General features: G+C 62.1%; 53 protein-coding genes, 1 other RNA gene and 2 pseudogenes (1 of these 56 cut by a window edge). 17 read left to right on the top strand and 39 right to left on the bottom strand.

Features of this window, described 5'->3' with window-relative positions; genetic code table 11:
- On the bottom strand, positions 1-75 hold the beginning of the coding sequence (locus tag EGJ86_RS17900) for a PA4642 family protein (RefSeq protein WP_125836026.1). Its footprint begins 213 nt before the window's first position; the window shows 75 of its 288 coding nt (coding positions 1-75); the start codon lies at positions 73-75; its stop codon lies beyond the left edge, outside the window.
- A gap of 172 nt (positions 76-247) precedes the next feature.
- On the opposite strand from EGJ86_RS17900, the gene dauA reads away from it, so the two are divergent.
- Positions 248-1987: a C4-dicarboxylic acid transporter DauA gene (gene dauA / locus EGJ86_RS17895; protein WP_125836025.1), complete on the top strand. Its 1740-nt coding sequence runs from the start codon at positions 248-250 to the stop codon at positions 1985-1987.
- A 60-nt stretch (positions 1988-2047) separates the two neighbouring features.
- On the opposite strand, the gene EGJ86_RS17890 is transcribed toward dauA, so the two are convergent.
- Complete coding sequence (locus EGJ86_RS17890) at positions 2048-2605, bottom strand: hypoxanthine-guanine phosphoribosyltransferase (protein ID WP_106732797.1); 558 nt, start codon at positions 2603-2605, stop codon at positions 2048-2050.
- Between the two features lie 238 nt (positions 2606-2843).
- Here EGJ86_RS17890 and upp point away from each other — a divergent pair, with 238 nt between their 5' ends.
- Together upp and EGJ86_RS17880 are read left to right on the top strand one after the other, a co-directional pair.
- Positions 2844-3482 (top strand): uracil phosphoribosyltransferase, encoded by a 639-nt coding sequence (gene upp / locus EGJ86_RS17885; protein WP_099522425.1) that lies wholly within the window; start codon positions 2844-2846, stop codon positions 3480-3482.
- Between the two features lies 1 nt (position 3483).
- A complete protein-coding gene (locus EGJ86_RS17880) occupies positions 3484-4746 on the top strand; it encodes a uracil-xanthine permease family protein (protein WP_106732795.1) in 1263 nt (420 codons plus the stop codon).
- 55 nt (positions 4747-4801) lie between these two features.
- On the opposite strand, the gene EGJ86_RS17875 is transcribed toward EGJ86_RS17880, so the two are convergent.
- Both EGJ86_RS17875 and EGJ86_RS17870 read right to left on the bottom strand, forming a co-directional pair.
- Positions 4802-5815 carry a DUF481 domain-containing protein gene (locus EGJ86_RS17875; protein ID WP_106732794.1) on the bottom strand — a complete coding sequence of 338 codons (1014 nt, stop codon included), beginning with the start codon at positions 5813-5815 and terminating at the stop codon, positions 4802-4804.
- Positions 5816-5959: 144 nt separating this feature from the next.
- A complete protein-coding gene (locus EGJ86_RS17870) occupies positions 5960-6952 on the bottom strand; it encodes a DUF481 domain-containing protein (RefSeq protein ID WP_125836024.1) in 993 nt (330 codons plus the stop codon).
- 16 nt (positions 6953-6968) lie between these two features.
- On the opposite strand from EGJ86_RS17870, the gene EGJ86_RS17865 reads away from it, so the two are divergent.
- Entirely contained in the window at positions 6969-7343 is a 375-nt protein-coding gene (locus EGJ86_RS17865; RefSeq protein ID WP_125836023.1) for an MGMT family protein, read from the top strand.
- Positions 7344-7386: 43 nt separating this feature from the next.
- Positions 7387-9183, top strand: coding sequence for an AmpG family muropeptide MFS transporter (locus EGJ86_RS17860; RefSeq protein WP_125836022.1), 1797 nt, complete (start codon positions 7387-7389; stop codon positions 9181-9183).
- 55 nt (positions 9184-9238) lie between these two features.
- Here EGJ86_RS17860 and EGJ86_RS17855 read toward each other — a convergent pair whose 3' ends face one another.
- Complete coding sequence (locus EGJ86_RS17855; protein WP_125836021.1) at positions 9239-10066, bottom strand: mechanosensitive ion channel family protein; 828 nt, start codon at positions 10064-10066, stop codon at positions 9239-9241.
- Between the two features lie 103 nt (positions 10067-10169).
- Entirely contained in the window at positions 10170-10649 is a 480-nt protein-coding gene (locus tag EGJ86_RS17850) for a YajQ family cyclic di-GMP-binding protein (protein WP_125836020.1), read from the bottom strand.
- A 135-nt stretch (positions 10650-10784) separates the two neighbouring features.
- On the opposite strand from EGJ86_RS17850, the pseudogene EGJ86_RS17845 reads away from it, so the two are divergent.
- The 4 genes and pseudogenes from EGJ86_RS17845 to EGJ86_RS17830 form a co-directional block, all read left to right on the top strand.
- Positions 10785-11750, top strand: a pseudogene (locus EGJ86_RS17845) (response regulator); the annotation flags it as partial.
- Positions 11747-12658 carry a putative 2-dehydropantoate 2-reductase gene (locus tag EGJ86_RS17840; RefSeq protein WP_125836019.1) on the top strand — a complete coding sequence of 304 codons (912 nt, stop codon included), beginning with the start codon at positions 11747-11749 and terminating at the stop codon, positions 12656-12658. The pseudogene EGJ86_RS17845 and the gene EGJ86_RS17840, both read left to right, overlap by 4 nt.
- A 71-nt stretch (positions 12659-12729) precedes the next feature.
- Positions 12730-14748, top strand: a complete 2019-nt coding sequence (locus tag EGJ86_RS17835; protein WP_106732788.1) for an ATP-binding protein — start codon at positions 12730-12732, stop codon at positions 14746-14748.
- 3 nt (positions 14749-14751) lie between these two features.
- A complete protein-coding gene (locus tag EGJ86_RS17830) occupies positions 14752-15327 on the top strand; it encodes a cob(I)yrinic acid a,c-diamide adenosyltransferase (RefSeq protein ID WP_125836018.1) in 576 nt (191 codons plus the stop codon).
- A gap of 104 nt (positions 15328-15431) precedes the next feature.
- On the opposite strand, the gene EGJ86_RS17825 is transcribed toward EGJ86_RS17830, so the two are convergent.
- The 6 genes from EGJ86_RS17825 to EGJ86_RS17800 all read right to left on the bottom strand — a co-directional run bounded on the left by EGJ86_RS17825 (position 15432) and on the right by EGJ86_RS17800 (position 22955).
- Positions 15432-15887: a transposase gene (locus EGJ86_RS17825; RefSeq protein WP_106732786.1), complete on the bottom strand. Its 456-nt coding sequence runs from the start codon at positions 15885-15887 to the stop codon at positions 15432-15434.
- Positions 15888-15991: 104 nt separating this feature from the next.
- Positions 15992-16942 carry a Nudix family hydrolase gene (locus EGJ86_RS17820; RefSeq protein WP_125836017.1) on the bottom strand — a complete coding sequence of 317 codons (951 nt, stop codon included), beginning with the start codon at positions 16940-16942 and terminating at the stop codon, positions 15992-15994.
- Positions 16939-17571 (bottom strand): glutathione S-transferase family protein, encoded by a 633-nt coding sequence (locus EGJ86_RS17815; RefSeq protein WP_125836016.1) that lies wholly within the window; start codon positions 17569-17571, stop codon positions 16939-16941. The genes EGJ86_RS17820 and EGJ86_RS17815 overlap by 4 nt, the downstream gene beginning before the upstream one ends.
- Positions 17572-17702: 131 nt before the next feature.
- Positions 17703-18920 carry a bifunctional glutamate N-acetyltransferase/amino-acid acetyltransferase ArgJ gene (gene argJ, locus EGJ86_RS17810; RefSeq protein WP_125836015.1) on the bottom strand — a complete coding sequence of 406 codons (1218 nt, stop codon included), beginning with the start codon at positions 18918-18920 and terminating at the stop codon, positions 17703-17705.
- 140 nt (positions 18921-19060) lie between these two features.
- Positions 19061-21796 carry a preprotein translocase subunit SecA gene (gene secA / locus EGJ86_RS17805; protein WP_125836014.1) on the bottom strand — a complete coding sequence of 912 codons (2736 nt, stop codon included), beginning with the start codon at positions 21794-21796 and terminating at the stop codon, positions 19061-19063.
- A 238-nt stretch (positions 21797-22034) separates the two neighbouring features.
- Positions 22035-22955, bottom strand: a complete 921-nt coding sequence (locus tag EGJ86_RS17800; protein WP_106732782.1) for a M23 family metallopeptidase — start codon at positions 22953-22955, stop codon at positions 22035-22037.
- 78 nt (positions 22956-23033) lie between these two features.
- Here EGJ86_RS17800 and EGJ86_RS17795 point away from each other — a divergent pair, with 78 nt between their 5' ends.
- Positions 23034-23489 carry a DUF721 domain-containing protein gene (locus tag EGJ86_RS17795; protein WP_106732781.1) on the top strand — a complete coding sequence of 152 codons (456 nt, stop codon included), beginning with the start codon at positions 23034-23036 and terminating at the stop codon, positions 23487-23489.
- Positions 23490-23643: 154 nt separating this feature from the next.
- On the opposite strand, the gene lpxC is transcribed toward EGJ86_RS17795, so the two are convergent.
- From lpxC to rsmI, 18 genes are all read right to left on the bottom strand, one after another.
- A complete protein-coding gene (gene lpxC, locus EGJ86_RS17790) occupies positions 23644-24555 on the bottom strand; it encodes a UDP-3-O-acyl-N-acetylglucosamine deacetylase (protein ID WP_092380093.1) in 912 nt (303 codons plus the stop codon).
- Positions 24556-24666: 111 nt separating this feature from the next.
- The gene (ftsZ, locus tag EGJ86_RS17785) at positions 24667-25860 is read right to left on the bottom strand and encodes a cell division protein FtsZ (RefSeq protein ID WP_021488111.1); all 1194 of its coding nucleotides are present in this window, start codon (positions 25858-25860) and stop codon (positions 24667-24669) included.
- A 42-nt stretch (positions 25861-25902) separates the two neighbouring features.
- Entirely contained in the window at positions 25903-27150 is a 1248-nt protein-coding gene (gene ftsA, locus EGJ86_RS17780) for a cell division protein FtsA (protein WP_017678973.1), read from the bottom strand.
- A 15-nt stretch (positions 27151-27165) separates the two neighbouring features.
- On the bottom strand, positions 27166-28032 hold the full coding sequence (locus tag EGJ86_RS17775) for a cell division protein FtsQ/DivIB (RefSeq protein WP_092380089.1): 867 nt from the start codon (positions 28030-28032) through the stop codon (positions 27166-27168).
- Positions 28033-28035: 3 nt separating this feature from the next.
- Positions 28036-28977, bottom strand: a complete 942-nt coding sequence (locus tag EGJ86_RS17770) for a D-alanine--D-alanine ligase (protein WP_125836013.1) — start codon at positions 28975-28977, stop codon at positions 28036-28038.
- Positions 28974-30416, bottom strand: a complete 1443-nt coding sequence (gene murC / locus EGJ86_RS17765) for a UDP-N-acetylmuramate--L-alanine ligase (protein ID WP_106732779.1) — start codon at positions 30414-30416, stop codon at positions 28974-28976. The genes EGJ86_RS17770 and murC overlap by 4 nt, the downstream gene beginning before the upstream one ends.
- Positions 30409-31479, bottom strand: a complete 1071-nt coding sequence (murG, locus tag EGJ86_RS17760) for an undecaprenyldiphospho-muramoylpentapeptide beta-N-acetylglucosaminyltransferase (RefSeq protein ID WP_125836012.1) — start codon at positions 31477-31479, stop codon at positions 30409-30411. The genes murC and murG overlap by 8 nt, the downstream gene beginning before the upstream one ends.
- Entirely contained in the window at positions 31469-32686 is a 1218-nt protein-coding gene (ftsW, locus tag EGJ86_RS17755; protein WP_125836011.1) for a putative lipid II flippase FtsW, read from the bottom strand. Before ftsW ends, murG begins: the two co-directional genes overlap by 11 nt.
- Positions 32686-34032: a UDP-N-acetylmuramoyl-L-alanine--D-glutamate ligase gene (gene murD / locus EGJ86_RS17750; protein ID WP_177432879.1), complete on the bottom strand. Its 1347-nt coding sequence runs from the start codon at positions 34030-34032 to the stop codon at positions 32686-32688. The genes ftsW and murD overlap by 1 nt, the downstream gene beginning before the upstream one ends.
- A 5-nt stretch (positions 34033-34037) precedes the next feature.
- Complete coding sequence (mraY, locus tag EGJ86_RS17745) at positions 34038-35120, bottom strand: phospho-N-acetylmuramoyl-pentapeptide-transferase (RefSeq protein WP_099522448.1); 1083 nt, start codon at positions 35118-35120, stop codon at positions 34038-34040.
- Positions 35121-36491 carry a UDP-N-acetylmuramoyl-tripeptide--D-alanyl-D-alanine ligase gene (gene murF, locus EGJ86_RS17740; protein ID WP_125836009.1) on the bottom strand — a complete coding sequence of 457 codons (1371 nt, stop codon included), beginning with the start codon at positions 36489-36491 and terminating at the stop codon, positions 35121-35123.
- On the bottom strand, positions 36484-37947 hold the full coding sequence (locus EGJ86_RS17735) for a UDP-N-acetylmuramoyl-L-alanyl-D-glutamate--2,6-diaminopimelate ligase (protein ID WP_125836008.1): 1464 nt from the start codon (positions 37945-37947) through the stop codon (positions 36484-36486). The genes murF and EGJ86_RS17735 overlap by 8 nt, the downstream gene beginning before the upstream one ends.
- The gene (locus EGJ86_RS17730) at positions 37947-39674 is read right to left on the bottom strand and encodes a penicillin-binding protein 2 (RefSeq protein ID WP_125836007.1); all 1728 of its coding nucleotides are present in this window, start codon (positions 39672-39674) and stop codon (positions 37947-37949) included. Before EGJ86_RS17730 ends, EGJ86_RS17735 begins: the two co-directional genes overlap by 1 nt.
- Entirely contained in the window at positions 39671-39964 is a 294-nt protein-coding gene (gene ftsL, locus EGJ86_RS17725) for a cell division protein FtsL (RefSeq protein WP_099522452.1), read from the bottom strand. Before ftsL ends, EGJ86_RS17730 begins: the two co-directional genes overlap by 4 nt.
- Positions 39961-40905, bottom strand: a complete 945-nt coding sequence (gene rsmH, locus EGJ86_RS17720) for a 16S rRNA (cytosine(1402)-N(4))-methyltransferase RsmH (protein ID WP_125836006.1) — start codon at positions 40903-40905, stop codon at positions 39961-39963. Before rsmH ends, ftsL begins: the two co-directional genes overlap by 4 nt.
- Before the next feature lie 2 nt (positions 40906-40907).
- Positions 40908-41363, bottom strand: a complete 456-nt coding sequence (mraZ, locus tag EGJ86_RS17715; protein WP_003459315.1) for a division/cell wall cluster transcriptional repressor MraZ — start codon at positions 41361-41363, stop codon at positions 40908-40910.
- Positions 41364-41671: 308 nt separating this feature from the next.
- Positions 41672-42019, bottom strand: an RNA gene (gene rnpB / locus EGJ86_RS17710) — RNase P RNA component class A.
- Between the two features lie 59 nt (positions 42020-42078).
- Positions 42079-42978, bottom strand: a complete 900-nt coding sequence (gene rsmI, locus EGJ86_RS17705; RefSeq protein WP_125836005.1) for a 16S rRNA (cytidine(1402)-2'-O)-methyltransferase — start codon at positions 42976-42978, stop codon at positions 42079-42081.
- 89 nt (positions 42979-43067) lie between these two features.
- On the opposite strand from rsmI, the gene EGJ86_RS17700 reads away from it, so the two are divergent.
- The 4 genes from EGJ86_RS17700 to EGJ86_RS17685 are packed head-to-tail and all read left to right on the top strand — an operon-like array spanning position 43068 to position 46381.
- Positions 43068-44876 carry a penicillin-binding protein activator gene (locus EGJ86_RS17700; protein WP_106732771.1) on the top strand — a complete coding sequence of 603 codons (1809 nt, stop codon included), beginning with the start codon at positions 43068-43070 and terminating at the stop codon, positions 44874-44876.
- On the top strand, positions 44873-45232 hold the full coding sequence (locus EGJ86_RS17695; protein ID WP_099522456.1) for a YraN family protein: 360 nt from the start codon (positions 44873-44875) through the stop codon (positions 45230-45232). Before EGJ86_RS17700 ends, EGJ86_RS17695 begins: the two co-directional genes overlap by 4 nt.
- A 25-nt stretch (positions 45233-45257) precedes the next feature.
- On the top strand, positions 45258-45851 hold the full coding sequence (locus EGJ86_RS17690) for a phosphoheptose isomerase (RefSeq protein WP_099522457.1): 594 nt from the start codon (positions 45258-45260) through the stop codon (positions 45849-45851).
- Positions 45848-46381, top strand: a complete 534-nt coding sequence (locus EGJ86_RS17685) for a BON domain-containing protein (RefSeq protein ID WP_106732769.1) — start codon at positions 45848-45850, stop codon at positions 46379-46381. The genes EGJ86_RS17690 and EGJ86_RS17685 overlap by 4 nt, the downstream gene beginning before the upstream one ends.
- Before the next feature lie 48 nt (positions 46382-46429).
- Here the strand turns inward: EGJ86_RS17685 and EGJ86_RS17680 are convergent, their stop codons facing one another.
- The 7 genes from EGJ86_RS17680 to rplM all read right to left on the bottom strand — a co-directional run bounded on the left by EGJ86_RS17680 (position 46430) and on the right by rplM (position 51313).
- On the bottom strand, positions 46430-46843 hold the full coding sequence (locus EGJ86_RS17680) for a ClpXP protease specificity-enhancing factor (RefSeq protein WP_106732768.1): 414 nt from the start codon (positions 46841-46843) through the stop codon (positions 46430-46432).
- A gap of 13 nt (positions 46844-46856) precedes the next feature.
- Positions 46857-47474, bottom strand: coding sequence for a glutathione S-transferase N-terminal domain-containing protein (locus EGJ86_RS17675; protein WP_125836004.1), 618 nt, complete (start codon positions 47472-47474; stop codon positions 46857-46859).
- 165 nt (positions 47475-47639) lie between these two features.
- Positions 47640-48419: a cytochrome c1 gene (locus tag EGJ86_RS17670; RefSeq protein WP_106732766.1), complete on the bottom strand. Its 780-nt coding sequence runs from the start codon at positions 48417-48419 to the stop codon at positions 47640-47642.
- Positions 48419-49630 (bottom strand): cytochrome bc complex cytochrome b subunit, encoded by a 1212-nt coding sequence (locus EGJ86_RS17665; protein ID WP_099522462.1) that lies wholly within the window; start codon positions 49628-49630, stop codon positions 48419-48421. The genes EGJ86_RS17670 and EGJ86_RS17665 overlap by 1 nt, the downstream gene beginning before the upstream one ends.
- Entirely contained in the window at positions 49630-50223 is a 594-nt protein-coding gene (gene petA, locus EGJ86_RS17660; RefSeq protein WP_099522463.1) for a ubiquinol-cytochrome c reductase iron-sulfur subunit, read from the bottom strand. The genes EGJ86_RS17665 and petA overlap by 1 nt, the downstream gene beginning before the upstream one ends.
- A 254-nt stretch (positions 50224-50477) precedes the next feature.
- Positions 50478-50870 carry a 30S ribosomal protein S9 gene (gene rpsI / locus EGJ86_RS17655; RefSeq protein ID WP_003459292.1) on the bottom strand — a complete coding sequence of 131 codons (393 nt, stop codon included), beginning with the start codon at positions 50868-50870 and terminating at the stop codon, positions 50478-50480.
- A 14-nt stretch (positions 50871-50884) separates the two neighbouring features.
- The gene (gene rplM / locus EGJ86_RS17650) at positions 50885-51313 is read right to left on the bottom strand and encodes a 50S ribosomal protein L13 (protein WP_037004174.1); all 429 of its coding nucleotides are present in this window, start codon (positions 51311-51313) and stop codon (positions 50885-50887) included.
- Between the two features lie 247 nt (positions 51314-51560).
- On the opposite strand from rplM, the gene EGJ86_RS17645 reads away from it, so the two are divergent.
- Positions 51561-52598 (top strand): NADP(H)-dependent aldo-keto reductase, encoded by a 1038-nt coding sequence (locus EGJ86_RS17645; protein WP_125836003.1) that lies wholly within the window; start codon positions 51561-51563, stop codon positions 52596-52598.
- Between the two features lie 59 nt (positions 52599-52657).
- Here the strand turns inward: EGJ86_RS17645 and EGJ86_RS17640 are convergent, their stop codons facing one another.
- The gene (locus EGJ86_RS17640; RefSeq protein WP_125836002.1) at positions 52658-53797 is read right to left on the bottom strand and encodes an acyl-CoA dehydrogenase family protein; all 1140 of its coding nucleotides are present in this window, start codon (positions 53795-53797) and stop codon (positions 52658-52660) included.
- A 247-nt stretch (positions 53798-54044) separates the two neighbouring features.
- Between EGJ86_RS17640 and EGJ86_RS17635 the strand changes: the two genes are divergently transcribed.
- Both EGJ86_RS17635 and EGJ86_RS17630 read left to right on the top strand, forming a co-directional pair.
- A complete protein-coding gene (locus EGJ86_RS17635; RefSeq protein ID WP_177432881.1) occupies positions 54045-54950 on the top strand; it encodes a GlxA family transcriptional regulator in 906 nt (301 codons plus the stop codon).
- Between the two features lie 132 nt (positions 54951-55082).
- Entirely contained in the window at positions 55083-56051 is a 969-nt protein-coding gene (locus EGJ86_RS17630; protein WP_125836000.1) for a hypothetical protein, read from the top strand.
- A 929-nt stretch (positions 56052-56980) separates the two neighbouring features.
- On the opposite strand, the pseudogene EGJ86_RS17620 reads toward EGJ86_RS17630, so the two are convergent.
- A pseudogene (locus EGJ86_RS17620) lies at positions 56981-57130 on the bottom strand (leucine zipper domain-containing protein); the annotation flags it as partial.
- Positions 57131-57352 lie beyond the last annotated feature (222 nt).

The raw sequence follows: 57352 nt of genomic DNA, 5'->3' as shown, positions 1-57352 counted from the left end.
TTCCACCGCAAGGAACAGCTTGATCGAGTCGTAGCTGATTTCTTCGCCAATCACCTGCTTCTTGTCTTTACGCATCGCCCGCTCCCGCCAGCATTACAGAGGGCCGGCAGTGTACCGCCGAGCCGCGCGCGGCTCAACGCGCAGCCGGGCAGGCTAACACGCGATCAATCGACACAACAGCCGACCTAGGTCATGCCGCGCCCGACGAACTCGCTCCTATAATGCGCCAAGCCATTAGGGAGCCAGCATGTCACGTCTACCGTTGCCGCTGTTCGCCGCCTGGCGCCAGACCCTGCGCGCGGGCTACTCCTGGAAGGCCCTACGCGGCGACCTGAGCGCCGGCCTGACGGTGGGCATCATTGCCATTCCACTGGCCATGGCGCTGGCTATTGCCGTGGGCGTGGCGCCGCAGCACGGCCTTTATACCGTGCTGATCGCCGCACCGCTGATCGCCCTGTGCGGCGGCTCGCGCTTCAATATTTCCGGCCCCACCGCCGCCTTTGTGGTGATCCTGCTGCCGATCACTCAGCAGTACGGTCTCGGCGGCTTGCTGCTGTGTACGCTGATGGCTGGCGTGATCCTGATCACCCTGGGGCTGCTGCGCGCCGGACGCCTGATCGAATTCGTGCCTTATCCGGTAACACTGGGCTTTACCGCCGGCATCGGCATCGTCATTGCCGTTCTGCAGATCAAGGATCTGTTCGGCCTCCACCTGGCCGGCACACCCCAGCATCTTCTGGAGCAGGTAAATCTGCTGATCCGTGCCCTGCCCAGCCTGCAGCTCGGCGACAGCCTGGTGGGCGCCGCGTGCCTGGCGACACTGCTGATCTGGCCACGCCTGATACCGAAGATTCCTGCGCACCTGGTCGCCCTGGCGATTGGCGCGTTGCTGGCATTGGCCCTGGAACGCCTGGGGCTGCCCGTGGCGACATTGGGCGAGCGCTTCAGCTATCAGCTCGACGGCATCGAATATCCCGGCATCCCGCCGTTCCTGCCAGCCCTGGCGTTACCCTGGAACCTGCCGGGCGCCGACGGCCAGCCGCTGGTGTTGTCATTCGAGCTGATCCGCCAACTGCTGGCACCGGCATTCGCTATCGCCATGCTCGGCGCCATCGAGTCACTGCTGTGCGCGGTAGTGGCCGACGGCATGACCGGCAGCAAGCATGACCCCAACGCCGAACTGATCGGCCAGGGCCTCGGCAACCTGGCTGCACCGTTCTTTGGCGGCATCACCGCCACCGCTGCCATCGCCCGCACCGCCGCCAACGTTCGGGCAGGCGCCTTTTCGCCGCTGGCAGCATTGATTCATGCGGGCGTGGTGCTGGCGGCAATTCTGTTACTGGCGCCGCTGTTCAGCTATCTGCCCATGGCAGCCCTGGCAGCGCTGCTGCTGATGGTGGCGTGGAACATGAGCGAGCCCCACCACGTCGTCCACACCCTGCGCATCGCCCCACGCAGTGATGTGCTGATACTGCTGACCTGCCTGGTGCTGACGGTGCTGTTCGACATGGTGCTGGCCGTCGGCGTAGGCCTGCTGCTGGCGGCTGGGCTGTTCATCAAGCGCATGAGCGAGCTGACCGATACCGCTGCACTGAGCCGGCAGCAACGTCAGGCCTTGCTGGATCTGCCCGAGCACGTGTTGGCTTACGCCATTCGCGGCCCGCTGTTCTTTGGCGCGGCAGAAAAGGCGTTGAGCGTGCTGCGACGCTTCACCCCGGGCGTGCGCGTGGTGATCGTCGATATCAGCGCCGTGCCACTGCTGGACATGACTGCCATTGCCGCGCTGGACAACGTGCTGCGCGATTACCGCCAGCAGGGTGTGGCGCTGATCCTCAGCGGGCCCACCGCGCAGGTACGGCTGCAACTACGCCGCGCCGGCATTCACCGACGCGCCGGGCAGCTGGCCTACGTGCACGATCTACCACAAGCGCGGGAGAGAGCCTTGCGCTGGCTGGATGACACAGCGCCAAAGCCGCTAGCCGAATAGGTTCGCCTTGCGCACCGAGGAAAGCCGGTGCGCGCAGCGCACCCTACGCGTTACAAGCGCTTACAGCCCCTTGACCGCGAAAATGCCCGCGGCGTTGCGCCAGTAGCCCTTGTAGTCCATGCCGTAACCGAAGATGTAACGGTCGATGCACTGCAAGCCGACATAGTTGGCCTTCAGATCAGGACGCGCCTTGCGCTCGTGTTCCTTGTCGATCAGCACTGCGGTATGTACAGCACGCGCGCCAGCATGGCGGCAGAAATCGATGATCGCGCCCAGGGTGTGCCCTTCGTCGAGGATGTCGTCGATGATCAGCACATCACGGTCGATGAACGAGACTTCCGGCTTGGCCTTCCAGAACAGCTCGCCCCCGCTGGTTTCATTGCGATAACGCGTGGCATGCAGGTAGGACGCCTCGAGCGGGAAGTTCAGCTTGGTCAACAGCTTGCCGGAGAAGATCAGGCCGCCGTTCATCACGCAGAACACCACCGGATTGCACTCGGCCAGTTCGGCGTTGATCTGGCTGGCGACCTTGTCGATGGCCGCTTCCACCTCGGCTTCGGTGAACAGGCAGTCGGCTTCCGCCATGATTTGGCGAATGTGCGCGAGATCGGCGGACATGGTGTGCTCTCTCTTGATCGGACTGATGAATGGCGGCGAACAGCCTGAAAACTGATCGAGCCGTCAAATAAAAGCGGGCAAAGGTACAGACCCATGCAGCGCTTGCCAAGTATCGACTGACCAGCGTAGCCGACGCACAGCGCAGGACATCGTGACTCATCAGTCACCCACCACTTGGCATGAGCAATGCTTTAATCTAACGCGATTTTTCCCAGAGCCCCGTTGGAGATCCCAGCCCATGCCCACTCGCGAGATCCGCCACCCGCTGATCCGTCATAAGATCGGCCTGATGCGCCGCGCCGATATCAGCACCAAGAATTTCCGTGAGCTGGCCCAGGAAGTGGGCGCCCTGCTGACTTATGAGGCCACCAACGACCTGCCGCTGGAAACCTACGACATCGAAGGCTGGGCGGGCACCGTGCAGGTGGAGAAGATCGCCGGCAAGAAAATCACCGTGGTGCCCATCCTGCGCGCAGGCATCGGCATGCTCGACGGTGTGCTCAGCCTGATCCCCGGCGCCAAGGTCAGCGCCGTGGGCGTCGCGCGCAACGAGGAAACCCTGGAAGCGCACACTTACCTGGAAAAGCTGGCGCCGGAAATCGACTCGCGCCTGGCGCTGATCATCGACCCGATGCTGGCCACCGGCGGTTCGATGGTCGCCACCATCGACCTGCTGAAGAAGGCCGGCTGCAAGGACATTCGCGCCATGGTTCTGGTCGCCGCTCCCGAAGGCATCCAGGCCGTCGAGAAGGCCCACCCGGACGTGACCATCTTCACCGCCTCCATTGATCAGTGCCTGAACGAACATGGCTACATCATTCCCGGCCTGGGCGATGCCGGTGACAAGATCTTCGGCACCAAGCAGAAGGACGCCTGACATGTCGCAGACGGAATTCAACGATCCGCTATGGCGCCAGGGTATCTCCGGTGCGCAGATGTTGTTCGTGGCCTTCGGCGCCCTGGTGCTGATGCCGCTGATCACCGGCATGGACCCCAACGTCGCGCTGTTCACCGCCGGTATCGGCACCCTGCTGTTCCAACTGGTGACCAAACGTCAGGTCCCGGTGTTCCTGGCCTCCAGCTTCGCCTTCATCGCACCGATCCTGGCAGCCAAGGGCGAATTCGGCCTACCCGCCGTGATGGGAGGTGTGATCGCCGCCGGCCTGGTCTACATCCTGCTCTCGGCGCTGGTCAAACTGCGCGGCCCCAGCTTTATCGACCGCCTGCTGCCGCCGGTGGTGATCGCCCCGGTGATCATTTCCATCGGTCTGGCGCTCTCGCCGGTGGCGGTGAACATGGCCATGGGCAAGGCCGGTGACGGCAGCATCGAGCTGGTGCCTTACAGCACGGCGATGATGATTTCGATGCCCGCGCTGATCACCACCCTGCTGGTGGCCGTGCTGGGCCGCGGCATCTTCCGCTTGGTACCGATCCTCGCCGGCATCGCGGTCGGCTGCGCCATCGCTGCAGTGCTCGGGGTGATCGACACCAGCGCCGTTGAACAAGCCGCCTGGCTCGCCGTACCCGCCTTCGTCACCCCGGAACTGCACTGGGGCGCCATTCTGTACATGGTGCCGGTAGCGCTGGCGCCAGCCATCGAGCACATCGGCGGCGTGGTGGCGATCGGTAACGTCACCGGCAAGAACTTCGTCAAGAAGCCGGGCCTGCATCGCACCCTGCTCGGCGACGGCCTGGCCACTTCGGCAGCCGGCCTGTTCGGTGGCCCACCCAACACCACCTACGCCGAAGTCACCGGTGCGGTGATGCTGACCAAGAGCTACAACCCGAAGATCATGACCTGGGCTGCGGTATTCGCCATCGCCCTGGCCTTCATCGGCAAGTTCGGCGTGGCCCTGCAGAGTATTCCGGTACCGGTAATGGGCGGCATTCTGTGCCTGCTGTTCGGCTCCATCGCCGTAGTCGGCCTCAACACCCTGATTCGCCACCAGGTCGACCTTTCCGAAGCCCGCAACCTGATCATCGTTTCGGTGACCCTGGTATTCGGCATCGGCGGCATGGTCATCGGCGGCAAGGAATTCGCCCTGTCGGGGATTTCCCTGTGCGCCATCAGCGCGCTGCTGCTCAACCTGGTGCTGCCAGGTGGCGCCGGCTGGAAGAAGCGGGACGCGGAAGAAGCCTGATTCCGCAGCCCAACAAAAAGCCCGCGATGATCGCGGGCTTTTTGTTGTTACCGGCTTACCAGCCGACGCCGAACCCCAGGGTGTAGCGGGTTTCGTTCAGATCGCCCTCGGCACCACTGACGATATCTTTCTCGGCCTTCATGTTCAGCGACGCCCAGTCGGTCACCTTGTAACGCAGGCCGACTTCCGCATCGAGGCTGTAGTCCGCCGCGCCACTGAGCGGACGACCGATCTCACCGACAGTGAACAGCTCGACGGTCTTGCCGATCAGATAGCGGTTGTAGTCCCACTTCACGCTCATCGCGTAGAAACGGTCCTGCTCACCGTTGCTGTAGCGGTAATCGCTGCGGTTGGCCAGGGTGGCGATGGAGAACGCGCCCAGCTCGTCATCCCAGAACTGGTAACCGGGACCGGTACCGAGGGTGCGCTGACGCTCCACTTCCTCGATGCGGTCGCGCTTGTACTCGAAGCGCCCCTGCCAGAACCACTTTTCCGTGAGGAAGCGGTCGAGCGCATATTCGGCGCTCCAGTTGTCGGTGCTGACGACGTCGTTCTTCAGCTCGCGGTTGTAGTCGGCAATCGCGTTGTGCCGCCAACGTCCATGACGGGCCTGAGTCTTGATATCGACGTCGTAGTCGTCGGAGTCACGCTCGCCGCGCTTGTAGTCGAGACCGAGGTCGACGTTGCCCTTCCAGGTGAAATCCTCCACCAGCGGTTTGGGCTTCATGATCTGCTCGATCTGCGTCAGCTCGATGGTCTTCGGCGCTTCGCCATTGGCCAGGGTCACCTTACCAGGCTCGGCAGCCAGCAGCGACTTGGCGCGCTCACCATCCACCGGCCCTAGCTTGACCAGCAGCTCGTGATCACTTTCCAGGGTGGCGATTTTCTTCCAGTCCAGCGGAATGGAGCCGCCATAGTCGGTTTCCAGCAGCAGCTTGCTGCCGTCGAAGAAGCGGATGGTGCCGGAGAGACGGTCTCCGTTCTTCAGCCAGACGGTATCGGCGAAGGCGGCGGAACTGCACAGAGCAATGCTCAGACCTAGCAGGGACAGCGATGTAGAGCGCGACATAAGTTGGGCGATGGCGTTGGTGGACGAAAGCCGGGCATTATCCGCAACCCCGGCGCCAGAGCAACAGCTGACCGACCAGGATACGCAGAGTTCAGCTTTTTCCGTCGGGCGGCGTTCCGTCGGGCGGCGATCCAACGGCAGGCATCACCAACCGACGCCAACACCGATCAGGTAATGCCGATCCGACACGGTCTGGCCCTGCGCGCGCAGTTGATCCAGTTCATAGAGCAGCGACAGGCGTGCCCATTGGTTGAGTCGATAGCGCAAGCCGAACTCACTATCGAGCACGTAGTCGATTTCTTCGATATGTGGAATCTGCAGTTGGGCGTTGGCATAGAACTCCAGGCGAGTGCCCCACAGCAGGCGCTTGTAATCCAGTTCCAGTGACGTGGTGTTGAATGCCAGGTCGGCCACATCCGACTCCAGACGCACGCGATTGAACTGGCCGATCAGGTCGAAACGCCCCAGCTCGTCATCCCAGAAACGATAACCCGGGCCAGTGCCGACGATGCGCTGACGGTCGATGGTTTCGAACTCATCCTCGGCCTGCTCTACACCCACCCGCCAGAACCAATGCTCGGTGAGAAAGCGGTCAAGGTCGTACTCCAGCTCCCAGTTGTCCTCGACCTTCCTGTCGTTCTTGGTTTCACGCTCCAACTCGCCACTGAGCACATGGCGCCAGCGCCCGTGCTCTACACGGGTATTGCCCTTGAGCTTCCATTCGTCGACGTCGTTCTGGTTGCGCTTCATGTCCAGCTTGGCGTCGAGGTTGCCCTCCCAGAGACGATCCTCCAGCAGTGGCCGCGGCGGCACCAGGCGCTTGATCTGCGCCAGCGGCAGGGTGTACTCGCGCTCACCCTCCACCCGCACCATGCCGCTACCGGCGGCCGCCAACCTTTCGCTACGTTCGTTGTCGAAACCGCTGCGGCGCACCAGCAGGGGTTTGTCCGAGCTGAGGGTATCGATATCCTTCCAGTCGATAAGCACCTGGCCGGCGTATTTGGTCTTGAGCGCCAACTTGCCGCCATCGAGCAGAATGATTTCACCGCTGAGGCGATCACCGTTGTCCAGCCAGACGGTATCGGCACAGATCGGGGCTGCCAGGGTAAAAAGGAATAAGGCGATTAGTACGCGCATGATAAGGACGAACCCTATGGGCAAGACGAAACCGCCAGAGTCTGCATGGCCGGCACCATCACCGGCAAGCGTGGAAGCGCGTCGCGAGGCGCTGTATCTGGTATTGGCACAGGTGCCTGAGGGCAAGGTCGTCAGCTATGGCGAACTGGCGCAGTTGGCAGGCCTGGGCCGCGCCGCGCGCTGGGTCGGCCGCACGCTAAGCCAATTGCCGGATGGCACCACACTCCCCTGGCACCGGGTTATTGCCGCAGGCGGGCGTCTCAGCCTGGCCGCCGGCAGCCCTTCCGGTGCCGAACAACGGGCACGTCTGCGCGCGGAGGGCATCAGCATCCTGAACGAACGTGTGGATATACGTCGCCACGGCTGGCGCCCGATGGAGCACAGCAGTTAGAGTGCGCCCTACCAAGACTCCCCCCTGCCCAGATTCGAGCCTGATGCCACGCAAATCCTGGCGAGAAGCCCTCGCGACCTACGCCAACCCCGCCACACTGGCTCTTCTGCTTCTGGGTTTCGCCGCCGGCCTGCCCTACATGCTGGTGTTCTCGACCCTTTCGGTATGGCTGCGCGAAGCCGGAGTAGCGCGCGAAACCATCGGTTTCGCCAGCCTGATCGGTCTGGCCTACGCCTTCAAATGGGTGTGGGCGCCAATGCTCGACCAGTGGCGCCTGCCGCTACTGGGCAAACTTGGCCGACGCCGCTCCTGGCTGGTGCTGTCACAGGCACTGGTTGCCATCGGTCTGATCGGCATGGCCTATTACGATCCGCAGACGCACCTGTCCTCGCTGATCGCACTCGCCGTGCTGGTGGCCTTCGCCTCGGCCACTCAGGACATCGCCATCGATGCCTATCGCCTGGAAATTCTCGGCGACGAGCATCAGGCTGCACTGGCTGCCGCCTACATGACCGGCTACCGGGTTGCCGCGCTGCTGGCTACCGCCGGTGCGCTGTATTTCGCCGAAGGCTTCGGCTCGACCGCCAAGGACTACCAATTCAGCGCCTGGACCGGCACCTACATGGTCTTCGCCCTGCTGATGCTGCCTGGCTTGCTCACCTCCATCTGGATGCGCGAACCGCCAGCACCTCCGCACATCAATGTCGCGCCACCCAAGCATGGTTTCTTCCACCAACTGCTGGCGATCAGCGCGGTGATCGTGCTGATCATCGCCGTGCCGACCATGTTCATCCAGTTCTATCAGAGCGATCTGATGCTCATGCTGCTCGGCGACGTCAGCATGCACGAGTTGCTCTACAACGACCGCGCCTTCCTGCGCGCCCTGCTCTACAGCACCCTGGCCTGCGTCTGCGCATCCGGGCTGTTCTGGGGCGGGCTGGCACCGGTACTGAAAACGGCTGCGGCAAGGTATGGGTTCTTCCACCAGCTGCTTTCCGTACTGCTGCTGATCATTCTGCTGATCGCCATCCCGGCCATGGTCACCCAGTTCTACGAAAGTGACCTGATGCTAGTGTTCCAGGGCCAGATAAGCCTGCAGGAGTTGCTCTACTACGACCGTGCCTTCCTGCGTGCGCTGCTCTATACCCTGCTCACCAGCCTGTCGATCTCCAGCCTGTTCTGGGGCGGCATGGCCCCGGTGCTCACGCCGATCAACGACTTCATCGTGCGCTATCGCTGGCAGGCGTTGCTGCTACTTAGCCTGATCGCCACCTATCGCCTGTCCGATACCGTGATGGGCGTGATGGCCAACGTCTTCTACATCGACCAGGGTTTCACCAAGGAGCAGATTGCCAGCGTCAGCAAGGTTTTCGGCCTGGTGATGACCTTGCTCGGCGCCGGCGTCGGCGGCCTGTTGATCGTGCGCTTCGGCATCATGCCGATTCTGCTGATAGGTGCTGCCGCATCGGCGGCCACCAACTTGATGTTCATGCTGTTGGTGGGCATGGGTCCGCACCTGAACATGCTGATCGTCACCATCAGCTGCGACAATTTCAGCGCAGGCCTGGCTACCTCGGCGTTCGTGGCCTATCTGTCGAGTCTGACCAACCTGAAGTTCTCCGCCACCCAGTACGCCCTGCTCAGCTCCATCATGCTGTTGCTGCCGCGCCTGATCGGCGGCTATTCCGGCGTGATGGTGGAAAGCCTCGGCTACGCCCACTTCTTCCTGGCCACAGCGCTGATGGGTATACCGACACTGCTGCTGATCATCGTCCAGTGGCGTCGTGACAAGCGCCAGCCACTGCCGGATGCGACGCCACCTGCGCTCGACAAGGCCTGATTGGCAGACAGAAAAAAGCCCCGGATCGACCGGGGCTTTTTCATTTCAGCGCGCCTCACTCGGCCTTGGCCAAATGCACCACCCGCTGCGGGAACGGAATACCGATGCCGGCCTCGGTCAAACGTTCCTTGGCCTGCTCGGTAAAGGAGAAGGTCACCGGCCAGAAGTCGCCGGTAGCCACCCACACACGCAGCGACAGGTTCACCGCACTGTCACCCAGCCCGGTCACGAACACCACCGGCGCAGGATCGACATGTACACGCGGGTCCTGGGCGATTTCCAGCAGCACCTCGCGCGCTTTTTTGATGTCGCTGGAGTAATCGATACCGATATTGATGTCGGCACGCCGACGCGGCTCACGCGAGTAGTTGGTGATGTGGCCGTTGGACAGGCTGCCGTTAGGCACGATGACGACCTTGTTATCGCCGGTCTTCAGCGTGGTATGGAAGATCTGAATGCTGTCGACGCTACCGGAGACACCCTGTGCCTCGATCCAATCACCAGCCCGAAACGGACGGAACAGCATGATCAGCACGCCACCGGCGAAGTTGGCCAGGCTGCCCTGCAACGCCAGGCCGATGGCCAGACCCGCGGCACCGATCATGGCGATGAACGAAGTGGTCTCCACACCGATCATCGAAGCCACGCTGATCAGCAGCAGAATACGCAGCACGATGCTGACCAGGCTGCCAATGAAGCTGCTCAACGCGCGGTCCACCTTACGCGCTGCGAGCATGCTCTCGATGCTCGACGTCAGCCGGCTGATCAGCCACCAGCCGATCAGCAGAGTGATCACTGCCAGGGTCAGCTTGCCGCTGTACTCCAACACCACCGGCAGCCAGGCCTCGGACATTTTCACCAGTTCCTCGACGTTCATCTCCATAGGGTGCTCCTGTTTTCCCGTACATGAAACGAAACCGCCATGGCAAGCCATGGCGGTCAGAATGCTATCAACCTAGCCTGCGACGACTCAGCATCACAAAGGTTCAATCGCGGAAGTTGTTGTACTGCAGCGGCATGCCGAACTCGTGCCCCCGCAGCAGGGCGATGGCTTCCTGCAGGTCATCACGCTTCTTGCCGGTAACGCGCACCTGCTCACCCTGGATGGCGGCCTGCACCTTGAGCTTGGCGTCCTTGATGTGAGCGACGATCTTCTTCGCCAGCTCCTTGTCGATGCCTTCGCGGAAGGTGACTTCCTGCTTCATCACCTTGCCCGAGGCATAGGGTTCCTTGGTTTCCAGGCATTGGCAGTCGATCTTGCGTTTGACCAGGCTGCTGCGCACGATGTCGAGCATCTGCTCGAGCATGAACTCGGCCTCAGCGGTCAAGGTCAGCGCCTTGTCCTTGCTCTCGATGCTGCATTTGCCACGCAGGTCGAACCGACGGTCGAGCTCCTTGATGGCATTGTCGACCGCATTGGTCAGTTCGTGTTTGTCCAGTTCAGACACGATGTCGAACGAAGGCATGAGTGGGCTCCTGATGGACGGCGCGATCCTCTTCACGGAGTGAACGCGCCTGACTTGACGATAACTATGGCGAGCCCATTATATCCAGACTGATACGCGCCGTTTGGCGTCCTTCCTCTCTGTCTGCGAGCCAGCCACATGCCCAACCCCCATCTCAGCATCCTGGTGGTGGATGACGCCAAGTTCTCCAGCGCCATGATCGGCCGTGCACTGAGCCAGGCCGGCTATCAGGATGTGCGCTTCGCCAGCAGCGCCAGCGAAGCCCTGCAGTTGCTCGAGCAGCGCCCTGCCAGCGTGCTGCTAGCCGACTGGCTGATGCCCGAGATCGACGGCCTGGAGCTGACCGCCAGGGTGCGTCAACTGGACGAAACCGCCGATCACTACACCTACATCATCCTGCTGACCGGCAAGGAAGGCGAAAACGTTTTGAGCGAAGCCTTCGACCGCGGCGTCGATGACTTCATCAGTAAGGCGGCGATGAACGAGCAGCTGGTGCCCCGTGTGTACGCCGCTGATCGCCTGTGCAACACCTTGCAGCGCCTGCTACACGAAAACCGCATGCTCACGCATAACATCGCCAGCCTGGAGCGGCGTAACCTGGTCGATCCGCTCACCGGTCTGGGCAACCCGCGCTATCTGCAGCAGAAGCTCACCGACAGCCTGCGTCAGATCGAATCGCGCGGCGGTGCCGTGTGCTACCTGCTGATCGGCTTGCAGGACGCCAGTCAGTTGCGCAGCCAATACGGCGACCGTTTCTTCAACGAGCTGCTACATGGCGTCGCACGACGCCTGCAACAGCTCGTCAGACCACTGGACGTGCTGACCCGCCTGGATGACAACCACTTCGGCCTGATCACTCTGCTCGAAGACCTGCACGAGTGCTCGCCTAGCAGCTTCAAGCGCCTGCACGAAGGGCTCAACTTCAAGGCCTTCAAGACCAGCGAAGGGTTCATTACGCTGAAAGCCGGCATCAGCCTGGTCGGCCTGGACGCCAAGGCGCTGCCCACCACCCCGGAACAACTGATTCAGCATGCGCAAAATCTGCTGCCAGAGTCTTATGTCAGCGGCCGGGTCGCAGCCATGCGCCTGCCTCTGCCGTGACCTGGCACATCCTCGGCGCCGGTAGCCTCGGCAGCCTTTGGGCCACACGTCTGGCCCGTGCCGGCCTGCCGGTCAGGCTGATTCTGCGCAACCGGCAACGCCTCGCGGCCTACCAGCAGGCTGGCGGCCTGACTCTGATCGAAGCAGGCCAGGCCCAGCAGTACGCCATTGCCGCGGAGTTGCCACAGGCCGACGCCCCCATCCATCGCCTGCTGCTGGCTTGCAAGGCCTATGACGCGCAAAGCGCGGTGGCGACCATCGCCGAGCGTCTGGCCCCGGGCGCCGAACTGCTGCTGTTGCAGAACGGCCTGGGCAGCCAGGATGAAGTCGCCCAACGCCTACCCAGACAGCGCTGCCTGTTCGTCTCCAGCACCGAAGGGGCCTTTCGCCCTGCCGACTTTCAGGTGGTATTCGCCGGCAATGGCTACAACTGGCTGGGCGACCCGAACAATCCCCAGCCGCCAGCCTGGCTGGACGAGCTGCAGCACGCGGGCATCGCTCACCAGTGGAGCCCGGATATCCTCACGCGCCTGTGGCGCAAGCTGGCGCTGAACTGCGCAATCAACCCGCTCACGGTATTGCATGACTGCCGCAATGGAGGCCTGAGCGAACATCCGGCCGAAGTTGCCACCCTGTGCGCCGAGCTCGGCGAACTGCTGCAACGCTGCGGCCAACCGGCGGCGGCGGAGAATCTGCATGAGGAAGTCCAGCGCGTGATCCTCGCCACCGCGGCTAACTACTCGTCCATGCACCAGGACGTAGCGCAGGGACGTCGTACCGAAATCAGCTACCTGCTTGGCTATGCCTGCGCCGCCGCGCAGCGTCATCAGCTGCATGTGCCGCACCTGCAACACCTGCAACAGCGCCTGCTCAGGCATCTCGACGAACGCGGCTTGCCCCTGAGTTAGCGGCCCTGGCCGTGGCAATGACTGCCCTGGCGCGCTAACCTGCCGTCTTCACCCGCCACAACGATACCCTCATGAGACTGCGTCAGCGCCTCGAAAATCTGCCAGTAGGCCGCAAACTGCTAGCCGCGCTGCTGGTATTGCTCGCCGCAGTGATGCTGGTGGCCAACCTGGCCTTCATCAGCGCAGCCTACTGGATCACCCAGGAGAGCATGGCGCCGCAGGCTCTGCACACCCTCGGTCGGCTCATCGCCAGCCCGACGCTCAGCAAAGAGGCACTGAACTCACCAGCCTCGGCCCAGGCCCTGCTCAAGCGCCTGGATGAATACGCGCCACTGCGTGCCGCGGTGATCTACGACAGCAACGGCGACAGCCTGGCGCAACTGCAGCGCGGCGAAAAATTGCAGCTGCCGCAAGAGCTCAGCCAGCTGCCACATTGGCGCGAAACGGCCTTTCGCACCAACCTGCTGGTCGACCTACCGCACCCTAGCGGTCATCCCGGAGCCCTGCTGCTGGTGGCTTCCAGCGAATTGCCTGGCGCGTTCTATACCGGAACGCTGACAGCCAGCCTGGTGATTCTGGCGTTCAGCGTGTTGCTGTGGATGCTGGTAGCCAGGCAGATCAAACGCCTGGTGACCAAGCCCATTCGCCGCCTGGAGGAGCTCTCACGCCAGGTCACCCGCGAAGAGAACTATGCGCTGCGCGCCAATCGCGGCAACCAGGATGAAATCGGCAGCCTGGCCGATGCGTTCAATACCATGCTGATGCGCATGGAAGCTCGCGAACAGCAGCTCAAACGTGCTCGCGACGACGCCCAGCAGGCCTTCGATCAGGCACAGAGCCTGGCCGAGGAAACCCGTCACTCCAACCGCAAGCTGGAGCTGGAAGTGCAGGTGCGCAGCAAGATCGAGAAGAAGCTCACCGGTTTTCAGAACTACCTCAACAGCATCATCGACTCCATGCCCTCGGCGCTGATCGCCCTCGACGAACAGCTCTACGTGACGCAGTGGAATCAGGAAGCCAGCGCCCTGTCAGGTACGCGCCTGGAAGAAGCGCTGAACCAGCCGGTGTTTCTCGCCTTCCCGCCGCTGAAACCCTTTCTCGCGCAGCTCAAGCGCACCGCCGAGCAACATCGCGTGGAGAAGATCGAGCGCGTAACCTGGCACAAGGACGAAGAGCCTCACCACTACGCCCTGACCTTTTACCCGCTGATGGGCGGCGCCGGCCGAGGCGTGGTGATCCGCATCGACGACATCACCCAGCGCCTGGCCCTGGAGGAAATGATGGTGCAGTCGGAGAAGATGCTCTCGGTCGGCGGCCTGGCGGCTGGGATGGCACATGAAATCAACAATCCGCTTGGCGCCATCCTGCATAACGTGCAGAACATTCGTCGACGCCTGTCGCCGGGCCTGGAGAAGAACGTAGAACAGGCCGAACAGGCCGGCGTCAGCTTGCCTGCGATTGAGCATTACATGGAGGCGCGCGAGGTTCCACGCCTGCTCGACGGCATCCAGCAGGCCGGCCAGCGCGCGGCCAAGATCGTCAGCCACATGCTCAGTTTCAGCCGCCGTAGCGACCGCCAGCTTTCACCTTGCGATCTGCCGGCACTGATCGATCAGGCCCTGGAGATCGCCGGCAATGACTTCGATCTGACCGACAGCTTCGACTTCAAGACCCTGGAGATCGTGCGTCAGTTCGACCCGTTGCTAGGCCCGGTGGCAGGCACCGCCAACGAGCTCGAGCAGGTACTGTTGAACCTGCTGAAGAACGCTGCCCAGGCAATTCACCAGCGCGATGAGGGTGTAGAATCCGGCCGCATCACCCTGCGCACGAGGCAGGTCGGCAGCTGGGCAGAAGTACAGGTGGAAGACAACGGCACCGGCATGAGCGAGGCGGTACGCAAGCGCATCTTCGAGCCTTTCTTCACCACCAAGGAGGTCGGTCAGGGCACCGGGCTCGGTCTGGCTGTCTCCTACTTCATCATCACCAACAATCACAAAGGGCAGATGGAGGTGCACTCCACGCCAGGCCAGGGCACCTGTTTCACCCTGCGCCTGCCGCTCGCCTCGCTGCCCGCCCAAACAGGACTCTGAGCCATGGGCTTTCGCCTCTCGAAGATCTATACCCGCACCGGCGACAAGGGTGAAACCGGTCTCGCCAACGGCCGCCGGGTCGGCAAGGACCACCCACGTATCGAGGCCATCGGCGAGCTGGACACACTCAGCAGTCAGCTCGGCCTGCTACTCGCCGAACTCGACGAGGCAGCCACGACCTGGCCAGGGCTCAAGGAAATCAGCGAAGTGCTGAGCTCCTGCCAGCACCGCCTGTTCGACCTCGGTGGCGAACTGGCGATGCCCGAGTATCAGGCACTGCAACAGGGGGAAGTGCAGCGCCTGGAGGCCGCCATCGACAGCTGGAACGAAGAGGTCGGGCCTCTTGAGAACTTCATCCTGCCTGGCGGCTCGAGGCTGATCGCCCAGGCCCACGTGTGCCGCAGCCTCGCACGCAGCAGTGAGCGCCGCTGCCAACACCTCAATGCCGTCGAGCCGCTACGCGCCGAGGGCCTGGCCTACGTCAATCGCCTCTCCGACCTGCTGTTCGTCGCCGCCCGCCTGATCGCCAAGCGCCAGGGCATTGCCGAAGTTCTGTGGAAAGCTGCAGACAAGCCGTAAATCGCGACCTCACATGTAGACGGAGGGTAGGAGCGAGGGGGACTCCTAGTTCTCTAATCACGAAGCTTCTTAGACTCGCCGATGTTCGCGAGCAGAGCTCGCTCCTACAGAAATACGGCGTCCCACAACGGATAATCGGCGAGTTGCTTTACCAAACCGGCCCGCAAAGGGTTGGCGACGATATACCGAGCGAAATCACGTACGTCATCCTCTCGGCGTAAAGCCCGGTCGTGGTAGCCGGATTGCCAGACCCTACCGCTCCGCTGCAAGCGTTGGTTGATTGCCTTGGCACTACGCGACTTTACCTGCCGCAATAACCTCTCCAAGTCGCACTGTCCTAGTTGAAACAACCAGTGAAAGTGATCCGGCATAACAACCCAACACAACGAGGTGACGAGGCCTTGCGCCTCAGCGAGGCGTAATTCGTCGATCAGAAGCCGCCCCACGAAAAAGTCGTGAAACAAAGCTTTTCGACAGTGGGTAACGGCTGTAATCGCATAGATGCGGCCAGGCTCAGAAAAGCGACCGTTTCGCAGATGAGACGTATGGTAATGGGGCATTCCTTGCCTCCTGTTTGCATGCTACCTCAGGTATAGACCGTAGGAGCGAGCTCTGCTCGCGAAGCTTCTTAACCCTCTCCAATGTTCGCGAGCAGAGCTCGCTCCTACACCCCATTGGCCGGCCAGAACGCGCGAATGCCCGCCACACCCTGGGCGCCAATCTGCCAGGCGCGCTCGATATCGGCCGGGCCAACGCCGCCCAGCAGATAAGCCGGCAGGTTGAAATGGGTCAGCATCTCGCTTGCTGCCTCCCAACCCAGCGGTAGTGCTTCGGGATGCGTTGCGGTCGCCTGCAGCGGCGACAGGGTGACGAAATCCACACCCATCTGCGCTGCCAACGCCAGCTCCTCGGCACTGTGGCAGGACGCTGCCAGCCAGCGATGCTCCGGGAAAGGCCGGCCGCCAGCGGCATGCTTGCGCAGCTGCTCGGCGGTCAGGTGCCAGCCTGCCGCCGGAAAGTCGCCCAGCCATTCCAGCGGTCCCTTGAGCATCAGTTGCGCCTTGCCGGCGCACAGGCCCTGCACGTCGACTGCCAGGTCGCGATACTGCGGGTCGAACATGTTCGGCGCACGCAGCTGAATCAACCGGACACCTTGCGCCAGGGCACTGCGGATGCCGGCGAGCAGCTCGCTCGGTTCCAGGCCGTCAGGGGTAATCAGGTAACGATCCGGCAGGCGCGCGGCGGCGACGATGGGCTTGTTGGCAGCGGGAAACTCGTACTCCAGCAGTTGCCGCTCGCTGACCCAGGCCAGCGGCTGGCCTTCTGCGCCATGCGGCTCACCGCTGAAGGTCGAGACTTCCCAGACGTCCAGCAACACCTGCTTGTCCGGGTAATCGTGGCGAATCTGAATCAGCGCACGCGCCGCTTGCGGACGGATGCCAAGCTCTTCCTGCAACTCACGGTCGAGGGCGACGTGCACTGCCTCGCCCTCTTCCACCTTGCCGCCGGGAAACTCCCACAGACCACCCTGGTGCTTATCCTGCGGGCGCTTGGCAATCAGGATGCGTCCATCGACACCCCGAATCACCGCTGCGGCGACATGAACACGCTTCACTCCTTCACCTCCTGCAATGCTGCCTGATACCAGCGTTGGAACGCCGGCCAACGATAGATGGATTCGACATAGGCCGCTGCCGCTGTCGGTAGCGCCACACGATAGCTGCGCAGTCGCGCGGCGACCGGCGCGAAGAAGGCATCGGCAATGCTGACCTGGCCAAACAGGTAGTTGCCGGTACTGGCGTAACGCTCACGGCAGCCGGCCCAGATAGCGCAGATGCGATCGATATCGGCCTGTACCTCGTCAGGCAGTTCGGCCAGCGCCTTGTCCCGTGCCAGATCCATGGGCATATGACTGCGTAGCGCAGTGAAGTCGCTGTGCATCTCTGCACAGATACTGCGTGCCAGCGCGCGAGCCTGACAGTCCTGCGGCCACAGCTGCGCCTCTGGATAGCACTCGGCCAGGTACTCGGCAATCGCCAGGGAGTCCCACACCGCCCCCTGTTCGGTCAGCAGAACCGGCACCTTGCCGGTGGGCGAATAGCGCAACAGTTGTGCGCGGCTGTCAGGCTGAAACAAACGTACCCGCAGCTCTTCGCAGTCGGCACCGGCCAGATCGACCGCGAGCGCCCCACGTAGAGACCAGGAGGAATAGTTCTTGTCGCCAATCACCAGTTGCAGTGCCATCTTGCGTGTCCTCGCCTACGTTCCTGGAAATACCCCGAAGTCGCTCGACGTTAAAAGGCCGACCACCGAATAGCAAATTCCCGCGCGTCATGGGGTCATGAGGCGCGGGAATAGTGTACGGCCGGGACTGATCAGGTGCGGTATTCGGCGTTGATCTTGACGTACTCGTGGGACAGGTCGGTGGTCCAGATGGTCTCGCTGCAGCTGCCGCGACCCAGCTCGATGCGGATGGTGATTTCCTCACGCGCCATCACTGCTGCGCCCTGCTCTTCGGTGTAGGTGGTCGAACGGCAACCCTTGCTGGCGATGCAGACTTCGCCAAGGAACACGTCGATCTTGCTCACATCCAGTTGCGGTACACCGGCATAGCCGACAGCCGCGAGGATACGCCCCCAGTTGGGATCGGAGGCGAACAGCGCGGTCTTGATCAGCGGCGAGTGAGCGACGGCATAAGCCACGTCCAGGCACTCCTGATGAGTACCGCCGCCGTTGACCTGCACGGTAACGAACTTGGTCGCGCCCTCACCGTCACGGACGATGGCCTGCGCCACTTCCATGAACACTTCGAACACAGCCTGCTTGAGCTTGGCGAACAGCTCACCGGAGGCGTCGCTGATCTCAGGCAGTGCGGCCTGGCCGGTGGCGATCAGCATGCAGCAGTCGTTGGTGGAGGTGTCACCGTCGATGGTGATGCGGTTGAACGACTTATTCGCCGCATCGCGCACCAGATCCTGCAGCACGCCCTGTGCGACCTTGGCGTCGGTGGCGATGTAGCCAAGCATGGTGGCCATGTTCGGGCGGATCATGCCAGCGCCCTTGGAGATGCCGGTCACGGTGATGGTCACGCCATCATGCTGGAACTGACGGCTGGCGCCCTTGGGCAGGGTGTCGGTGGTCATGATGCCGGTGGCGGCAGCTTCCCAGTTGTCAGCCTTGAGGTCATTCAGCGCGGCCTGCAACGCGGACTCGATCTTCTCGACCGGCAGCGGCTCGCCGATCACACCGGTGGAGAATGGCAACACGGCACTTTCGGTAACACCGGTCAGTTCAGCCAGGCGCGCACAGGAGCGACGCGCACGGGCCAGGCCATCGGCGCCGGTACCAGCGTTGGCATTGCCGGTATTGGTCAGCAGGTAACGCACTTCGCCGCCCAGACGCTCGCGCGTGATCAGCACAGGGGCCGCGCAGAAGGCGTTGGTGGTGGTCACCCCGGCGATACGCGAGCCTTCGGCACAGCGCATCACCACCACATCCTTGCGCCCAGGACGCTTGATGCCGGCCGAGGCGATGCCCAGCTCGAAACCAGGAACCGGGTGCAGGGTAGACAGCGGGCCAAGACCAACAGCCATGAGATGCGCTCCTTCAGATATACGGTGATCGCTTCGGCGACCGAATGAGATGGTAAAACGCCGCGAGCGGCTGGGCCGTTCGCGGCGTTGTCAGGGCGCTGGCAGCATAGCCGAAGCGCCCGCTACTGCAAGCGATCCGATCAGCCGATCTGACCGTGGCAGTGCTTGTACTTCTTACCCGAACCGCAAGGGCACGGCTCGTTACGGCCAACCTTCTGCTCGGCACGTACCGGCGCGGCGGCCATGGCAACGTCGCCTTCTGCGCCATCGTTCTCTTCAGCCGCCAGTGCCGAGGCGTCTGCGTGCTGGAACTGCATGCGCTCGGCCATGGCTTCTGCCTCGCGGCGCAGCCGGGCTTCTTCTTCGGCCGGATCTTCGCGACGCACCTGAACGTGGCTGAGCACGCGGATGGCATCGCGCTTGATCGACTCCAGCAGCTCCTGGAACAGGGCGAAGGACTCGCGCTTGTATTCCTGCTTGGGGTTCTTCTGCGCGTAGCCACGCAGGTGAATCCCGTGACGCAGGTGATCCATGGTCGACAGGTGGTCTTTCCACAGATCGTCCAGTACGCGCAGCAGAATCTGTTTCTCGAAGGTACGCAAAGCCTCGGCGCTGGCCTGGGTTTCCTTCTCGTTGTATGCGCTCAGCAGCTCGGCAAGGATGCGCTCACGAAGGGTTTCTTCATACAGTTTGTCGTCTTCATCCAGCCACTGCTGGATCGGCAGCTTGATGCCAAAATCGCTCTGCAGGGTGGACTCCAGACCGGCGACGTCCCACTGCTCCGGCATCGACTGCGGCGGAATATGGTTGTTGACTGCGGTGGTCAGCACTTCCTCGCGGAACTCGGCGATGGTGTCGCCAACGCTCTCGGCAGCCAGCAGGCTGTTGCGCATGTGGTAGATCACCTTGCGCTGCTCGTTGGCCACGTCGTCGAATTCGAGCAGTTGCTTACGCATGTCGAAGTTACGCCCCTCGACCTTGCGCTGGGCCTTCTCGATGGCGTTGGTGACCATGCGGTGCTCGATGGCCTCGCCGGACTGCATGCCGAGGGCCTTCATGAAATTCTTCACCCGATCCGAGGCGAAGATACGCATCAGGTTGTCTTCCAGCGACAGGTAGAAGCGGCTGGAGCCCGGGTCACCCTGACGACCGGCACGACCACGCAACTGGTTGTCGATACGACGCGATTCGTGGCGCTCGGAGGCGATCACGTGCAGGCCGCCGGCTTCGATCACCTGCTGGTGACGCTTCTGCCACTCGCTCTTGATCTGCGCGATTTGCTCGTCGGTGGGGTTCTCCAGCGCCGCCACTTCCACTTCCCAGTTACCGCCGAGAAGAATGTCGGTACCACGACCCGCCATGTTGGTGGCAATGGTCAGCGCGCCCGGACGACCGGCCTGGGCGATGATCTCGGCTTCCTTGTCGTGGAACTTGGCGTTGAGGACCTTGTGCTCGATGCCTGCCTGATTCAGCAACTGACTGACGTACTCGGAGGTCTCGATGGTGGCGGTACCCACCAGGATCGGCCGGCCTTGGGCCTGGCAATCCTTGATATCAGCAATGATCGCCTGGTACTTCTCTTCCTGGGTCAGATAAACCAGGTCGTTGAAGTCCTTGCGCGCAATCGGCTTGTTGGTCGGGATCACCATCACGTCCAGACCGTAGATCTGACGGAACTCGAAGGCCTCGGTATCGGCGGTACCGGTCATGCCGGACAGCTTGTTGTAAAGGCGGAAGTAGTTCTGGAAGGTGGTCGAGGCCAGAGTCTGGCTCTCGGCCTGGATGTTCACCCCTTCCTTCGCCTCGATGGCCTGGTGCAGGCCCTCGGAGAGGCGACGACCGGCCATGGTACGACCGGTGTGCTCGTCGATCAGGATCACCTGACCGTTCTGCACGATGTACTCGACGTTGCGGTTGAACAGCTTGTGCGCACGCAGGCCGGCGTAAACATGGGTCAGCAAGCCAAGGTTGTGCGCGGAATAGAGGCTCTCGCCTTCAGCCAGCAGGCCAGCTGCGGTAAGCATCTCTTCGACATACTGGTGGCCAGCTTCGTTGAGCTCGACCTGGCGGGTTTTCTCGTCGACCTTGTAGTGACCTTCCTGAGTCACCACGCCTTCCTCTTCCTCGATGTGCTGCTTGAGGCGCGGGATCAGCTTGTTGATCTCGATGTACAGCTTGGAGCTGTCTTCAGCCTGACCAGAGATGATCAGCGGGGTACGGGCTTCGTCGATGAGGATGGAGTCGACTTCGTCGATCACGGCGAAATTCAGCTCGCGCTGGAATTTGTCTTCCAGGCTGAAGGCCATGTTGTCACGCAAGTAGTCGAAACCGAATTCGTTGTTGGTGCCATAGGTGATGTCGGCGGCGTAAGCAGCGCGCTTCTCTTCCGGCGGCTGGAAGGGGGTAACGATGCCCACCGACAAGCCCAGGAATTCATACAGCGGACGCATCCAGTTGGCGTCGCGGCGGGCCAGGTATTCGTTGACCGTGACCACGTGCACGCCCTTGCCGGACAGCGCGTTGAGGTAGACCGCCAGGGTTCCTACCAGGGTCTTGCCCTCACCGGTACGCATCTCGGCAATCTTGCCTTCATGCAGGGCCATGCCGCCGATCAGCTGCACATCGAAGTGGCGCATGCCCATCACTCGCTTACCGGCCTCACGGGCCACAGCGAAGGCTTCGGGAAGCAGCTTGTCGAGGGTTTCGCCCTGAGCCAGTCGGCCCTTGAACTCTTCGGTCTTGCTACGCAGTTGCTCGTCCGACAGGGCGATCATCTGCTCTTCGAGGACGTTGACGGACTGCACCGCCTTGACCAAGCGTTTGACTTCACGCTCATTCTTGCTTCCGAAAAGTTTTTTAAACAGAGGCGCAAACATATCGACAGGATCTTCCGGCGAATGGATGGAGGTCGGCGCAAATCGCGACCTGGCAGCCAGCATGGCTGCGGGCGAAGGGGGCATTCTACCCGGAAAACTCAGGGAGGAAAGTGACGTTGTCAGCCCGTTGCTGCCGCATAATGGCGCAGGCCACGCATCCCCGGTCAGCCAGGGGCGCGGCGTGAAACTTTATATGGGGATGAATGCTGGCAATTCAAGGTCAGCCTGTTGCCCCGACTCACTCGACGCCGTTGGCGCGCGCGATATAAAGGGCAGGATTGACCTGCCGGCCATCCTTGCTGACTTCGAAATGCACGTGATAACCGGTGGAGCGACCACTGCGACCGACCTTGGCGATGGTCTCGCCGCGCTGCACCAGATCACCGATCTGCACAGTGTTGCTCTGGTTGTGGGCATAGAGGGTGACGTAGCCATCGGCGTGACTGATCTCAACCACGTTGCCATAACCGTTCTTCTTGCCGGAGAAGGTGACGATACCCGCCGCCACCGACACCACATCGCTCCCCGGCTTGGAGGCGAAGTCGACACCCTTGTGGACACTCACGCGACCGGTCAGCGGGTGCACGCGACGCCCGAAAGGCGACGACACATAACCTTGCAAAACCGGGCGACCAGAGAGTGTTTCAGCTTCACTCAGGCGACGCTCGCCAAGCAGCTGCTCCAGCACTTCCAACTGCTGCTCGCGGCTTTCCACTCGCAGCGCCAGACTGTCAAGCGCACTCATGAAAGGTGGCGGTGCATAGGCCGAAGCGCCCAGCGCATCTTCCGCGCCGCCCTGCCCGACACTGAGGGAAAAATCGAACTCGCCTGCGTCCAGCTCCGCCAATTCGGTCAGGCGCTCGCCCAGAGCATCGAGCCGCGTGAGGCGCGCCTGCAGTTCCGCGACATGCACAGCAAAGGCGTCGAGCTGACGTTGTGCGTCCTGGCGTACCACGCCAACCTGTTCACGCTGCAGATCGAGCGCTTCGGCCAGCGAGGTGTCGACCACCGGCTCGGCGGTCAACCACTTGGCGCCCATTGCTGCACCGGCACCCAGGCTCAGGACCAGCAGCAGGACCGCCGACAGCAACAACCAGCGCAGGTCCAGATTGATCGTTCGCGCCGAACCGTGACGGCTATTTAGCAGAATGATATGCATGGCTTCCCCTTTTCGCAGAGCACAGGCCGGCAGCACGCTCTGCTACCATGACGGCTCTGCAACTTAAGGCTTCCTGCCATGACGTTTCGTCCCTTGCCGGCTCAGGCACCCGCTAAGCTGTTACGCGAAGCCAAGCCCCTGAAAGCGCTGTTCGGTCAGGCGCAACGCCTTACTCACCTACAGCGTCTTGTCGATAGCCAGCTACAGCCTGCTGCCCGGGAACACTGTCATGTAGCGTCCTGGCGAGACGGCTGCTTGCTATTGATCGTGACCGATGGCCACTGGGCAACACGCCTGCGTTATCAGCAAAGAAGACTGCAACGACAACTACAGGCACTCGAAGAATTCGCGACCTTAACGAAAATCATGTTCAAGGTGCAACCTCAAGGCGGCCAGAATCGTGGAACCGGTCGCACCCTGCACTTGTCCAATAACGCCGCACAAAGCATCCAGGCGACAGCCGAAGGCATCAGCGATCCCAGGCTACGCGCCGCGCTTGAGCGCCTGGCCAGCCATACGCAGAAAGACGAATGACCCCTAATTCCGTTCGTCGGTAAACGTCTTTTTTGCCGCTTTCGCCAGATGATTGGCGCCATGAATCGTTGCAGCACTCACCTCCGACTCAACCACGCGCCATAAAAAAGGCCACCCGAAGGTGGCCTCAATTGAAGCTGGAAAGAGAGTGTGTTTACACCGCCGCAACCGGGCGCATGTAAGAGATCGGTGCGAGTTTGGCGTCCTCGAAGGTCACCATTTCCCAGGCATCGGTCTGTTCGATCAACGTGCGCAGCAAACGATTGTTGAGCGCGTGACCAGACTTGAAGCCCTTGAACTCGCCGATCAGGCTGTTACCCAGCAGGTACAAGTCACCGATGGCATCGAGAATCTTGTGTTTGACGAATTCGTCCTCGTAACGCAGGCCGTCTTCATTGAGCACACGATGTTCGTCGACCACGATGGCGTTCTCCACACTGCCACCGAGCGCCAGGTTCTGCGAACGCAGGAACTCGATGTCACGCATGAAACCGAAGGTGCGGGCCCGGCTGACTTCCTTGACGAAAGACGTGCTGGAGAAATCCACACTGGCGCTCTGCGTGCGATTGCGGAACACGGGGTGATCGAAGTCGATCTCGAAGCTCACCTTGAAACCGTCGAAAGGTACGAAGGTGGCGCGCTTGTCGCCCTCCTCCACAGTCACCTCACGCAGGATGCGGATGAACTTCTTCGGCGCTTCCTGCTCCTGCAGGCCAGCGGATTGAATCAGGAACACAAAGGGACCAGCACTGCCATCCATGATCGGTACTTCGGACGCGGAGAGCTCGACGTAGGCGTTATCGATGCCCAGGCCTGCCATGGCCGAAAGCAGATGCTCTACCGTATCCACCTTGACATCACCATTGATCAACGTGGTCGACATGGTGGTTTCACCGACATTCCCGGCCAGCGCGCGGATTTCCACCACGGGGTCGAGGTCGGTACGACGAAACACGATACCGGTATCCACCGGAGCCGGCTTCAGGGTCAGGTAAACCTTCTCCCCCGAATGCAGGCCAACGCCGGTGGCACGGATGATGTTTTTCAGGGTGCGTTGTCTGATCATGGCTTGGCCGCTATATCGCTAGTTGCGAATTATTTTCAACAATGGTCGGGAATAATAGCAGAACCGACCTTTGCTGAACACCAATCACCCATATGCTCCTGATAAATTCCATCAATCAGCCTGGCGACGCAGGAAAGCCGGGATATCCAAGTAATCGAGATCATCCTGGGTATTGAGCTTGGCTGCAGTGGCGGCGCCACCGTGGCTCTGGCGCTGCACGGTCGGACGCTCGTAGTCCTTGTAGTTGACCGACTGCTCGCTGCGCGGCTGCGCGGCAGGCTGCTGGGCAACCGGCTGGCTGACGGCGACCTGAACGGTGTTGTCGACCACCTTGACCGGCTTCTCCATGCGCGCGCCGAGGCCGGTAGCGACCACGGTGACGTGCAGTTCGTCGCGCATGTCGGCGTCGATCACGGTGCCGACCTTGACGGTGGCATGCTCGGAAGCGAACTGTTCGATGATGTTACCCACATCGGAGTACTCACCCAGCGACAGGTCCGGACCGGCAGTGATGTTTACCAGAATGCCGCGCGCACCCTGCAGGTTGACGTCTTCCAGCAGCGGGTTGCGGATGGCCGCTTCGGTTGCCTCACGCGCACGGTTCGGACCGCTGGCGCAGCCAGTGCCCATCATCGCCATGCCCATTTCGCTCATCACGGTTTTCACGTCGGCGAAGTCGACGTTGATCATGCCCGGACGCTTGATGATGTCGGAAATACCGCGCACGGCGCCGGCCAGCACATCGTCAGCCTTGGCGAAGGCGGACAGCAGGCTGGCGTCCTTGCCGAGGATGGTCAGCAGTTTTTCGTTGGGGATGGTGATCAGCGAGTCGACGCTCTCGGACAGCGCGCGGATGCCTTCATCGGCGATGACCATGCGCTTCTTGCCTTCGAACGGGAACGGGCGGGTGACCACGGCCACGGTGAGGATGCCCAGTTCCTTGGCCACCTCGGCGATGACCGGTGCAGCGCCGGTGCCAGTACCGCCACCCATACCAGTGGTGATGAACACCATGTCGGTGCCTTGCAGCACTTCAGCGATGCGCTCGCGATCTTCCAGCGCGGCCTGACGACCGACTTCCGGATTGGCGCCAGCGCCCAGGCCTTTGGTCACGCCCGGGCCGAGCTGCAGCACGGTACGTGCGCCGATGTTCTTCAGCGCCTGCGCATCGGTGTTGGCACAGATGAACTCGACGCCCTCGATGTTGCTGACCGCCATGTGATTGACTGCGTTACCGCCGCCACCACCGACACCGATTACTTTGATAACCGCGCTTTGCGGAATGTTATCTACTAGTTCGAACATGATCCCTCTCCTTCCTTTCTAGTTGTAACGCCTACTGCAAATTTAGAAATTGCCTTGCACCCAACGCTTGATGCGTTCGAGTACCGGGGTTTTGTTTTCGTCCTGGTAAGGACTGCCTACCGACATGGAAATGCCGTCGTTCTGCTTCTGCAGCCCGTACAACAGCAAGCCCACACCGGTGGAATAAATCGGGTTGCGCACCACGTCGCCCATGCCCTTGACGCTGTGCGGTACGCCCAGTCGAACCGGCATGTGGAAAATTTCCTCGGCCAGTTCCACCGCGCCTTCCATCTTCGCCGTACCGCCTGTCATGACGATGCCGGCGGGAATCAGGTCTTCGTAGCCGCTGCGGCGCAGCTCGGCCTGCACCAGGGTGAACAGCTCGTCGTAACGCGGCTCGACCACTTCGGCCAGGGACTGACGCGACAGGTCACGCGGCGGACGATCACCGACGCTAGGCACCTTGATGGTTTCGCCAGCACCGGCCAACTTGGCCAGGGCGCAGGCGTAGCGAATCTTGATTTCTTCGGCGTACTGGGTCGGCGTACGCAGGGCCATGGCGATGTCGTTGGTAACCTGGTCACCAGCAATCGGAATCACCGCGGTATGACGAATCGCGCCTTCGGTGAAGATGGCGATATCGGTGGTGCCACCGCCGATATCCACCAAGCACACGCCCAGCTCCTTCTCGTCTTCGGTCAGTACCGAGTACGCGGATGCCAGCTGCTCGAGGATGATGTCGTCGACTTCCAGACCGCAGCGACGCACGCACTTCTCGATGTTCTGCGCGGCGTTCACGGCACAGGTAACCACGTGCACCTTGGCTTCCAGGCGCACACCGGACATGCCCAGCGGCTCGCGCACGCCTTCCTGGTTGTCGATCACGTAATCCTGCGCCAGGGTGTGCAGCACGCGCTGGTCCGCCGGAATGGCGACGGCCTGCGCGGCGTCGAGCACGCGTTCGATATCGGCCGGGCTCACTTCGCGATCACGGATGGCAACGATGCCGTGGCTGTTCAGGCTACGGATGTGATTGCCGGCCACACCGACGAACGCCGAGTGAATACGGCAGCCCGCCATCAGTTGCGCCTCTTCCACGGCGCGCTGAATCGAGGCCACGGTGGACTCGATATTGACCACCACACCCTTCTTCAGCCCGCGCGAGGGATGAGTGCCGATACCGACGATTTCCAGCTGGCCGTCGGCCGTCACCTCGCCCACCAGCGCCACCACCTTGGAGGTGCCGATGTCCAGGCCAACGATCATCTTGCCGCTCTGCGCGCTATTCATTAGTCCTGCCTCTCCTCAATTCACTTTCTGCTCGGCCGCAGCCGGCTCCACCGGCTCACGCCAGGCCACGGCCAGGCCGTTGGCATAACGCAGGTCGATGCGCGCGATGTTCGCGCTCTGTTCTTTCAGTTCCCGCTCATAGATGGCGGCAAACCGACGCATTTTTTCAACCACGTGATCACGTCCCAGCAGGATGTCGATACGCTGCCCGCTGGCGTTCTCGGTGGCCGAAAGGAACCAGCTGCCGCGCTCGCGCAACTGCAGCCCGACCACGGTGAAACCCATCGGCCGCAGCAATTGGCTGAGCATCTGATACTGCTGCATCACCTTCGGCTGCGCCCGCTTCGGGCCGGACAGCTGCGGTAGGTGCTGGTAGTTGTCCAGCTCCTGCGGCGCGAACGCCTGGCCCTGGTTATTGAGCAGCGCTTCGTCACCCCAACGGGCGATCGGCAACTGCTCTTCGAGGCGTACGTCGATCTGATCCGGCCAGACGCGACGCACTTCGGCATGAGCGATCCAGGGCATGCGTTCGAGTTCTTCGCGCATGCCGCGCAGGTCAGCGCTGAAGAAGTTCGCCTCGATGAACGGCGCGATCCGCCGCTGTACCGCCTGCTGGCTGACGTAAGCCAGATCGCCCTGCACGCTGATGCGCGCGATCGGGCGGTCGGCGTAGGGCAGCAGACGCTGTGCACCTTCATAGGCAGCAAAACCGAGGCCGACCAGCGCCAGCGGCCAGAGCAAGCGGCCCACCCAAGAGAAATCCGGCTTGGGCAGACGCAGGCGCATCGGCTCCTTGGTCACCAGACGGCTGGCGCCACGCGGCGCGGGCTTGCCGCGTTGCGGAGCCCTCAGCGAGTCTTGATGGCGCAGAGCGATGCTCATCGCTTAACCCCTCGCCTCGACGCTGTCAGCCAGGATAGCCAGCACCAGTTGCTGGAAATCCAGGCCGGCAGCACGCGCGGCCATTGGCACCAGGCTGTGATCGGTCATGCCCGGTACGGTGTTCACTTCCAGCAGCCAGAACTGGCCGCTGGCATCCTGCATCACATCGGCGCGCGCCCAGCCCTGAGTGCCCACCGCCTCGCAAGCGCGTGCGGTCAGCGCTTTCAGCTCTGCTTCCTTCTCAGGAGACAGGCCGCAGGGAATGCGGTACTGGGTGTCATCGGCCAGGTACTTGGCGTCGTAGTCGTAAAAAGTGTGCGGGGTGCCGAGCCCGATGGGCGGCAGCACTTCGCCACGCAGTACGGCGATGGTGTATTCAGGACCGGCGATCCACTGTTCGACCAGCACCTGGCTGTCGTAGCGTGCGGCGTCCTGCCAGGCAGCGATCAGCGCCTCGACGCTTTCGACCTTGGCCATGCCGATGCTCGAGCCTTCATGGGCTGGTTTGACGATCAGCGGGAAGCCCAGCTCGGCGGCAGCAGCTTCGCAATCAGCCTGCGAGGTCAGCACGGCATGACGCGGCGTCGGAAGGCCGAGGCTGTGCCAGACCTGCTTGGTACGCAGTTTGTCCATGGCCAGCGCCGAGGCGAGGATGCCGCTGCCGGTGTAGGGAATGCCGGCGCACTCGAGCAGGCCCTGCAGGGAGCCGTCCTCGCCACCACGGCCGTGCAGCACGATGAAAGCGCGATCGATCTTCTCGCGGTTCAGGCGCTGCAGGAAATCATCCCCCACGTCGATGCCGAAGGCGTCCACGCCAGCTGCCTGCAGGGCGCTGAGCACGGCGTTGCCGGATTTCAGCGACACCTCGCGCTCGGCGCTCTTGCCGCCGAACAGCACGGCGACGCGACCGAAAGCCTTGGGATCGAGGGTACTGTGCAAACTCATTTCGACTCCCCCACGAACAGTGGGTGCTTGATCAGTTGCGGCGCCACTGCGCCGATATCACCAGCGCCCTGGCACAGCAGGATGTCGCCAGCACGCAGCAGCGGTTTGAGCAGCGGCGCCAGGTCGGCGCCACGCTCGACATAGATCGGATCGAGCTGGCCGCGCTGACGAATGCTGTGGCACAGCTGACGGCTGTCGGCACCTGGAATCGGCTCCTCGCCAGCCGGATAGACCTCGACCAGCAGCAGCACATTGGCCTCGCCGAGCACCTGCACGAAATCGTCGTACAGGTCGCGGGTGCGGCTGTAACGGTGCGGCTGATAGACCATCACCAGACGACGCTCCGGCCAACCACCGCGCACAGCCTTGATCACCGCAGCCACTTCGCGCGGGTGATGGCCGTAGTCGTCGACCAGCATCACGCTGCCGCCATCCACCGGCAGTTCGCCGTAGACCTGGAAGCGTCGACCGACGCCCTGGAAGCCCGCCAGGCCGCTGACGATGGCTGCATCATCGATGCCTTCGTCGGTAGCAATGGCGATGGTCGCCAGCGCATTGAGAACGTTGTGGTTACCCGGCATGTTGACCGACACGTCGAGCGGCTCGCAGTCAGGGCGCAGCACGGTGAAATAGGTGCGCATACCTTCCTGGCGTACGTTGATCGCACGCACGTCGGCATCTTCGGCGAAACCGTAAGTCATGGTCGGGCGGCCGACCTGCGGCAGCAGCTCGCGCACCACCGGATCATCCACGCAGAGCACGGCCAGGCCATAGAACGGCAGGTTGTGCAGGAACTCGATGAAGGTCTTCTTCAGCTTGTTGAAGTCACCGCCATAGGTGCTCATATGGTCGGCGTCGATGTTGGTGACCACCGAGACCATCGGTTGCAGGTGCAGGAAGCTGGCGTCGCTCTCGTCGGCCTCGGCAATCAGGAAGCGGCTGGAGCCGAGCTGGGCGTTGGTACCGGCAGCATTCAGGCGACCGCCGATGACGAAGGTCGGATCAAGGCCGCCAGCGGCGAACACGGATGCCAGCAGGCTGGTAGTAGTGGTCTTGCCGTGGGTGCCGGCGACGGCGATGCCGTGACGGTAGCGCATCAGCTCGGCGAGCATCTCGGCACGCGGCACTACCGGAATACGACGCTCCAGCGCAGTGGCGACCTCCGGGTTGCTGGTGTTGACGGCGCTGGATACCACCAGCACATCGGCTTGCTCGGCGTTTTCCGCGCGGTGACCGATGAAAATGGTCGCCCCGAAGTTTTCCAGGCGCTCGGTCACGGCCGACGCCTTGAGATCGGAGCCGGACACTTCGTAACCCAGATTGAGCAGCACCTCGGCGATACCGCACATGCCCACGCCGCCGATACCGACGAAGTGGATGCGGCGGATACGGCGCATACGCCGTACTTCAGCCTTGACCGCAGCAGGCGACTTAGCCATGCATCACCTCCTGGCAGATGTCGACCACCGTGCGGGTTGCATCGGGCTTGGCCAAGCGACGCGCGGTGGCGCCCATGACATTGAGTTTTTCCAGGTGCATCAGAACCTCGGTGAGCTGCGCGGCAAGCGTGTCCGCGTCAGTGGCATGTTGCGCAAGAAGGACAGCGGCGCCCTCCTTCGCCAGGTATTCGGCATTGCGGCTCTGGTGGTCGTCGATCGCGTGCGGCAACGGCACGAGGAACGATGGCAGACCTGCTGCCGCCAGTTCGCTGACGGTCAGCGCGCCAGCGCGGCACACCACCAGATCGGCCCAGCCATAGGCACGTGCCATGTCCTTGATGAAGGGCGCGACCTCGGCTTCGACCGCGGCATCGCGATAACGCTCCGCAGTGATTTCGGCATGTTGTTTACCGGCCTGATGAAACACCTGCGGACGCACGTCGGCGGGGATTTTCTCCAGTGCAGCCGGCAGCAATTTGTTCAGCGGCTCGGCGCCCAGGCTACCGCCCAGCACCAGCAGTTTCGGCTTGCGGCCCACCAGCGGCTCGCGCGGCGTTTCCAGGAACAGCTCCTCACGCACCGGGTTGCCGGTAGTGCGCCGCTTGTCGGATACACCGAAGGTATTCGGGAAGGCTTCGCAGATGCGCGTGGCGATACGCGACAGCAGGCGGTTGGCGGTACCGGCCACGGCGTTCTGCTCGTGGATCACCAGCGGTACGCCGGCCATACGCGCAGCCAGGCCGCCCGGGCCAGTGACGTAACCGCCCATGCCCAGCACGCAGACCGGCTGCAACTCGCGCACGATGCGGCGCGCCTGCAGCAGCGAACGCAACAGCTGGAACGGCGCCTTGAGCAGCGCCAGCTTGCTCTTGCCACGCAGACCGCTGACGTTGATCAGGTGCAGGGGCAGACCGGCTTGCGGTACCAGCTCGTTCTCGATGCCGCGCGGCGTACCCAACCAATGCACGCTATAGCCACGGCTCTGGAACTCGCGCGCACAGGCCAGCGCCGGGAACACGTGGCCGCCGGTGCCGCCAGCCATGATCAGGACATTACCGCGCATGGGCGACCTCCTTGTTCGGCTCGGCGAAATCCTCTTCGCTGAACTCGATATCCTCGTTGCCCAGTACGTTGCGCCGCTCCCATTCGATACGCAGCAGGACTGCCAGGCTGACGCAGCAGATCACCAACGACGAGCCGCCGTAGCTGAGGAACGGCAGGGTCAGACCCTTGGTTGGCAGCAGTCCGGTGTTCACGCCGATGTTGATCAGGAACTGGCCGATCCACAGGAAGGACAGGCCGTAGGCCACATAGGCGGAGAAGAACTGCTTGGCCTTCTCGGCCCACAGGCCGATGTACAGGCCGCGCACACAGACGAAGACGAACAGTGCCAGGGTCGCCAGTGCACCGACGAAGCCCAGTTCCTCGGCCAGGACCGAGAAGACGAAGTCGGTGTGCGCTTCGGGCAAGTAGAACTGCTTCTGGATGCTGTTACCCAAGCCCACGCCGAACCACTCGCCACGACCGAAGGCGATCAGCGCCTGAGTCAGCTGGTAGCCCGAGCCATACTGGTCGGCCCAGGGATCGGTGAAGGTGATCAGACGCTGCAGGCGATATTCCTGAGTCTGCACCAGGACGAACACGGCGCCGACTGCCAGGGCCACCATCAGGCCGAAGCGCAGCATGCCGACACCGCCGAGAAACAGCATGGCCATGGCCGAGCCCATCATCACCACGGTGGCGCCGAAGTCCGGCTCCAGCAGCAGCAGACCAGCCATCGGCAGCAGTACCACGAACGGTTTGAAGAAGCCCATCCAGCTCTCGCGCACCTCTTCCTGACGGCGCACCAGGTAGCCGGCCAGGTAGACGACGACGAAGACCTTGGCGATTTCCGAGGGCTGCACGTTGAACGCGCCGAAGCCGATCCAGCGCCGCGCACCGTTGACCTCGCGACCAATGCCGGGGATCAGCACCAACACCAGCAAACCGAACGCCGCCAGCAGCAGCATCCAGCCATAGCGCTGCCAGAAGCTCATCGGAATCATCAGCACGATGCCGGCAGCGCCAAGACCGATGACCAGATAAATCAGGTGGCGAATCATGTGATACAGCTGGTTGCCGGACAGCGCCGCTGCGACTTCCGACGACGCCGAGGTGATCATCACCAGGCCCAGGCCGAGCAGGCCCAGGCAGCCCGCGAGCATCGGGAAATCGACATCTAAACCGCGACCGAACAGCGGCGAGGGACGCACGCGCAGGAAGCCAAGCATCAGCGCAGCCCTCCCACGGCCTGGGCGAACAGCCGCCCGCGTTCTTCAAAATTCTTGAACATGTCGAGGCTGGCGCACGCTGGCGACAACAGCACGGCGTCGCCGGCCTCCGCCAACTCGCTGCAACGCTGCACGGCCTCGTCAAGGGTCTCGACCCGCACCAGCGGCGCCGCATCGCCCAACGCGTCGGCAAGGCGCCCCGCATCACGACCGAGCAGCACCACCGCACGGCAGAAGCGCGCGACCGGATTTTTCAGCGCCGAGAAGTCGGCGCCTTTACCGTCACCGCCAGCGATCAGTACCAGCTTACCGGCGATATCCGCGCCCAGGCCTTCGATGGCTGCCAGCGCCGCACCGACGTTGGTGGCCGTGGAATCGTCGTAGTAACTCCCGCGGCCGCGCTCACCGACCCACTGGCAGCGGTGCGGCAAACCAGCGAACTGGCGCAGAGTGGCGAGCATCGCCTCCATCGGCAGGCCGACGGCATGACCGAGCGCCAGCGCCGCCAGGGCGTTGGACTGATTGTGCGCGCCGCGGATCTTCAGCTCGCTCACCGGCAGCAATGCATCGAAGCGAAACGCCAGGGATTTCTCGCCGTTCTCTTCGAGCAGGCCGAAGCGCTTGAAGTCCGGTTTGCCCAGGCCGAATTCCCAACTGGTCACCTGATCGGTGATCAGCGGACGCGACAATGCGTCGTCACGGTTGATCACCACCTGACGGGCGCCACGGAAGATTCGATGCTTGGCCAGGTGATAGGCAGGCAGACCGCTGTAGCGGTCCATGTGGTCTTCGCTGATGTTCAGGCAGGTGGCCACTTCAGCGTTGAGCTGATCGGTGGTTTCCAGCTGGAAGCTGGACAGTTCCAGCACATACAGCTCGACGTCGTCCGCCAGCAGGTCCAGCGCCGGCGTACCGAGATTGCCGCCCACCGCCACGCGCTTACCAGCCGCAGCCGCCATCTCGCCGACCAGGGTGGTGACGGTGCTCTTGGCGTTGGAACCGGTGATAGCGATGATCGGCGCCTTGGCATGGCGAGCGAACAGGTCAATATCGCCGGACAGTTTCACCCCACGCGCCGCCGCTTCGGCCAGCGCCGGAGTCGCCACCGCCAGGCCGGGGCTCACGTACAGCTCCGAGGCGCGGCAGAGGAAGTCCACGTCCAGCTCGCCGCAACGTACGTCCACCTGCGGGTAATCACGCTTGAGCGTCTCCAGCTCCGGCGGGTTCGCGCGCGTATCGGCCACGGCAAAGCGCACGCCCTGCTGCGCAAGGAAGCGCACCAGGGACATGCCGCTCTTGCCGAGGCCGACAACGATGCGGAACTGGTCGGAAGCGATCAATGACACGCTCATTACCTCAGTTTCAGGGTGGCCAGGCCGATCAGCACGAGAATCACGGTGATGATCCAGAAACGGACGATCACGCGCGGCTCAGGCCAGCCCTTGAGTTCGAAATGGTGATGAATCGGCGCCATGCGGAACACGCGCTTGCCGGTCAGCTTGAAGCTGGCGACCTGGATGATCACCGACAGGGTTTCCATCACGAACACCCCGCCCATGATGAACAGCACGACTTCCTGGCGAACGATCACGGCGATGGTGCCCAGCGCAGCACCAAGCGCCAGCGCACCCACGTCGCCCATGAACACCTGCGCCGGGTAGGTGTTGAACCACAGAAAGCCCAGACCGGCACCGACCAGCGCGGCGCAGAACACGATCAACTCACCGGAACCCGGAACGTACGGAATCAGCAGGTATTCGGCGAAGTTCACGTTGCCCGACAGGTAGCAGAAGATCCCCAGCGCACCGCCGACCATCACGGTCGGCAGAATGGCCAGACCGTCGAGACCGTCGGTTAGGTTCACCGCATTACTGGTACCGACGATGACGAAGTAGGTCAGCACCACGAAGCCGGCGCCCAGGGGAATGGCGACATCCTTGAGCAGCGGCAGGATCAGGGTGGTCTCCACCGGGCTCTGCGCGGTCATATAAAGGAAGACGGCGGCAGCGAGGCCAAACACCGACTGCCAGAAATACTTCCAGCGGCTCGGCAGGCCACGCGAGTTCTTCTCGATCACCTTGCGGTAGTCGTCGACCCAGCCAATGGCACCAAACGCCAACGTCACGGCCAGCACCACCCACACATAGCGGTTGGACAGGTCGGCCCAGAGCAGGGTACTGACGGCGATGGCGGTGAGGATCAGCGCGCCGCCCATGGTCGGCGTGCCTTTCTTCGACAGGTGCGACTGCGGGCCATCGTTGCGCACGGATTGGCCGATCTGACGCACCTGCAGGGTGCGGATCATCCACGGGCCGAGCCACAGCGACAGCGCCAGGGCGGTGAGCACGCCGAGGATGCCGCGCAGAGTCAGGTACTGAAAGACCGCGAAGCCCTTGTGAAACTGTTGCAGGTACTCCGCCAGCAGCAGCAGCATTTAGTGAATCTCCCCAGATACGCCACACAGCGCCGCCACGACCTTGTCCATGGCAGCGCTGCGTGAACCCTTGATTAGTAGTGTGCTGCCGGCCTGCTCGGCGCGAAGCGCTTCGATCAGCTCGGCTTGATCGACGAAGTGACGGCCTTTTGAGCCAAACTCCTCGACCGCAAAACGCATCAGCGGGCCGACGGCATACAGTGCATCGACCTTGCCCGCGGCATGGCGGCCGACATCGCGATGGCCCTGTTCAGCCCACTCGCCCAGCTCGCCCATGTCTCCCAGCACCAGAACGGTGCGACCGGAGAAGCCGGCGAGTATATCCACCGCCGCACACATGGACACCGGGTTGGCGTTGTAACTGTCATCGATGACTCGCACGCCGTTCGGCGCCAGCTGCGCTACGGCGCGGCCTTTGACCGGCTGCAGGTTTTCCAGGCCCTCGACCATGGCGACCAACGGCATACCCAGGGCATGAGCGGCAGCACAGGCTGCCAGCGCATTGGCCACGTTATGCTCGCCCAGCAGGTTGAGTTGAATGCGCGCGCTACCGGCCGGGCTACGCAGAGTGAAGCCCTGGCAGCCACGCTCGTCGCGGGCCAGATCGCTGCCGTGGAAGTCCGCGCGGGTGTCGCGCAAGGCAAAACTCAGCACCTTGCGTCCGGCTGCGCGACGCTGCCAGGTGACGAAGGCCTTGTCGTCCAGGTTGAGCACGGCCACGCCATCGTTCGGCAGGCCTTCGAGGATCTCGCCCTTGGCCTCGACGATCTTTTCCGGGCCGCCGAACTCGCCAACGTGGGCATTACCGGCATTGGTGATGATCGATACCTGCGGCCGGGTGAGGCTCACGGTGTAGGCGATTTCACCCACATGGTTGGCGCCCAGTTCGATCATCCCGGCGCGATGCTCCGGCGCCAACTCCAACAGAGTCAATGGCGCACCAAGATCATTGTTGAGGTTGCCGCGAGTGGCCAGTACCGCACCGTTCAAGCCGGCACGCAGGATGGCGGCGAGCATTTCCTTAACGCTGGTCTTGCCACTGGAACCCGTTACGGCAGCCAGCGGGCCGGTGAAAGCCTGACGATTCAGCGCCCCCAGTTGACCGAGCGCCAGGCGGGTGTCGGCCACCAGCAATTGCGGTAACGGGGCATTCGCCACTTCACGCTCGACCAGCGCGGCGACCGCGCCCTTGGCAGCGACTTCGGCCAGATAGTCATGGCCGTCGAAGCGTGGACCGGTCAACGCCACGAACAACTGACCCGCAGCGATGGTGCGACTGTCGCTACCAACGGCGGAGAACGCCACATCGGCGCCGATCACGCGCGCGCTCAGGTCGGCGGCGACTTCGCTGAGCAGCCAAGGCTTAAGCATGAGTCGCCTCCCAGGCCGTCAGAGCCTTGTTCGCTTCGATCAGGTCGGAGAACGGCTGACGCACACCCATGATTTCCTGGTAATCCTCGTGGCCCTTACCAGCCAACACCAACACGTCGGCGACTTCAGCCTGGGCGATCAGCCGTGCGATGGCATCGCCACGGCCGTGAATGAATTGCACCTGCTCCGGCGCGGCGAAGCCTGCGCGAATATCGGCAATGATCTGCGCCGGCTCTTCCGTACGCGGGTTGTCATCGGTCACCCAGACCACATCGGCCAACCGCTCGGCAACCGCAGCCATCAGCGGACGCTTGCCGCGATCACGATCACCGCCGCAACCGAACAGGCAGACCAAGCGCCCTTCGACGTGTGGACGCATGGCTTCGAGAACTTTTTCCAGCGCATCCGGGGTGTGCGCGTAGTCGACTACCACCAGAGGCTTGTCGCCGCCACCGAGGCGCTGCATGCGGCCAGCCGGCCCCTGCAGTTGCGGTAGAACCTTGAGAATCTCGTCGAGGCCGTAATCCAGGCCCAGCAGCGCACCGACCACTGCCAACAGATTACTGAGGTTGAAGCGGCCGAGCAGATTGCTGCGCAGCACGCCTTCGCCACGCGGCGTCACCAGACGCGCGCGTACGCCGTGATCGTCGAAGTGCGCTTCGCTGCAATAAAGGAAGGCACCGGCATCATTAAGGCTGTAGCCGATCAGGCGCGACTCGTGCGATTGCCCGGCCAACTCACGACCGAAGGCGTCATCGAGGTTGATCACCCGGCAACGCAGATTTGGCCAGGCGAACAGCTTGGCCTTGGCCGCGCCATAAGTCTCCATGCTGCCGTGATAATCGAGGTGATCACGCGACAGATTGGTGAACACCGCAATATCGAATTCCAGCGCCGCGACACGGCCCTGGTCCAGGCCATGAGAAGAAACTTCCATCGCTACAGCGCGAGCGCCGGCCTGCTTGAGCGAGGCCAGGGTGGCCTGCACGCCGACCGGATCAGGGGTGGTGTGTTTGCCCTGCTCCAGCGCGCCATAGAATCCAGTGCCCAGGGTACCGACGATGCCGCAGGGCTGACCGAGCAGATCCAATGCCTGGGCCAGCAATTGGCTGACGCTGGTCTTGCCATTGGTGCCGGTAACGCCGACCAGATGCAGGGCACGGCTCGGTTCGCCATAGAAGCGCCCGGCGATGGCAGACAGCTGTCCAGCGAGACCCTTGACCGGCACCAGCACGGCACTGTCGGCATGCATGGGCGCAGCGCCTTCGGCCTCGAAGGCTACTGCCGCCACACCGCGGGCGATGGCATCGGCGATGTGTACGCGGCCATCCTGCTGGGTGCCCGGCACGGCCAGGAACAAATCGCCCGGGCGCACCTTGCGGCTGTCCAGGGTCAGTTCACGAATCAGCACGCTGCCCTCGGCAGCCGGCAACAATTGATTGAGCGGCATGGGCATCAGTTGCGCCCTCCCTGGCCAACAGCGGCCATCTTCTGCTCAGGTGGCGGCAGATTGTCTGGCGCAATGTTCATCAAGCGCAGCGAACCCGCCATCACCCGGCTGAACACCGGCGCGGAAATCAGGCCGCCGTAGTAAGCGCCCTTGCCGGGCTCATCGATGACAACGACAAGGGCAATGCGCGGATCCTGCGCTGGGGCGAAGCCGGCGAACAGAGAGCGGTAGGAATTGCTCTGGTAGCCCTTGGCACCAGCATTGGTCTTACGCGCGGTACCACTCTTACCGGCCACGTGGTAACCCGGCACCTGAGCACGGAACACGCCGCGCGGCGCCTCGCCCACCTGCTGCAGCATGCCCTGCAGGGTCTTGGCCACGTTGGGCGACATAACCTGCATGGCGCTCGGCTTACTGTCCACGCGAATCATCGACAGCGGCGTCATGCCGCCGCCATTGGCCAGCGCCGCGTAGGCGTGCGCCAACTGCACGGCAGTAACCGAGAGGCCGTAGCCATAGGACAGCGTGGCGGTCTCCGCCTCACGCCATTTGCGATGGTTGGGCAGATTGCCGACACGCTCACCCGGGAAACCCAGGCCGGTATCGCGACCGAAGCCCAGATTGCTCAGCACGTGATGGATATTCTCTCCACCCACGTCGAACGCGATCTTGCTCATGCCGACGTTGCTGGAGTTGATCAGGATGCCGGTCAGGTCCAACGCAGGGCCTTGCGTGCGGGAAACATCACGAATGCTGTAGCGGCCGATCTGCAGGGTGCCGTTGCCAACCTGAACGATGTCGCTGGGCTTCCAGCGACCGGTCTCCAGCGCAGCGGACATCGACAGCGGCTTGATGGTAGAGCCAGGCTCGAACACGTCGATCATGGCGCGGTTGCGCATGGCTGCCGGGGTCAGGTTGCGGCGATTGTTCGGGTTGTAGGTGGGATGGTTGACCATCGCCAGCACTTCGCCGGTCTTCACGTCGACCATCACCAGGCTGCCGGCCTTGGCATCGTTTTCCAGCAGCGCATTGCGCAGCTCACGATGGGCCAGATACTGCAAACGCAGGTCAATGGACAACGCCAAGGCTTTGCCAGCCTTGGCGTTCTGCGCAACCTGGACATCCTTGATCAACTTGCCACGGCGATCCTTGAGCACCTGACGCTTACCTGGCACACCGGCCAGCCAGTCTTCGTAGGCCAGTTCCATGCCTTCGCGACCGCGATCATCAATATCAGTGAAGCCGACGACATGAGCTGCCACTTCGCCAGCCGGATAGAAGCGGCGGAATTCTTCGATGGCATAAACGCCCGGCACTTTCAGGTCCAGCACGCGCTGACCGTTCTCCGGGGTCAGGCCACGCACCAGATACATGAACTCGCGTTCTTTGTTCTGCTCCAGGCGTGCGGCGAAGTTGGCCGGGTCCTGCCCCAGGGCAGCAGCCAACGCTGGCCACTGCTCACGACCAGCCTGCAGTTCCTTGCCATTGGCCCAGAGCGTGGTGACAGGGGTACTGACGGCCAACGGTTCACCATTACGGTCGGTGATCAGACCGCGGTGCGCAGGAATCGGGATATGCCGCACGCTACGAGCATCGCCATGCGCTTTGAGGAAGTCATGATCGAGCACCTGCAGATCGAGCATGCGCCAGGCGATGGCGCCGACCATCAGCGCCAGCAACACCAGCACCAGGCGGAAGCGCCACGGGTAGAGTGCGCCTTCGAGCCCGATCATGGACGCACCATGCGCACGGCGGCAGGGTCGGGGATGTGCATTTTCAGCTGCTCGCTGGCCAGCGCTTCGATGCGGTTGTGTGCGGTCCAGGTACTTTGTTCGAGAATCAGTCGCCCCCACTCGGCCTGCGTCTTGTCGCGCACGCTCAGCTCGCCGTACAGGTCATTGAGCAGCTGACGATTCCAATGCGCGCTGTAAGACACCGCCACTGCGGAAACCAGGATGGCGATGAACAACAGCAGCATCAGGAAGCTGCCGTTGGGCATGGACTTGATCAGCCGACGGCTCACCGCAACTTCTCCGCGATGCGCATCACCGCGCTGCGCGAGCGCGGATTGGCTTTGAGTTCGGCCTCAGCGGCGTAGACCGGCTTGCCGATCAGCTTCAGACGCGGCTCGAAGGCTTTCGGAATGATTGGCAGGTCACGCGGCAGCTTGTCTGCCTCGCCCTTGGCCTGACGCTTCATGAACTGTTTGACGATGCGATCTTCCAGCGAGTGGAAACTGATCACCACCAGACGGCCGCCTACTTCCAGCGTCTCGAGCGCTGCTTCGAGGCCGCGCTCGAGATCACCGAGCTCGTTGTTGACGTAAATACGGATACCCTGGAAGGCGCGAGTCGCTGGATTCTTGCCCTTTTCCCAGGCCGGATTGGCAACGGTCAGCACCTGCGCCAGATCAGCGGTGCGGGTGAATGGCTGCTCGGCGCGGCGCTGCACCACGGCACGCGCCATACGTTTGGCGAAGCGTTCCTCGCCATAGTCCTTGAGCACACGGGCGATTTCGTCTTCGTCCGCCGTGGCGATCCAGTCAGCGGCACTGACGCCGACGCCCGGATTCATGCGCATGTCCAGCGGGCCGTCATTAAGGAAGCTGAAGCCACGCTCAGGGTCATCCAGTTGCGGCGACGACACTCCGAGATCGAGAAGAATGCCGGAGACCTGACCACTGATGCCGCGGACAACAGCTTCTTCGCCAAGTTCCGCAAAACTGCGCTGCACAACGACAAAGCGGCCGTCTTCGGCCGCCAATGCTTCCCCGGTGGCTATCGCCAGGGGATCCTTATCGAACCCCAAGAGCCGCCCATCTGGCCCGAGCTTCTGCAGGATCAGCCGACTGTGCCCGCCACGGCCGAAGGTGCCATCCACATAACGACCATCACCGCGCACAGCCAGGCCCTCGACGGCTTCGTCGAGCAGCACGGTGATATGGCGGAAGTTGCTATCGGTCATGGTCACAGGATCAGGTCACGCAGGTCATCGGAAAGGGCGCCCGGCTGTTTGATGGCAGCGAGGTCGGCTTCAGCTACGGCATTCCAGGAATCTTCATCCCAGAGTTGAAACTTGTTCAGCTGACCGACGAGCATCGCTCGCTTGTCCAGCTTGGCGTATTCACGCAAACGCGGCGGCACCAGAAAGCGGCCACTAGCATCCAGCTCGAGATCGACGGCATTACCGATCAGCAGACGCTGCAGGCGGCGGTTCTCTTCACGAAAGGACGCCAGCTCACGCAGCTTGTTCTCGATCAGCTCCCACTCGGCCAGTGGATAAACGCAAAGACAGGGGTCAACGGCGTCGATGGTCACGATGAGCTGGCCACTGCAACGCGCAACGAGCTCGTCACGATACCGACTCGGCATCGCGAGGCGCCCTTTGGCGTCGAGACTGATGGCGTTAGCTCCGCGAAACACGGCTGCGCTTCCCCTGTAATTAGCTTTCCATGCCCAAAAAAACCCACTTCGTGCCACTTCTTACCACTTGCGCACACTATAGGAACGCGCACGCCCCACCGTCAAGGCGCTCCAGAAGGGAAAAATCCTTACAGGACGGAGATTTAGCGAACAAAAGCGAGGGGAAAAGGGATGCCGGAACCAGCTTTTTACAGATAAATCTCAACCATTCCAGCCAACTGAAATTCGAACTTAAAGTGATTTGTTAAGAGTAAGAATTTTTCGGTATCAAACAGGAGGGAGATAGAAGCACAACACGAGAAAGGAAGGAGGAGAGTCGATCTGTAAGCCGGGTTCTGTCGAGGACAGTCATTCCTCTACGACGTACATCACTGCACGTCTTTAGCAACCTACCCGGTTCCAGCGCGGGCCACGCCGATGGAACCCTATTTGGTCTTGCTCCGAGTGGGGTTTACCTAGCCACGGACTGTTGCCAGCCGTGCGGTGCGCTCTTACCGCACCTTTTCACCCTTACCGGCGCCGAAGCGCTTAGGCGGTTATTTTCTGTGGCACTTTCCGTAGACTCACGCCCCCCAGGCGTTACCTGGCACTCCGCCCTATGGAGCCCGGACTTTCCTCCCCCTTCTTGCGAAGGCAGCGACTGTCCGATCGACTCTCCGCCGGCAAGGGTACCGGGCGTGATGGCAAGCTGCAAGCTAGACCGATGGCGAACGCGCTAGGCCTTACGCTCCAAGGCAACTTGGTAAAGCAGATTCTTGCGCACTCCGGTGATCTCCGCCGCCAGCGCCGCGGCCCGCTTGAGCGGCATTTCCGCCATCAGCAGATCGAGCACCCGCAAGGCTTCGGCGCTGACAGCTTCCTCGCCCTCCGGCGCCTGCCAGCCTGACACCAGCACCACGCATTCGCCGCGCTGCTGATTGCTGTCTGCAGCCACCCACTCGCTCAGCTCGGCCAGCGGCAGCCCCTGCAGGGTCTCGAAGGTCTTGGTCAGCTCGCGCGCCAGCAGTGCAGGGCGATCACCGCCAAACACATCACGCATATCCTGCAGACATTCGAGAATACGGTGCGGCGCCTCATAGAAGATCAGCGTACGTGGCTCTTCCCGCACTTGCTCCAGACGCGCACGGCGCCCCGCAGCCTTGGCTGGCAGAAAGCCCTCGAAGATAAAGCGATCCGACGGCAGACCAGCCGCCGACAGCGCCGCGATCAAGGCACAGGCACCGGGCACCGGCACCACCGCGACGCCTGCGGCACGCGCCTGGCGCACCAGGTGATAACCCGGATCGGAGATCAACGGTGTGCCCGCGTCGGAAATCAGCGCCACATCCTCGCCAGCCTGCAGCCGCGCCAGAAAGCGGCCACCCTGATCGCGTTCGTTGTGTTCATGACAGGCAGCCAGAGGCGTCTCGATGCCGAAATGCTGCAGCAGGCGCGCCGAGTGCCGGGTATCCTCCGCCGCGATCAGCGCCACCTCACGCAGAATCCGCAAGGCCCGCGCGCTGATGTCATCCAGATTGCCAATGGGCGTGGCGACCACATACAGGCTGCCTGACTGGACGCTTGCGACGGCGGGCTGACTCACTGGAAACACCTCGTTAATTGAAAGAGCGCTCATTCTAGCCGGTTCCGCCCCAGTGGCATCGCACGGATGTCGCCCCTTGGGTACAATCGCCGCTCGTTTTGCTCAAGTATCAGGATGACCCGATGATCGCTAGCCTGCGCCCTCTGTCTGCTCTTTTTCTGGCCGGCCTGCTCGCCGCCTGCGCCAGCTCGCCCTCCAACAATCTGGGCCAACTGCCGCGCACGCCACAAGCCAGCATCGAGCAGATGCTTCAGCAAGCCGCCGAGAGCAAACCGGAACAGGCTGCCCTGCTACGCCTGTCGGCAGCCGACCAGAGCTACCAGCAGAATGACGTGGCACGCGCCACCCGCATTCTCGAGCAGGTCGACATCGCCAGCCTGCAACCCGCTCAACAGATCTTCGCCAGCACCCTCAAGGCCGAGCTGGCGATGGCCCGCAAGCAACCCAAGAGCGCGCTGAAAGCCCTGCAACACTCCAGCGTCGAACGCCTCGCAGAGCTGCCGGTCGAGCAGCAGATCCGCACCCAGCTGGTCCGTGCCCGCGCCCTCGAAGCCGACGGTCAGACCCTGGCCGCCGCCCGCGAACGCGTATTCATCGCCCCCCTGCTGAGCGGCCAGGCCGCCCACGACAACCACGAGAATATCTGGGCTCTGGTCTCCACCCTGCCGGCGCAAACCTCCGCCGGGGCCGACAGTGACCTGGCTGGCTGGCTGGAGCTGGCCCAAGTGACCAAAAGCAGCGCCACACTGGAGCAGCAGCAAGCAGCCATCGACCAGTGGGTCGCACAGAACCCGCAGCACCCGGCTGCCGAACAACTGCCCGAGGCCCTCGGCAAACTGCGCGAACTGGCCAGCCAGCCACTGACCCGCATCGCCCTGCTGCTGCCACAGGAAGGCCAACTGGCCAGCGTTGCCCGCGCCCTGCGTGACGGCTTCCTCGCCGCGCATTACGAAGCCCAGCAAGCTGGACAGAATCCGCCAGACATCAAACTGTACGACAGCTCCCGCATCGGCTCGCTGGACGCTTTCTACCAGCAGGCACAAGCCGACGGCGTGCAACTGGTAGTCGGCCCGTTGGAAAAACCGCTGGTCAAGCAGCTCAGCGACCGCGAGCAACTGCCAATCACCACCCTTGCCCTGAACTACAGCGATGCAGGCCAGGAAGGTCCGGCACAACTGTTCCAGTTTGGCCTGGCCGCCGAGGACGAAGCCCGCGAAGTGGCTCGCCGCGCCTGGAACGACGGCATGCGCCGCGCCGTGGCCCTGGTGCCGCGCGGCGACTGGGGCGACCGAGTGCTGGATGCCTTCCGCCAGAGCTGGCAGGCGCAGGGCGGCACACTGATCGCCGCCGAGCACGTCGATCAACCGGTCGAGCTGGCCCGCCAGATCGCCGATCTGTTCCAGCTGCGTGAGAGCGAAGCCCGCGCCCGCCGTCTGCAAAACACCCTGGGCACCAGCCTGGATGCACAGCCGGCGCGCCGCCAGGACATCGATTTCATCTTCCTCGCCGCCACCCCGCAACAGGCTCAGCAGATCAAACCGACCCTGGCCTTCCAGTACGCCGGCGACGTGCCGGTCTACGCCACCTCGCACCTGTTCACCGGTGCTCATAGCCAGGCCCAGTATCAGGACCTGGAAGGCATCCGCTTCTGCGAAACCCCCTGGCTGCTCGATACCCACGCACCGCTGCGCCAGGAGGTCAGCAACCAGTGGCCGCAGGCCGGCGGCAGCCTCGGCCGCCTCTATGCCATGGGTGTCGACGCCTACCGCCTGGCACCACGCCTGGGCCAACTCAAGGCACTGCCGGAGTCGCGTATCGACGGCCTGTCCGGCAGCCTCAGCCTGAACGCCACCCAGCGCATCGAGCGCCAGCTGCCCTGGGCCGAGTTCCGTGGCGGCCAAGTGCAACGCCTCCCCGACAGCATCAATTGAGCGCACACAACGATCTGGGACGAGCCGCCGAACAGGCGGCTCGCCAGCATCTGGAACGTAACGGCCTGCAACTGATCGAACAGAACTGGAGCTGTCGGCGTGGCGAGCTCGATCTGGTCATGCTCGACGGCGATACAGTAGTATTCGTCGAGGTCCGCGCCCGTCGCCACAGCGCCTGGGGCGGCGCCCTGGAGAGCATCGATGCGCGCAAGCGTGGCAAGCTGGTCATCGCCGCCGAACTCTTCCTTCAGCAACACTCACGCTGGGCCCGCTACCCCTGCCGCTTCGATGTGGTCGCCATCAGCACTGGCGGCGCCACTCGCCTCGACTGGATCAAAAACGCCTTCGATGCCTGACGGCCGTACATTCAAGGTTTAACCGATGGACATGCAATCCCGAATCCGCCAGCTGTTCCAAGCCAGCATCGACACCAAGCAACAGGCCATGGACGTCCTGGCACCCTATATCGAGCACGCCAGTCTGGTGATGGTCCAGGCCCTGCTCAACGAGGGCAAGATTCTCACCTGCGGCAACGGCGGCTCTGCCGGTGATGCCCAACATTTCTCCTCCGAGCTGCTCAACCGCTTCGAGCGTGAACGTCCGAGCCTGCCGGCCATCGCTCTGACCACCGACAGCTCGACCATTACCTCGATCGCCAACGACTACAGCTACAACGAGATATTCTCCAAGCAGATCCGCGCACTCGGCCAACCCGGCGATGTGCTGTTGGCGATATCCACCAGCGGCAACTCAGCGAATGTCATCCAGGCCATTCAAGCTGCACATGATCGCGAGATGACCGTGGTCGCCCTCACCGGCCGCGACGGCGGCGGCATGGCCTCGCTATTGCTACCGGAAGACGTCGAAATCCGTGTTCCAGCCAAAGTCACCGCACGCATTCAGGAAGTCCATCTGCTGACTATCCATTGCCTGTGCGACCTGATCGATAGTCAATTGTTTGGGAGTGAAGAATGAAGCGTTCTGCCCTGATTCTGGCCGCCCTGGCCGTTACCCTGACCCTGGCGGGCTGCGGCAGCCGCAGCATCGGCAACAAGATCGATGACCAGTTCCTCGGTCCAGAAGTCGCATCGCGCATCAGCAATGCGCACGCCGACCTGTCCACCCCGACCTCGCGCATCATAGTCACCAGCTATAACGGCGTGATACTGCTTGCCGGGCAAACCCCGCGTAGCGAACTCAAGGATCGCGCCGCTCAGACCGCCCGCGGTGTACAGGGCGTGAAGAAGGTCTACAACGAACTGCAGGTGCAGCAACCCGCCTCCCTGCTGGCACGCAGCAACGATTCGCTGCTGACCACCAAGATCAAGACGCAGATGCTGGCCGACAGCAGCGTACCGAGCGCACGGGTCAAGGTCGTCACCGAGAACGGCATCGTCTACATGCTCGGCCTGGTCACCCGCGAAGAAGCCAACGCCGCTACCCGCGTGGTACAGAGCGTGTCAGGTGTGCAGCGGGTCGTGCGCCTGTTCGAATACACCAACTGATCCAAACGCAGAAACGACAAGGGCGCCCATGGGCGCCCTTTTCATTGTTTACTTGACCACTTTCAAACTCGGCCGGCCGCTGGGACGCGGCGGCTCGTCATCAGACGGCCCATCATCGTCCGGCCCCGATTCCTCAGGGCTGCCCGCCATCGACGGCTCCATGTCGAAAACCATGCCCTGGCCATTCTCCCGCGCATAGATCGCCAGAATCGCCGCCGCCGGGATGTAAAGGCTGTGCGCAACGCCGCCGAAGCGCCCTTCGAAACTCACCGCCTGATTGTCCATGTGCAGGTGACGCACCGCACTGGGCGACGCATTGAGCACGATCTGGCCGTCGCTGGCGAAGCCCGGCGGCACCTGCACCCCCGGATACTCGGCATTGACCAGAAGATGTGGCGTGCAATCGTTGTCGACGATCCACTCATAGAGGGCGCGAACCAGATAGGGACGACTGGAATTCATGGTTTCCTCCTTCTTAGCGCATCGCGCGCTCGGCAGCGGAAAGACTGGCCTGAAAGGCCTCACGAGCGAACTGACGCTCCATATAGTCGAGCAGCGGCTTGGCCGGACGCGGCAGTTCGATACCCAGAACAGGCAGACGCCAGAGAATGGGTAACAGACAGCAATCCACCAGACTCAGCTCTTCACTGAGAAAGAATGCCTTGTCTGCGAATAGCGGCGATACACCGGTCAAGCTTTCGCGCAGCTCCTTGCGCGCCAACTGACGCTCGGCCTCCTTGCTGCGCTTGTCGAGAATACGGTCGACCAGCACACACCAGTCACGCTGGATACGATGCATCAGCAGACGACTGTTGGCGCGAGCAACCGGATAGACCGGCAGCAGTGGTGGATGCGGGTAGCGCTCGTCCAGATACTCCATCACCACGGACGATTCGTACAGCGCCAGGTCACGATCAACCAGCGTAGGCACGCTGCCGTAGGGATTGACCTCGGCAAGCTTGGGCGGACAACGGCCCTGCTCGACATCGATGATCTCGACGCTGACACCTTTCTCGGCGAGCACCAGACGCACGCGATGGGAATAGTGGTCGGCGGGGTCGGAGTAGCAGGTCAACCTATTGGTCACCGCCATGGCGATCCTCCTCGCTTTTTTTGATTTTGTAGAAACACGAAAATTGCCAAGGGCAATTCTTGAAGTTGCAAGTGACACACCGCAAGGTGGCCACCCGGAATGACAGGGCACAAAAACCTGCGCGCCCATAAGGGCGCGCAGGTATATGCAGAGAACCGCAACGGTTTAATGCACGTCCTTCCAGTACTCACGCTTGAGCAAGTAGGCGAACACGAAGAAGAACGCCAGGTACAACAGTACGTAGGTACCGATGCGCTGGGACTTCAGCTTGACCGGGTTGGCCGAATAAGCCAGGAAGGTCACCAGGTTCTTCACCTTCTCGTCGAACTCGGCCTCGCTCAGCGCGCCGGTGTTCGCCTCGACGGTCAACTGATCACAGGCCTCGTGCGTGATCGGTGCACCGGTCAGCGGGTCGAACTGCTTCTTGCCGTCGGTGACGACCTGAACCTGCTTGCAGCCGATGACCTGGTTACCTTGCAGGCCAACCAATACGTTGGGCATACCGACGTTCGGGAACACCTTGTTGTTAGCGCCCAGCGGACGGCTCGGGTCTGCGTAGAAGGTGCGCAGGTAGGTGTACAGCCAGTCGTTACCACGCACACGAGCAACCAGGGTCAGGTCGGGCGGAGCAGCACCGAACCAGGCTTTGGCGTCGTCCGGCTTCATGCCGATCTTCATGTGGTCGCCGATCTTGGCGTCGTTGAACACCAGGTTGTCCAGCATGATTTCGTGCGGGATGCCGAGGTCATCGGCAACACGCTCGTAACGCTGGTACTGGGCCGAGTGGCAGCCCATGCAGTAGTTGGCGAAGGTACGCGCGCCGTCCTGCATGGCAGCCTTGTCGGCCAGATCGATGTCGACCTTGTCCAGCGGGTAGTTGCTGGCAGCGCCCATGGCCAGAGCCGGCAGCGCAGCGAAAACAAATGCAGCGAAGAGCTTTTTCATCAGCCAGTCACCCTTTCCGGAACCGGTTTGGTCTTCTCCATCCTGGTGTAGAACGGCATCAGGATGAAGTACGCGAAGTACAGGAAGGTGCACACCTGCGACAGCAGAGTACGACCCGGGGTCGGAGCCAGCACACCCAGTACGCCGAGGATGACGAAGGAAATGCAGAACACCACCAGCCAGATTTTGCTCAGCCACCCCTTGTAGCGCATGGATTTGACCGGGCTACGGTCGAGCCAGGGCAGCACGAACAGCACCGCGATGGCAGCGCCCATGGCAATAACGCCGAGCAGCTTGTCCGGTACCGCACGCAGGATCGCGTAGAACGGGGTGAAGTACCAAACCGGGGCGATGTGATCAGGTGTCTTGAACGGGTTGGCCGCTTCGAAGTTCGGCTTCTCGAGGAAGTAACCGCCCATTTCCGGGAAGAAGAACACCACGAAGCAGAACACGAACAGGAACACCACTACGCCGACGATATCTTTCACGGTGTAGTAAGGGTGGAAGGCGATGCCGTCGAGCGGTACACCGTTCTCGTCCTTGAATTTCTTGATGTCGACACCGTCCGGGTTGTTCGAACCTACTTCGTGCAACGCCAGGATGTGCAGCACGACCAGGCCGAGCAGGACGATCGGCAGCGCGATCACGTGCAGGGCGAAGAAGCGGTTCAGGGTGATGCCGGAAATCAGGTAGTCACCACGGATCCACTGAGTCAGGTCATCGCCAATCACCGGAATGGCACCGAACAGCGAGATGATCACCTGGGCGCCCCAGTAGGACATCTGGCCCCACGGCAGCAGGTAGCCCATGAAGGCTTCGGCCATCAGCACCAGATAGATCAGCATGCCGAAGATCCACACCAGCTCACGTGGCTTCTGGTAGGAACCATAGAGCAGGCCACGGAACATGTGCAGGTAGACCACCACGAAGAACGCCGAAGCGCCGGTGGAGTGCAGGTAGCGCAGGATCCAGCCGTACTCGACGTCACGCATGATGTATTCGACGGAGGCGAAAGCACCCTCAGCCGAAGGCTCGAAGCTCATGGTCAGCCAGATACCGGTAACGATCTGGTTGACCAGCACCAGCAGTGCCAGCGAGCCAAAGAAGTAGAAGAAGTTGAAGTTCTTCGGTGCGTAGTACTTGGAGAGATGATCTTCCCACATCTTGGTGGCGGGGAAGCGCGCATCCACCCATTCCATGAATTTGCTCATCAGGCCTTCTCCTGGTCCACACCGACGACGATGATGTCATCCGTCTCGTAGCTGTATGGCGGCACCGGCAGGTTCAACGGCGCCGGCTGCGCCTTGTACACTCGACCGGCGAGGTCGTAACGGGAACCATGGCAGGGGCAGAAATAACCGCCAACCCAATCCGGCCCCATATCGGCCGGAGCCACTTCCGGACGGAAGGACGGCGAGCAACCCAGATGGGTGCACAGACCAACCAGGACCAGCAGTTCGGGCTTGATCGAACGGGTCTTCTTGTCCACGTACTCCGGCTGCACGGAGGCAGCGGATTCGGGGTCAGCCACGCTACCTTCGATCTTGGTCAGGTTGGCCAGGATCTCCTCAGTGCGGCGCACGATGAATACCGGCTGACCGCGCCACTCAGCAACCATCTGCTGACCCGCCTCGATCTTGCTGACGTTCACCTTCACCGGTGCACCGGCCGCCTTGGCCCTTGCACTGGGGAACCATGACCCCACGAACGGAGTCGCAGCACCTACCGCCCCTGCAGCACCCACCACGGAGGTGGCTGCAACCAGGAAGCGACGCCGGCCTGCATTCACGCCGTCATTGCTCATTCAGTCGTCTCCCATCAGCTTTGTGGCCTGTTGTTCAGGCCTCTACTAAGTAAAAATCGGGCCGCGCAAAAAATTCGCCAAATGGTAAAGAAAAGCCCCTTTTCTGACAAGGTAATTACCCCCGAAGAGGGCGGCGAAAGCCTTGGAGGATGCGGCTTACGCGTATGCGGCACGTTGTCGCAGCATTTTGCCATGCCCATAAAAAACGCCCAGCTCCGTAAGGAAACTGGGCGCTTTTGGAAGCGTAGTCGCGATTAACGCTTCGAGTACTGCGGACGCTTACGCGCTTTACGCAGACCGACTTTCTTACGCTCGACTTCACGGGCGTCGCGAGTAACGTAACCGGCTTTACGCAGCGGGCTGCGCAGGGTTTCGTCGTACTCGATCAGAGCGCGAGTGATGCCGTGACGGATGGCACCAGCTTGACCACTGACACCACCACCAGCAACGGTGACGAAGATGTCGAACTTCTCGACGGTCTCGGTCAGCTCCAGCGGCTGACGCACGACCATGCGAGCGGTTTCGCGACCGAAGAAGGTGTCCAGGGTGCGATTGTTGATCGAGATGTTACCAGTACCCGGACGCAGGAAAACGCGCGCGGTTGCGGTCTTGCGACGGCCAGTGCCGTAATTTTGAGTCGCCGACATAATGAACTATTCCGTTAAATCTTCAGTTCTTGGGGCTGCTGAGCGGTGTGCGGGTGAACAGCACCCTTGTACACCTTCAGCTTACGATACATGTCGCGACCCAGCGGGTTCTTCGGCAGCATGCCTTTGACCGCAGTCTCGATCACGCGCTCAGGAGCACGAGCGATCAGCTTCTCGAAGTTGATCTCTTTGATGCCGCCCGGGAAGCCGGAGTGGGAGTAGTACATCTTGTCGCTGGTTTTGGCACCAGTCACACGCACCTGCTCGGCATTGATTACGACGATGTAGTCGCCGGTATCAACGTGAGGAGTGTACTCAGGCTTGTGCTTGCCACGCAGACGGCTCGCGATTTCGGTGGCCAGACGACCCAGGGTCTTGCCAGCAGCATCAACGACGAACCAATCGCGTTTTACTGTTTCCGGTTTAGCAGTAAAAGTTTTCATTCTTTATAGCCTCAGGGGCCGCCCAGCAAAAATAGACGGCGGATCTTACTGGATAGTGCGTACTTTGACAAGTCAAAGGCAGCCGCATACGGACGCTATCGGGGGCTCGGGTCAGCGCGTCCACAATACGGCAAGATTCTTCGGCAGGCGGCGCATCACTTCCACCGCAGAAAGAGGTGCCGGATTATCCTGATTGCGAAAAAAATTTCAACCTGCTTGTATGACTCTTTTGCCGAAGGAGCACCTCATGGAATACCGCAAGCTAGGCCGAACCGATCTCGATGTCAGCGCACTGTGCCTGGGCACCATGACCTGGGGCGAGCAGAACAGCGAGAGCGAAGGCCATGCCCAGATCGAGCGGGCCAAGGCCAGCGGCATCAACTTCATCGACACCGCCGAGATGTATCCGGTACCGCCGCGCGCCGAAACCTACAGCAAGACCGAGCAGATCATCGGCAGCTATTTCAAACAGCGTGGCGACCGCGCAGACTGGATTCTGGCCAGCAAGATCGCCGGCCCCGGCAATGGCATCAACCATATCCGCGACGGCCAGCTGAAATTCAACCGCCAGCACATCGTCACCGCCCTGGATGCCAGCCTCAAACGCCTGCAGACCGACTGGATCGACCTCTATCAGTTGCACTGGCCGGAGCGCCCGACCAACTTCTTCGGCCAGCTCGACTACAAGCACAAGGACGTTGAATTCACGCCACTGGAAGAAACCCTGGAAGTGCTCGACGAGCAGGTCAAAGCCGGCAAGATTCGCCATATCGGCCTGTCCAACGAAACCTCGTGGGGCACCATGAAGTTCCTGCAGCTGGCCGAAAGCCGTGGCTGGCCGCGTGCCGTGTCGATCCAGAACCCCTACAACCTGCTCAACCGCGCCTTCGAAGTGGGTCTGGCGGAAGTGGCGATTCGCGAACAATGCGGCCTGCTGGCCTACTCGCCACTGGCCTTTGGCATGCTCAGCGGCAAGTACGAAGGAGGCGCCCGTCCGGCTGGCGCACGCATCAGCCTGTTCAGCCGCTTCGCCCGCTATACCAACCCACAGTCGGAGGCAGCCTGCTCGCGCTACGTCGCCCTGGCCCGCGAGCACGGCCTGGACCCAGCGCAAATGGCCCTGGCCTTCGTCACCGCGCAGCCGTTCGTGACCAGCAACATCATCGGCGCCACCAGCCTGGAGCAACTGGACAGCAACCTGGCCAGCGCCGAGCTGAAGCTCTCCGATGAAGTGATCGCCGGTATCGAGGCAATTCACAAGGCGCAGCCCAACCCGGCGCCCTGATCCAGCGCGCAATAAAAAGCCCGGCACAATGCCGGGCTTTTTATTGCCATCAACCACCCTCAGACCAGGGAGCGAGCGATGATCTCCTTCATGATCTCGTTGGTCCCGGCGTAGATGCGCTGCACCCGTGCATCGGCCCAGGCCCGCGCCACCGGATACTCCCACATGTAGCCGTAGCCACCGTGTAGTTGCACGCACTCGTCGAGCACCTTGCATTGCAGGTCGGTACCCCAGTACTTGAGCATCGCGGCGGTGGGCACATCGAGCTTGCCGTTCAGGTGCAGCTCCAGACAGCGGTCGACGAATACCCGGCCGACCTGAATTTCCGTCGCCATCTCGGCCAGCTTGAAGCGGGTGTTCTGGAAGTCCGACACCGCCTTGCCGAAGGCCTTGCGCTCGCGGGTGTAATCGAGCGTCCACTGCAGCGCCGCCTCCGCCGAAGCCAAGGCGCCGATGCCCACGGTCAAGCGCTCCTGCGGCAATTCCTGCATCAGATAAGCGAAGCCCATGCCTGGCTGACCCAGGAGGTTTTCCTTGGGTACGCGCACATCCTGGAAGAACAGCTCGGAGGTGTCCTGCGCCTTCATGCCCACCTTCTCCAGGCGCTTGCCCTTGGAGAACCCGGGCGTGTTGGCCTCGACCAGGAACAGACTGGTGCCCTTGGCGCCTGCCTTTGGGTCGGTCTTGGCCACGACGATCACCAGATCGGCCAGCCAGCCGTTGGTGATGAAGGTCTTCGAGCCGTTGATCACGTACTCGTCGCCGTCGAGCACAGCAGTGGTCTTCACGCCCTGCAAGTCGGAACCGGCGCCCGGCTCGGTCATGGCGATGGCAGTAACCATCTCGCCGCTGACCAGCTTGGGCAGGTAATGCTGCTTCTGCGCCTCACTGCCGTAATGCAGGATGTAGGGCGCGACGATATCCGAGTGCAGGGAGAAGCCAATGCCGGTCAGCCCCAGGCGCCCTATCTCCTCGATCACCACGGTGCTGTAGAGGAAATCGGCCGCCATGCCGCCGTACTCTTCGGGAATATGCGAGCAGAGCATGCCGGCCTCACCCGCCTTGTTCCACAGCGCGCGATCGACATGACCGTCTTTCTCCCACTGATGATGATAGGGAACGGCCTCCTGCTCGAGAAACTTGCGCACACTGTCGCGAAACAATTCATGGTCGGAGCTGAATATCGTTCTGGGGATCATGGCGCTACCTGTATCCAAGGCAAAGAGAAAAACAAGGTCTCGACTTTAGCCAAGCAACCGCTTGGTCACACTGGACACAAACGCCAAAAAATAAGACGATCCAGCCGTCGCATGACCACTTAGCCTTGAACAAGAACAAATACCCATGGTTATCCCGCAGCCACGTACGACCTTGCGTCGTGTCAGCATTCTCGCCACCGATGGCGTCTTCGCTTCCACCCTGATGCAGGCCAAGGACTTCTTCCACATGGCCGGCATCCGTTATGCCAAGCAACAGGGGCTTGGCTTTGCGCCACCGTTCGAGATCCACCTGGTCAGCCCGGACGGCCTGCCGGTGAACAGCTTCAGCAATGTCCGCCTGCCGGTGGACGGCGGCCTCGACAGCTGCGACGTGATTATCCTGCCCGCCTTCTGGGACGACTTCGACGCCCTGTGCAAGCGCTACCCGCAGGTACTGGACTGGCTCAAGCGCCAGCACGCCGATGGCACGGCGATTTGCGGCGAGGCCAGCGGCGTATTCTGGATGGCCGAAGCCGGCCTGCTCGATGGCAAGGAGGCGACTACCTACTGGCGCTTCTTCCGCGAATTCGCCGAACGCTTTCCCAAGGTGCTGCTCAATCAGGAAAAACACCTGTCCGACGCCGACAACCTGTACTGCGCCGGCGGCGTCACCTCGGCCTGCGACCTCTACATTTACCTGATCGAGCGTTACTGCGGTGCCGGCGTGGCCCAGGGCGTGGCACGTGACATCCTCTACGAGGTGCAGCGCAGCTATACCCCCGGGCGCATCGGCTTCGGCGGGCAGAAGCTGCACCAGGACGTCACAGTACTGCAGATCCAGCACTGGCTGGAAGAACACTACGCCGACAAGTTCCGCTTCGAGGACGTGGCGCGCGAACACGGCATGAGCATTCGCAACTTCATGCGCCGCTTTCAGGGCGCCACTGGCGACAAACCTCTGCACTACCTGCAGCGCCTGCGTATCGAAACAGCCAAGAGCCTGCTCTCCTCCACACGCAAGAGCATCAAGACCATCAGCTACGAAGTGGGCTACGACGATGCGAGCTTCTTCGCCCGCCTGTTCCGTCAGCACACCGAATTGTCACCCAACCAGTACCGCCGCCAGTTCCAGCAGAAAGACAACCACGCCTGACGGCCGCCCTGCCCAGTCAGGCCGCAAGGCCTCAAGTAGCGGGTAAAGCGCCAGCCCACCCTTGGTTAGGTTGGCGCCCTGCCGCAGCGCCCTATGATCGACGGTGAACATAAAAACAACAGGTTCACCGCCATGCGCCGTTTATTGATTGCCCTGCTTGCCATCTGCAGCCTCAGCGCTGTGGCGGCCGATAACTGGAAACCCTTTCCCCTCGACCAGAGCGCCTATGACTACAGCGGCGACAAGCTGCGCCAGGCCTGGCCGCAGCTGACACGCGGCTTCGGTGACTATCCCTTCCCTGACGCCGACTGGGTGGTGAACATGGCCGGCCAACATCCACAAGCCCTGGAGAAAACCGTGGCGGCCGGCACCGGCTTTAGCGGCAAGCCCGAGGAAGCCGAAGCCTATGCGCAGAAACTGCAGGAAGTCTGGCGCCTGATGTTCCGCGGTGACTTCGCCCAGGCCAAGGAACAGGGCATGGCACTAGGCGTCGGTGGCCAGATACCGGCGATGTTCGCCCAGGTGATCTACGCCATGTTCCTGGTGCCCGATCAAACCGAGAAACATCGCCTGCTCGAAGAGGTGATTGCCTATACCGACGACGCAGGCGAACTGATACTGATACAGACCGATATCGTCGCGCAGTTCGGCCGCGTCTACGCCAAGGCACGCCTGGGTGAGGAGCTGTCGGTACCGGTCGCGCTCAAGCGCGGCTACACCTCGCAGATTCCGCAAGAACTGGATGCCCTGCTGGCCAAACAGCCGCAGCAGCCGTTCGCCCTGGCGCTATATGGTGGCTATGAAGCCGGTGTGATCCGCAAGGTCGGCAAACTGGTGGGCAAGATGACCTACGGCGTCAGTGCGGACAACATGGAGAAGTACTTCCAACGCAGCTTCCAGGCCCGCGATGACTTGCCCATCGGCCATTACGAATATGCCAATGCGCTGACCTACGTGTACGGCGATGACGAAGAAGACAAGGTCATCGAACATCTCAAGCGCGCCGTGGCGATAAAACCGATCAGTGCCATGGAGGCGCTGGAAGTGGCGCATGCGCAGAAGATCCTCGCCCAGCACCAGCGGAAGCTGGCGAAGAACTGACAGGCCAATCGGAGGGTGCGCGTGGTGTCCAGCCACGGGGACATAGTAAACACCTGTTACCTCAAGTCATCTTACGCAGCGCTTTGCGGATGAAAACTACATCGTAGATGCCATCTTCGGCGATGGGGAGGATGACGCCCCTTTCCCATATAAACCTCCGCTGACGAAGATGTTGAGCCCTTTGAAATACACCTGTCCAGTCCGGCGTACTTTCACCAAGTGGTCTTCCGGTATTAGCAGTTGTTCCGCGTAGCTACGTGGCCTGGCTGATAGCGCTCTGGGGACGGCCGCTGGTTCGGGACTCGTACGGACGGTAGTGGCTGGACTCTTCTCGCCACCGGCTCCCCCCCGCTGACAGCGCTGCAAGTCGCTGAACGCACGATGCAGCACGTCACGTTTGAATGTCTGATGGAAGCGCTCTAGGTTTGCCTGAGTCTGCGGGCGATAAGGCCGGCTATGTCTCATCTGGACGCCAAGCCGCATCAGCCAACCCCCTAGCGTCGATAGCCAGCCTCGAGCCTCAGGGGGCCCATTGTCGGCGGTTATCCGCAGCGACAAGCCTTAAAGGCGAAACACCTCAATCAGATGCTACTTAACCAACTCCAACCGCCCCCCTCACAAGCCTGTAGGCAGAGCGAAAAGTGCGAGTGATCGTCCAGCAGGGTCACGGGATGGCAACGAGACGAGCGGCGATCATGGAGGGGGAGCCCCTTGAAGTCGATCTGTCATAGGTCGTTCGGGGTCAGGGGCTCGAAGCGGTGGCTAGCCGGCGGCTGCTCCTGTTCGCCGTGATAGAGGACACGGCAATCGTGGCGCTTGAGGATCACCTTGATCGAGCTGTGATGGGGCGGATCAATATCCGCTGTCCGCAACAGGCTTCGCAGCCAGCGAGCGCCTCAATGGGGATAGTGGTGGTGCAATTTGCGAGCTGGACTGCTCAAGGGGCGCCGGGATTGATCTTGCAGACCCGCATAGCCTTGCTCGCGGTACCGATCTAGCCATTTGTAGCCAGTTCTGAGACTGACGCCATACCGCCGACAGAACTTCCGCACATCATTTTCGGGCGGCACCGCCAACAGTACAAATCACGCCTTATCGACTAGTACGTGCTCCGGCCACAGCATCACTCGGCCCAGATTCGATGAGTTCCGTAAGCCTAAATGCGTTACCTATGCCTCCTAACAACCGTTATCTATTCTCCCGGCTGAACACACAGGACTCCCTACGCGATGGCCTGAGAGTGTTTTCCACACTGCAAAGAAGAAACCCCAGACAGCTTTCGCGATCTGGGGTTTCGTATA

Origin of the sequence: Pseudomonas sp. o96-267, assembly GCF_003935465.1 — a bacterium.
Taxonomy (GTDB): domain Bacteria; phylum Pseudomonadota; class Gammaproteobacteria; order Pseudomonadales; family Pseudomonadaceae; genus Aquipseudomonas; species Aquipseudomonas sediminis.
The sequence above is the reverse complement of the archived record's forward strand: the minus strand, read 5'-3'. Positions and strand labels throughout refer to the sequence as shown.

Coding starts and splice junctions, on each gene's coding strand:
- dauA (WP_125836025.1), top strand. CDS start 248: ATGTCACGTCTACCGTTGCCGCTGTTCGCCGCCTGGCGCCAGACCCTG.
- EGJ86_RS17890 (WP_106732797.1), bottom strand. CDS start 2,605: ATGTCCGCCGATCTCGCGCACATTCGCCAAATCATGGCGGAAGCCGAC.
- upp (WP_099522425.1), top strand. CDS start 2,844: ATGCCCACTCGCGAGATCCGCCACCCGCTGATCCGTCATAAGATCGGC.
- EGJ86_RS17880 (WP_106732795.1), top strand. CDS start 3,484: ATGTCGCAGACGGAATTCAACGATCCGCTATGGCGCCAGGGTATCTCC.
- EGJ86_RS17875 (WP_106732794.1), bottom strand. CDS start 5,815: ATGTCGCGCTCTACATCGCTGTCCCTGCTAGGTCTGAGCATTGCTCTG.
- EGJ86_RS17870 (WP_125836024.1), bottom strand. CDS start 6,952: ATGCGCGTACTAATCGCCTTATTCCTTTTTACCCTGGCAGCCCCGATC.
- EGJ86_RS17865 (WP_125836023.1), top strand. CDS start 6,969: ATGGGCAAGACGAAACCGCCAGAGTCTGCATGGCCGGCACCATCACCG.
- EGJ86_RS17860 (WP_125836022.1), top strand. CDS start 7,387: ATGCCACGCAAATCCTGGCGAGAAGCCCTCGCGACCTACGCCAACCCC.
- EGJ86_RS17855 (WP_125836021.1), bottom strand. CDS start 10,066: ATGGAGATGAACGTCGAGGAACTGGTGAAAATGTCCGAGGCCTGGCTG.
- EGJ86_RS17850 (WP_125836020.1), bottom strand. CDS start 10,649: ATGCCTTCGTTCGACATCGTGTCTGAACTGGACAAACACGAACTGACC.
- EGJ86_RS17835 (WP_106732788.1), top strand. CDS start 12,730: ATGAGACTGCGTCAGCGCCTCGAAAATCTGCCAGTAGGCCGCAAACTG.
- EGJ86_RS17830 (WP_125836018.1), top strand. CDS start 14,752: ATGGGCTTTCGCCTCTCGAAGATCTATACCCGCACCGGCGACAAGGGT.
- EGJ86_RS17825 (WP_106732786.1), bottom strand. CDS start 15,887: ATGCCCCATTACCATACGTCTCATCTGCGAAACGGTCGCTTTTCTGAG.
- EGJ86_RS17815 (WP_125836016.1), bottom strand. CDS start 17,571: ATGGCACTGCAACTGGTGATTGGCGACAAGAACTATTCCTCCTGGTCT.
- argJ (WP_125836015.1), bottom strand. CDS start 18,920: ATGGCTGTTGGTCTTGGCCCGCTGTCTACCCTGCACCCGGTTCCTGGT.
- secA (WP_125836014.1), bottom strand. CDS start 21,796: ATGTTTGCGCCTCTGTTTAAAAAACTTTTCGGAAGCAAGAATGAGCGT.
- EGJ86_RS17800 (WP_106732782.1), bottom strand. CDS start 22,955: ATGCATATCATTCTGCTAAATAGCCGTCACGGTTCGGCGCGAACGATC.
- EGJ86_RS17795 (WP_106732781.1), top strand. CDS start 23,034: ATGACGTTTCGTCCCTTGCCGGCTCAGGCACCCGCTAAGCTGTTACGC.
- lpxC (WP_092380093.1), bottom strand. CDS start 24,555: ATGATCAGACAACGCACCCTGAAAAACATCATCCGTGCCACCGGCGTT.
- ftsZ (WP_021488111.1), bottom strand. CDS start 25,860: ATGTTCGAACTAGTAGATAACATTCCGCAAAGCGCGGTTATCAAAGTA.
- ftsA (WP_017678973.1), bottom strand. CDS start 27,150: ATGAATAGCGCGCAGAGCGGCAAGATGATCGTTGGCCTGGACATCGGC.
- EGJ86_RS17775 (WP_092380089.1), bottom strand. CDS start 28,032: ATGAGCATCGCTCTGCGCCATCAAGACTCGCTGAGGGCTCCGCAACGC.
- EGJ86_RS17770 (WP_125836013.1), bottom strand. CDS start 28,977: ATGAGTTTGCACAGTACCCTCGATCCCAAGGCTTTCGGTCGCGTCGCC.
- murC (WP_106732779.1), bottom strand. CDS start 30,416: ATGGCTAAGTCGCCTGCTGCGGTCAAGGCTGAAGTACGGCGTATGCGC.
- murG (WP_125836012.1), bottom strand. CDS start 31,479: ATGCGCGGTAATGTCCTGATCATGGCTGGCGGCACCGGCGGCCACGTG.
- ftsW (WP_125836011.1), bottom strand. CDS start 32,686: ATGCTTGGCTTCCTGCGCGTGCGTCCCTCGCCGCTGTTCGGTCGCGGT.
- mraY (WP_099522448.1), bottom strand. CDS start 35,120: ATGCTGCTGCTGCTGGCGGAGTACCTGCAACAGTTTCACAAGGGCTTC.
- murF (WP_125836009.1), bottom strand. CDS start 36,491: ATGCTTAAGCCTTGGCTGCTCAGCGAAGTCGCCGCCGACCTGAGCGCG.
- EGJ86_RS17735 (WP_125836008.1), bottom strand. CDS start 37,947: ATGCCCATGCCGCTCAATCAATTGTTGCCGGCTGCCGAGGGCAGCGTG.
- EGJ86_RS17730 (WP_125836007.1), bottom strand. CDS start 39,674: ATGATCGGGCTCGAAGGCGCACTCTACCCGTGGCGCTTCCGCCTGGTG.
- rsmH (WP_125836006.1), bottom strand. CDS start 40,905: ATGACCGATAGCAACTTCCGCCATATCACCGTGCTGCTCGACGAAGCC.
- rsmI (WP_125836005.1), bottom strand. CDS start 42,978: ATGAGCGCTCTTTCAATTAACGAGGTGTTTCCAGTGAGTCAGCCCGCC.
- EGJ86_RS17700 (WP_106732771.1), top strand. CDS start 43,068: ATGATCGCTAGCCTGCGCCCTCTGTCTGCTCTTTTTCTGGCCGGCCTG.
- EGJ86_RS17690 (WP_099522457.1), top strand. CDS start 45,258: ATGGACATGCAATCCCGAATCCGCCAGCTGTTCCAAGCCAGCATCGAC.
- EGJ86_RS17685 (WP_106732769.1), top strand. CDS start 45,848: ATGAAGCGTTCTGCCCTGATTCTGGCCGCCCTGGCCGTTACCCTGACC.
- EGJ86_RS17680 (WP_106732768.1), bottom strand. CDS start 46,843: ATGAATTCCAGTCGTCCCTATCTGGTTCGCGCCCTCTATGAGTGGATC.
- EGJ86_RS17675 (WP_125836004.1), bottom strand. CDS start 47,474: ATGGCGGTGACCAATAGGTTGACCTGCTACTCCGACCCCGCCGACCAC.
- EGJ86_RS17670 (WP_106732766.1), bottom strand. CDS start 48,419: ATGAAAAAGCTCTTCGCTGCATTTGTTTTCGCTGCGCTGCCGGCTCTG.
- EGJ86_RS17665 (WP_099522462.1), bottom strand. CDS start 49,630: ATGAGCAAATTCATGGAATGGGTGGATGCGCGCTTCCCCGCCACCAAG.
- petA (WP_099522463.1), bottom strand. CDS start 50,223: ATGAGCAATGACGGCGTGAATGCAGGCCGGCGTCGCTTCCTGGTTGCA.
- rpsI (WP_003459292.1), bottom strand. CDS start 50,870: ATGTCGGCGACTCAAAATTACGGCACTGGCCGTCGCAAGACCGCAACC.
- rplM (WP_037004174.1), bottom strand. CDS start 51,313: ATGAAAACTTTTACTGCTAAACCGGAAACAGTAAAACGCGATTGGTTC.
- EGJ86_RS17645 (WP_125836003.1), top strand. CDS start 51,561: ATGGAATACCGCAAGCTAGGCCGAACCGATCTCGATGTCAGCGCACTG.
- EGJ86_RS17640 (WP_125836002.1), bottom strand. CDS start 53,797: ATGATCCCCAGAACGATATTCAGCTCCGACCATGAATTGTTTCGCGAC.
- EGJ86_RS17635 (WP_177432881.1), top strand. CDS start 54,045: ATGGCCGGCATCCGTTATGCCAAGCAACAGGGGCTTGGCTTTGCGCCA.
- EGJ86_RS17630 (WP_125836000.1), top strand. CDS start 55,083: ATGCGCCGTTTATTGATTGCCCTGCTTGCCATCTGCAGCCTCAGCGCT.